47 protein-coding genes and 1 pseudogene (2 of these 48 only partly in view) are annotated in these 57,369 nt (G+C 74.0%); 14 read left to right on the forward strand and 34 right to left on the reverse strand.

Going from position 1 to position 57,369, the window contains the following annotated elements; translation table 11 throughout:
* The 5 genes from H7H31_RS33035 to H7H31_RS33055 form a co-directional block, all read right to left on the reverse strand.
* Positions 1-254, reverse strand: partial view of an ATP-binding protein gene (locus tag H7H31_RS33035; protein ID WP_187062522.1) — the 5' portion only. 2,125 nt of this gene lie to the left of the window's left edge; 254 of the gene's 2,379 nt are visible here — the first part of the coding sequence; the start codon lies at positions 252-254; its stop codon lies beyond the left edge, outside the window.
* Between the two features lie 397 nt (positions 255-651).
* Complete coding sequence (locus H7H31_RS33040) at positions 652-1,995, reverse strand: protoporphyrinogen/coproporphyrinogen oxidase (RefSeq protein WP_187062523.1); 1,344 nt, start codon at positions 1,993-1,995, stop codon at positions 652-654.
* Between the two features lie 80 nt (positions 1,996-2,075).
* Positions 2,076-3,683, reverse strand: a complete 1,608-nt coding sequence (locus H7H31_RS33045; RefSeq protein ID WP_187062524.1) for a class I adenylate-forming enzyme family protein — start codon at positions 3,681-3,683, stop codon at positions 2,076-2,078.
* A 10-nt stretch (positions 3,684-3,693) separates the two neighbouring features.
* Positions 3,694-4,683 carry a UbiA family prenyltransferase gene (locus tag H7H31_RS33050; RefSeq protein WP_187062525.1) on the reverse strand — a complete coding sequence of 330 codons (990 nt, stop codon included), beginning with the start codon at positions 4,681-4,683 and terminating at the stop codon, positions 3,694-3,696.
* A gap of 17 nt (positions 4,684-4,700) precedes the next feature.
* The gene (locus H7H31_RS33055) at positions 4,701-6,044 is read right to left on the reverse strand and encodes an FAD-dependent oxidoreductase (RefSeq protein ID WP_187062526.1); all 1,344 of its coding nucleotides are present in this window, start codon (positions 6,042-6,044) and stop codon (positions 4,701-4,703) included.
* A 208-nt stretch (positions 6,045-6,252) separates the two neighbouring features.
* Between H7H31_RS33055 and H7H31_RS33060 the strand changes: the two genes are divergently transcribed.
* Positions 6,253-8,514, forward strand: a complete 2,262-nt coding sequence (locus H7H31_RS33060; RefSeq protein WP_187062527.1) for an MMPL family transporter — start codon at positions 6,253-6,255, stop codon at positions 8,512-8,514.
* A 75-nt stretch (positions 8,515-8,589) separates the two neighbouring features.
* On the opposite strand, the gene H7H31_RS33065 is transcribed toward H7H31_RS33060, so the two are convergent.
* Positions 8,590-9,864, reverse strand: coding sequence for a S8 family peptidase (locus H7H31_RS33065; RefSeq protein WP_187062528.1), 1,275 nt, complete (start codon positions 9,862-9,864; stop codon positions 8,590-8,592).
* Between the two features lie 540 nt (positions 9,865-10,404).
* On the opposite strand from H7H31_RS33065, the pseudogene H7H31_RS33070 reads away from it, so the two are divergent.
* A pseudogene (locus tag H7H31_RS33070) lies at positions 10,405-10,677 on the forward strand (methyltransferase); the annotation flags it as partial.
* Positions 10,678-10,729: 52 nt separating this feature from the next.
* Here the strand turns inward: H7H31_RS33070 and ligD are convergent.
* The 7 genes from ligD to H7H31_RS33105 all read right to left on the reverse strand — a co-directional run bounded on the left by ligD (position 10,730) and on the right by H7H31_RS33105 (position 15,305).
* Positions 10,730-11,746: a non-homologous end-joining DNA ligase gene (gene ligD / locus H7H31_RS33075; RefSeq protein WP_187062529.1), complete on the reverse strand. Its 1,017-nt coding sequence runs from the start codon at positions 11,744-11,746 to the stop codon at positions 10,730-10,732.
* On the reverse strand, positions 11,743-12,372 hold the full coding sequence (locus H7H31_RS33080) for a DNA polymerase ligase N-terminal domain-containing protein (protein WP_187062530.1): 630 nt from the start codon (positions 12,370-12,372) through the stop codon (positions 11,743-11,745). The genes ligD and H7H31_RS33080 overlap by 4 nt, the downstream gene beginning before the upstream one ends.
* 13 nt (positions 12,373-12,385) lie before the next feature.
* The gene (locus H7H31_RS33085) at positions 12,386-12,616 is read right to left on the reverse strand and encodes a DUF5133 domain-containing protein (protein ID WP_187062531.1); all 231 of its coding nucleotides are present in this window, start codon (positions 12,614-12,616) and stop codon (positions 12,386-12,388) included.
* Positions 12,617-12,949: 333 nt separating this feature from the next.
* The gene (locus H7H31_RS33090; RefSeq protein WP_187061997.1) at positions 12,950-13,369 is read right to left on the reverse strand and encodes a CBS domain-containing protein; all 420 of its coding nucleotides are present in this window, start codon (positions 13,367-13,369) and stop codon (positions 12,950-12,952) included.
* A gap of 228 nt (positions 13,370-13,597) precedes the next feature.
* Complete coding sequence (locus tag H7H31_RS33095; RefSeq protein WP_187061998.1) at positions 13,598-14,686, reverse strand: NAD-dependent epimerase/dehydratase family protein; 1,089 nt, start codon at positions 14,684-14,686, stop codon at positions 13,598-13,600.
* A gap of 82 nt (positions 14,687-14,768) precedes the next feature.
* Positions 14,769-14,984: a hypothetical protein gene (locus H7H31_RS33100; protein ID WP_187061999.1), complete on the reverse strand. Its 216-nt coding sequence runs from the start codon at positions 14,982-14,984 to the stop codon at positions 14,769-14,771.
* A 72-nt stretch (positions 14,985-15,056) separates the two neighbouring features.
* The gene (locus H7H31_RS33105) at positions 15,057-15,305 is read right to left on the reverse strand and encodes a hypothetical protein (RefSeq protein WP_187062000.1); all 249 of its coding nucleotides are present in this window, start codon (positions 15,303-15,305) and stop codon (positions 15,057-15,059) included.
* 225 nt (positions 15,306-15,530) lie between these two features.
* Here H7H31_RS33105 and H7H31_RS33110 point away from each other — a divergent pair, with 225 nt between their 5' ends.
* Positions 15,531-16,715, forward strand: a complete 1,185-nt coding sequence (locus tag H7H31_RS33110) for a zinc-dependent alcohol dehydrogenase (protein WP_187062001.1) — start codon at positions 15,531-15,533, stop codon at positions 16,713-16,715.
* Between the two features lie 102 nt (positions 16,716-16,817).
* On the opposite strand, the gene H7H31_RS33115 is transcribed toward H7H31_RS33110, so the two are convergent.
* Together H7H31_RS33115 and H7H31_RS33120 are read right to left on the reverse strand one after the other, a co-directional pair.
* Positions 16,818-18,845, reverse strand: a complete 2,028-nt coding sequence (locus H7H31_RS33115) for an ATP-binding protein (protein WP_187062002.1) — start codon at positions 18,843-18,845, stop codon at positions 16,818-16,820.
* 814 nt (positions 18,846-19,659) lie between these two features.
* Positions 19,660-20,622, reverse strand: a complete 963-nt coding sequence (locus H7H31_RS33120) for an SMI1/KNR4 family protein (RefSeq protein WP_187062003.1) — start codon at positions 20,620-20,622, stop codon at positions 19,660-19,662.
* A 280-nt stretch (positions 20,623-20,902) separates the two neighbouring features.
* Between H7H31_RS33120 and H7H31_RS33125 the strand changes: the two genes are divergently transcribed.
* The gene (locus H7H31_RS33125; protein WP_187062004.1) at positions 20,903-21,385 is read left to right on the forward strand and encodes a GNAT family N-acetyltransferase; all 483 of its coding nucleotides are present in this window, start codon (positions 20,903-20,905) and stop codon (positions 21,383-21,385) included.
* An 81-nt stretch (positions 21,386-21,466) separates the two neighbouring features.
* On the opposite strand, the gene H7H31_RS33130 is transcribed toward H7H31_RS33125, so the two are convergent.
* From H7H31_RS33130 to H7H31_RS35115, 8 genes are all read right to left on the reverse strand, one after another.
* The gene (locus tag H7H31_RS33130; RefSeq protein WP_187062005.1) at positions 21,467-22,030 is read right to left on the reverse strand and encodes a GNAT family N-acetyltransferase; all 564 of its coding nucleotides are present in this window, start codon (positions 22,028-22,030) and stop codon (positions 21,467-21,469) included.
* 192 nt (positions 22,031-22,222) lie between these two features.
* Positions 22,223-24,379, reverse strand: a complete 2,157-nt coding sequence (locus H7H31_RS33135) for a SpoIIE family protein phosphatase (protein WP_187062006.1) — start codon at positions 24,377-24,379, stop codon at positions 22,223-22,225.
* A gap of 185 nt (positions 24,380-24,564) precedes the next feature.
* A complete protein-coding gene (locus H7H31_RS33140) occupies positions 24,565-25,542 on the reverse strand; it encodes an SDR family NAD(P)-dependent oxidoreductase (protein ID WP_187062007.1) in 978 nt (325 codons plus the stop codon).
* Between the two features lie 67 nt (positions 25,543-25,609).
* Entirely contained in the window at positions 25,610-26,173 is a 564-nt protein-coding gene (locus tag H7H31_RS33145; protein ID WP_187118196.1) for a GNAT family N-acetyltransferase, read from the reverse strand.
* A 139-nt stretch (positions 26,174-26,312) separates the two neighbouring features.
* Positions 26,313-27,563, reverse strand: coding sequence for a serine hydrolase domain-containing protein (locus H7H31_RS33150; protein ID WP_232110213.1), 1,251 nt, complete (start codon positions 27,561-27,563; stop codon positions 26,313-26,315).
* Positions 27,560-29,158: an alpha/beta hydrolase gene (locus H7H31_RS33155; RefSeq protein WP_187118197.1), complete on the reverse strand. Its 1,599-nt coding sequence runs from the start codon at positions 29,156-29,158 to the stop codon at positions 27,560-27,562. The genes H7H31_RS33150 and H7H31_RS33155 overlap by 4 nt, the downstream gene beginning before the upstream one ends.
* Positions 29,159-29,328: 170 nt before the next feature.
* Positions 29,329-29,781 carry a VOC family protein gene (locus H7H31_RS33160; RefSeq protein WP_176160020.1) on the reverse strand — a complete coding sequence of 151 codons (453 nt, stop codon included), beginning with the start codon at positions 29,779-29,781 and terminating at the stop codon, positions 29,329-29,331.
* A 234-nt stretch (positions 29,782-30,015) separates the two neighbouring features.
* Positions 30,016-30,093, reverse strand: a complete 78-nt coding sequence (locus H7H31_RS35115; RefSeq protein WP_370454205.1) for a 50S ribosomal protein bL37 — start codon at positions 30,091-30,093, stop codon at positions 30,016-30,018.
* 377 nt (positions 30,094-30,470) lie between these two features.
* On the opposite strand from H7H31_RS35115, the gene H7H31_RS33165 reads away from it, so the two are divergent.
* Positions 30,471-31,610, forward strand: a complete 1,140-nt coding sequence (locus H7H31_RS33165; RefSeq protein ID WP_187059852.1) for an amidase domain-containing protein — start codon at positions 30,471-30,473, stop codon at positions 31,608-31,610.
* A 438-nt stretch (positions 31,611-32,048) separates the two neighbouring features.
* On the forward strand, positions 32,049-33,161 hold the full coding sequence (locus H7H31_RS33170) for a serine hydrolase domain-containing protein (RefSeq protein ID WP_232110214.1): 1,113 nt from the start codon (positions 32,049-32,051) through the stop codon (positions 33,159-33,161).
* Here H7H31_RS33170 and H7H31_RS35120 read toward each other — a convergent pair.
* Positions 33,100-33,696, reverse strand: coding sequence for a LysR substrate-binding domain-containing protein (locus H7H31_RS35120; protein ID WP_187061296.1), 597 nt, complete (start codon positions 33,694-33,696; stop codon positions 33,100-33,102). The two genes, H7H31_RS33170 and H7H31_RS35120, sit on opposite strands and share 62 nt — an antisense overlap.
* Positions 33,697-34,143: 447 nt before the next feature.
* Here H7H31_RS35120 and H7H31_RS33180 point away from each other — a divergent pair, with 447 nt between their 5' ends.
* Entirely contained in the window at positions 34,144-35,019 is an 876-nt protein-coding gene (locus tag H7H31_RS33180; protein WP_372455987.1) for an HAD family hydrolase, read from the forward strand.
* On the forward strand, positions 35,016-37,430 hold the full coding sequence (locus tag H7H31_RS33185) for a glycoside hydrolase family 65 protein (RefSeq protein WP_187061298.1): 2,415 nt from the start codon (positions 35,016-35,018) through the stop codon (positions 37,428-37,430). Before H7H31_RS33180 ends, H7H31_RS33185 begins: the two co-directional genes overlap by 4 nt.
* Before the next feature lie 27 nt (positions 37,431-37,457).
* Here the strand turns inward: H7H31_RS33185 and H7H31_RS33190 are convergent, their stop codons facing one another.
* From H7H31_RS33190 to H7H31_RS33220, 7 genes are all read right to left on the reverse strand, one after another.
* A complete protein-coding gene (locus H7H31_RS33190; protein WP_187061299.1) occupies positions 37,458-38,843 on the reverse strand; it encodes an aldehyde dehydrogenase family protein in 1,386 nt (461 codons plus the stop codon).
* Positions 38,844-38,938: 95 nt separating this feature from the next.
* Positions 38,939-40,708: an asparagine synthetase B family protein gene (locus H7H31_RS33195; RefSeq protein ID WP_187061300.1), complete on the reverse strand. Its 1,770-nt coding sequence runs from the start codon at positions 40,706-40,708 to the stop codon at positions 38,939-38,941.
* A 148-nt stretch (positions 40,709-40,856) separates the two neighbouring features.
* Entirely contained in the window at positions 40,857-41,378 is a 522-nt protein-coding gene (locus H7H31_RS33200) for a hypothetical protein (RefSeq protein ID WP_187118198.1), read from the reverse strand.
* 82 nt (positions 41,379-41,460) lie between these two features.
* Positions 41,461-42,351, reverse strand: a complete 891-nt coding sequence (locus tag H7H31_RS33205) for a hypothetical protein (RefSeq protein WP_187061150.1) — start codon at positions 42,349-42,351, stop codon at positions 41,461-41,463.
* Complete coding sequence (locus H7H31_RS33210; protein WP_187061151.1) at positions 42,348-43,436, reverse strand: hypothetical protein; 1,089 nt, start codon at positions 43,434-43,436, stop codon at positions 42,348-42,350. Before H7H31_RS33210 ends, H7H31_RS33205 begins: the two co-directional genes overlap by 4 nt.
* Positions 43,433-44,449, reverse strand: coding sequence for a hypothetical protein (locus H7H31_RS33215; protein WP_187061152.1), 1,017 nt, complete (start codon positions 44,447-44,449; stop codon positions 43,433-43,435). Before H7H31_RS33215 ends, H7H31_RS33210 begins: the two co-directional genes overlap by 4 nt.
* The gene (locus H7H31_RS33220; protein WP_232110215.1) at positions 44,446-45,228 is read right to left on the reverse strand and encodes a cupin domain-containing protein; all 783 of its coding nucleotides are present in this window, start codon (positions 45,226-45,228) and stop codon (positions 44,446-44,448) included. The genes H7H31_RS33215 and H7H31_RS33220 overlap by 4 nt, the downstream gene beginning before the upstream one ends.
* 353 nt (positions 45,229-45,581) lie before the next feature.
* Here H7H31_RS33220 and H7H31_RS33225 point away from each other — a divergent pair, with 353 nt between their 5' ends.
* Entirely contained in the window at positions 45,582-46,394 is an 813-nt protein-coding gene (locus tag H7H31_RS33225) for an SAM-dependent methyltransferase (RefSeq protein WP_187061154.1), read from the forward strand.
* 158 nt (positions 46,395-46,552) lie between these two features.
* On the opposite strand, the gene H7H31_RS33230 is transcribed toward H7H31_RS33225, so the two are convergent.
* On the reverse strand, positions 46,553-47,839 hold the full coding sequence (locus H7H31_RS33230; RefSeq protein ID WP_197995982.1) for a trypsin-like serine peptidase: 1,287 nt from the start codon (positions 47,837-47,839) through the stop codon (positions 46,553-46,555).
* 350 nt (positions 47,840-48,189) lie between these two features.
* Between H7H31_RS33230 and H7H31_RS33235 the strand changes: the two genes are divergently transcribed.
* A complete protein-coding gene (locus H7H31_RS33235) occupies positions 48,190-49,161 on the forward strand; it encodes an NAD-dependent epimerase/dehydratase family protein (RefSeq protein ID WP_187061155.1) in 972 nt (323 codons plus the stop codon).
* Positions 49,162-49,540: 379 nt separating this feature from the next.
* Complete coding sequence (locus tag H7H31_RS33240; protein ID WP_187060154.1) at positions 49,541-50,743, forward strand: lactonase family protein; 1,203 nt, start codon at positions 49,541-49,543, stop codon at positions 50,741-50,743.
* A 213-nt stretch (positions 50,744-50,956) separates the two neighbouring features.
* Here H7H31_RS33240 and H7H31_RS33245 read toward each other — a convergent pair whose 3' ends face one another.
* Positions 50,957-51,472: a lytic polysaccharide monooxygenase auxiliary activity family 9 protein gene (locus H7H31_RS33245; protein WP_187060155.1), complete on the reverse strand. Its 516-nt coding sequence runs from the start codon at positions 51,470-51,472 to the stop codon at positions 50,957-50,959.
* A gap of 369 nt (positions 51,473-51,841) precedes the next feature.
* A complete protein-coding gene (locus H7H31_RS33250; protein ID WP_187060156.1) occupies positions 51,842-53,365 on the reverse strand; it encodes a glycosyl hydrolase family 18 protein in 1,524 nt (507 codons plus the stop codon).
* 609 nt (positions 53,366-53,974) lie between these two features.
* On the opposite strand from H7H31_RS33250, the gene H7H31_RS33255 reads away from it, so the two are divergent.
* From H7H31_RS33255 to H7H31_RS33265, 3 genes are all read left to right on the forward strand, one after another.
* Positions 53,975-54,859 (forward strand): protein kinase family protein, encoded by an 885-nt coding sequence (locus H7H31_RS33255; RefSeq protein WP_187059666.1) that lies wholly within the window; start codon positions 53,975-53,977, stop codon positions 54,857-54,859.
* Positions 54,860-54,863: 4 nt separating this feature from the next.
* A complete protein-coding gene (locus H7H31_RS33260; protein ID WP_187118199.1) occupies positions 54,864-57,056 on the forward strand; it encodes a protein kinase domain-containing protein in 2,193 nt (730 codons plus the stop codon).
* A gap of 115 nt (positions 57,057-57,171) precedes the next feature.
* Positions 57,172-57,369: the start of a protein kinase domain-containing protein gene (locus H7H31_RS33265; RefSeq protein WP_187060531.1), read on the forward strand. Its footprint extends 1,908 nt past the window's final position; the window shows 198 of its 2,106 coding nt (coding positions 1-198); the start codon lies at positions 57,172-57,174; its stop codon lies beyond the right edge, outside the window.

Raw genomic sequence — 57,369 nt, forward strand, 5'->3', positions numbered from 1 at the left:
TCCAGGTAGCACCCACCGTCCCGGAAGGCGCTGACCACGTCGTCGGCGAGCACCGTCGCCAGGCGGGTCTTTCCGACGCCGGCGGGGCCGGTGAGGGTGAGCACCTGGGTGTCCCGGGCCAGGATCTGCGCTCTCAGCCGGGCTACCTCGTCGTCTCGGCCCACCAGCGGTGACAGTGGTCGTCGGCTGGAACCGGTCGCGGCCGGTTCCAGGGTGAAGCCGTCCTGCTGCGCGTGAGTGCCTGCCTGCACCATGCGGCTCCTTCCGTTGGGGCCCGCGGGAACTTCCACGCTGGTCGGCCAACGGTTGCAGGCAGCGGCAAAAGCCCGGTCAAGGGTCGTGAAACGCGCAGGTAGAAGCGCCTTTTCGCGTCACGCCCGATTCGCTCGCGGTTCCTTTGGATCTCAGGTCAACCACGAGCGCCGGTCATCGAAAGCCGTGCTGCGCGCACCTTACTAGGACCCGGGGACCGGCTTACAACCGGGGGGTGCGTTACGGCGTTTGGCCAGCTCATGAGGCATGTCGGGGGCGCGTTGGGGGGCGCGGTGGCGCGCGGGTAGACCGAAGGCCCCGGCGTGCGCGGGCGCGCTGCCGGGGCCTTCCGCTCCGAGGTGGTGCCAGCGGCCCCCCGCGGGCCGCCTTGACCGATCGTTAGGCGGTGCGCGACAGCAACCGCTCGGCCGCCCACTCGCCCGACTGCACCGCCGCCTCACTGGAGGGCCGCTGGTACACCCAGTCACCCGCGTACTCCACCGCGCGCGCCTCGCGGCCGACGAAGGCGCTCTGCAACCGCAGCGCCCGTGGCGACGCCTCCGGCGACGCGTGCGGGAAGCGGTGCACGAACGCCTGCCGCAGCGCCGCGCCAAGGCCCGGCGCGTACCGCTCGGCCCGCGGCACCAGCGCCGCCAGCACCTCCGTGTCCGGCGCGTCGAGCAACTCCCGCGTCGCCCGCTGCGCGGTGAGGATGCTGACCAGGCCACGGCCCGCGGGAGCCCGGTTGGCGGCCTTGGCGTGCTCGAACGTCACCCCGCTCACATAACCGTCCTCCACCTCCGGCACCAGGACGGCGTAGACCGCGGGCGTGCCGCGTCGCTGCGGAGGCATCAGCGGGCGGTCCACCAGACAGGTGATGCGCATCATCGGCGTGTACGAGGCCGCCTGGAGGAAGGGCGTCTCGTCCGCGGGGGCGCCCGGCCGCAGCTTGTCCGCCAGCGGAGCGGGCACCGCGAGGACGACCTCGCGCGCCGTCACCGTCTGCCCGTCGGCGAAGACGAGGGTGACCCCGGCGTCGGTGTCCTTCACCTCGGTGACGGCCCGCCCGGTGCGCACGTCCAGGCGCTCGGCCACCGCGCGGGCCAGCGAGTCCATGCCGTCCCGGTAGGTGCGCCAGCCCAGCAGGCCGCGCGTGGAGAGCATGGTCGACACCAGCGGGCCCGCGCACGAGCGGTGCGGGTCCCAGGCCCAGGCGGTGGCCACCGCCGGCTGCAACACGTAGTCGTACAGCTCACGGTTGCGGCCCGCGGCCAGGCTGGCCACCGTCCGGGTGGCCAGCGGGCTCTGCCCCGGGTGCCGGGTGTCGAAGCCGCCGGCCGAGCCGGCGATCTCGCCCACCAGCGAGCTGAGCGCCATCCGGCCGCCGAGCGAGAGCCCGGAGCCGCTGAGCGCCCCGAACCAGTGGCCGGTGCCCGCGTGGGCGCGCCCGTTCCGCCAGACGCCGGCCAGGCTGGTGACCTTGCGGACCCCGCCGTTCCGGTCGAGCCCGACCGACCTGATGAGCCGCCAGGTCGCGTCGTAACCGGCCGCGGCGAGCGTCTCGGTGCCCTCCTCGACGATCCAGCCGTCCACCCGGCGGGCCTTCATCCGCCCGCCGACCGCCTCCTGCGACTCGAAGACGACCGGCCGGCGGCCCGCCTCCCGCAGCCGGTAGGCCGCGGTGAGGCCGGAGATCCCCGCACCCACGACGGCGATGTCCACATCGGCCAGGTCCTGCGCCATGCCGTTCCCTTCCCTTTCCTCGTCCACCCCGCGCGGCGCGTCCCGCGCCCGCGCGTCCTGCCCGTACGCCGCGCGCTCGGCTACGTCCAGCGCCCGGTGCCGTACGCGCTCGCCTCACCCAACAGGCGCTCCCGCAGCTCCATCCGGCGGACCTTGCCGGTGCTGGTGCGCGGGAACTCGTCCCACTCCAGGAGGCGCGGGTCGGCCATCCGGGGCAGGTCGGCGGTGGCCCGCTGCCAGGCCGCCTGGTCCCAGGAGCCGTCCCGGGTGCACACCACCGGCAGCGGCAGCTCGCCCGGCACCCCGATCACCGCGGCCTCGGTCAGCCGCGGCAGCCGGTCGGCCAACACGTCCTCCAGCTCGATGCAGCTCATCCCGGGGATCACGTCCACCTCGCGGTCGAGCAGCCGGAAGGCGCCGGTCCTGCTGCGCACCGCCCAGTCGCCGGTGTTCCACCACTTGCCCTCGGCCTTGAGCTGCCAGCGGTCCTCCTCGCCGAGGTAGCCGACGCAGCGGCCGTGGGTGCGCGAGAGCACCACGCCGGGCGTGCCGTCGGGCACCGGCCGCAGCGTCTGCGGGTCCACCACCTTCATCCCGGTGAAGCCGGGGATCGGGCGGCCGACGTCGCGGATGGTGGGGTGCCGGTCACCCTGGGCCTCCAGGTCGCGCCGGGCCAGCAGCCGGAAGGTCATCGGGCCGGTCTCGGACTGCCCCCAGCCCTGCAACCAGGTCGGGAAGCGCCGCTGGCTGGCCCGCAGGAACGTGCGCACCGTCGGCGGGTGCATCGCGTCGAAGGTGCTGACGTAGACCCGTACGTCCGTGAACACGTGGTGCGGCTTCTCCGTCAGCGGCTCCCAGCCCACGTAGGTGGCGGGCAGCGCCTCCAGGTAGTTGGGCCGGTGCCGGCGGAACATCCGCTCGGCGGTGGCCGGTTCGCCGTCGGTGAGGATCAGCGCGTGCTTCGGCTCCAGCCGCAGCGTCCCCGCGCTCCAGGTGATCATCCGCATGTGGTTGTACGCGATGGCCGTGGCCACCGTGTCCCGGTGCTTCATGCCGACGATGGGCCACGGCAGCGACTCGGTGCGGCTGAGGTGCCCCATGATCGTGTCCGCCGAGTGCACCACCAGCTTCGGCACGCCGGTGGTGCCCGAGGTGTGGGTGGCCACCATCGGCTCGTACGAGGCGGCCCGCACTGTGCCCGGCACCCGCGCCCCGCGGAACTCGTCCACGTGCGTCGCGCCGTCGGCCGGGCCGTCGATGGTCACCACGCGCGGGGCGAACGCGGTCACGTCCACGCCGGCCGCGGCGGCCGAGCGCACGATCTCACCCGTGGTCACCAACACCCGGGCGTCGGCGCGCTTGAGCACCGTCTGGAGCGTGTCCGGCGGCAGCGAGCCGGCCACCAACACGGGCAGCGCGCCCACCCGCGCCGCGGCGGCGGCCAGCAGCAGGTAGTCCCAGTGGTTGTCCTTGGCGATCGCCACCCGGGAGCCGGGCCGCGCCCCCGCCTCGTACAGCCACGCCGACGCCTCCGCCACCAGGTCGGCGAGTTGCTGCACCGTGTACTCCGCCCCCCGCTCGGGGGCGATGTCGAAGGGTCGGCTCAGGTGGAAACGGGTGCGCCGACCCCGTTCCGCGTGGCTCTCGAACAGCGAACCCAGGCCCGAGGGCCTGCTCTTGCCACTCATGACTCTCCCGTCAGTGAATGAGGTTGACCAGGATCAGGCAGGCGACCCCGGTACGGAACGCCACGACGCCGCGCCGGCGCGCCAGCAGCGCGTCGCCGTTCCGGACGAAGGACACGTACTGCCGCACCCGCAGGGCGGTCAGCGGCAGCATGGCCAGCACGAACCACCACGGGGCCCAGCCCACCGCCGCGGCGGTCCCGGCCAGCAGCACGTCGGCGGCGCTCAGCAGCCCGATGAAGCGGCGGTTGCCCCGCTCGGAGGCGCGCACGGCCACGGTGCTGCGCCCGACCGCCGCGTCGCCCTCGATGTCCTTGGTGTTGGAGTACGCGGAGACCAGGATCTGCCACAGGCCGAACAGCACGCCCTCGACGAGCAGCAGCGCGGGCAGGTCGCCGGCGACGAACCCGTACGGCGCGATGACGATGACCATCGGGCAGCCGGCGATGAGGAGTTCGCCGAGCCCGCGGTAGCTGAGCTTGAGGCCCCAGGAGTACTGCCAGCTCGAGACGAGCACCAGGCCGGTGACGACCAGCGCCCACACCGGCTGGTGTTCGGCGGCGGCGGCCGAGGTGGACCAGAACAGCGCGCCCCAGGCCAACGAGAGGTAGCCGAACCACTGGGCCTGCCGCAGGCGCAGGGCGCCGGTCAGCAGCGGCTTGCGCTGGAGCGGGCGCAGCTCGGTGCCGTCCTCGCTGAGGTAGTTCGCCGCGTCGCTGCCGTCCTGGTACCCGTTGACGTCGTCGAAGGCCATGACGGCCGAGACCACGCCGATCTCACCGAGCAGGAACAGGCCGAGCGTGAGCAGGTCGTTCCCGGCCAGCCCGGAGCCCGCGGCCAGCGCCGAGACGACCACGAGGACGCTGAGGTAGTAGTCGAGGACGAACTCGAACTTGGCCAGGCGGGCGAAGGCCGACAGACGTGAGGCGAACCCCCGGGCCGGCGAACCGGGGCCGGACGCACCCTGGGCGCGCCGGGCCCCGGCGGCGGTGATCGCGTTCATGGACGGCCCGCCGAGCCTCAGCCGACCGTGAGCAGCTTGTCGGCTGCCCGGATGCCGGAGAGCATGGCGGCCTCGGAGATCGGCGAGGTGAAGTAGTCGCCGGCGAAGACCACCGGGGCGTGCTGGAGCCGGATGACCCGGGCCGACTTGCGGTAGCGGCCGGGCTCGGGCACCGGCATGGCCCACGGCCGCTCGGCGATCTCGAACGGCTCGGCGTCCGCGGGGAAGTCCGGCCACAGCGAGGTGACCAGCCGCGTGGTCTCGGCGAACTGCTCCTCGGTGGAGAGCTTGAGCAGCCTGCGGGTGGCGGCCCGGCCCGGGTAGACGAACGCGAGGTGCTTGTCGACCGGGCGCCCGTTCGCGTCCCGCACCTGACGCGGGAAGGTGATGATCGTCTTGACCGGCGGGTCCTCGGCCCCGGCGGCGACGATGTGCGCCTCGGACGGCATGCTGGAGAAGTCCACCAGGTACGACACCGACAGCGCGGGCTCGTACTTCTGGGTGGCCAGGAAGTCCCGGGTGTCCTCGCCGACGATCTGACGCGGCAGGGCGGCCGTCAGCTTCGCGGCGACCGGCGCCGGGGTGGCCATCACGACGTCGTCGAAGACCTCCTCGCTGAGCTTCCCGTCGGCGTCCCGGGCGGTGACGCGCACCTCGCCGTCGCTGACCTGGAGGTCGGTGACCTCGTTCTCCAGGCGGATCTCCGCGCCCTCCGCGTTCTTCTCGGCGATGATCTCCATGCCGCCCTTGAACACGTAGAACTTGGCGCCGGCGATCTGCGCCTGCATGGCCCGGACGTGAGCGGCCGAGATGTCCTCGCAGCGCCACAGCCAGAACGACTCGATCTCCGGCCGCAGCAGGTTGTCGAAGCCGCGCTGGGACATGCTCTTGCGCGCGTATTCCGCGGCATTGGTGCCATCGTCGTACTTGGCGAGCTTGAGCGGGTCGAAAAGGTCGAGTTCCTTGCGCTTGAGCGTTTCCCTGAGGGTGGCGGTAAGGAATCCGATGCGGTCCCCGAGTTTTACGTGGGGGAAGGTGAAGAGACTCTTCATCGAGTCCGACAGGAGCTCGGCCGGCTTTCCGTTGTCCACCACGATCACGTTGTTCGACATTTCCGTGAGCTGGTCCTCGAGACCGTACTCGCGGATGCGCTCGAACATGATCTTGTAGAAGCTCGTGAACCACAGGTTGACGCCGACATCGGGCTCGATCTCCGGACGGTGCCAGGACCGCGCGCGCCCACCGAGACCGGCGGTGGTCTCGTAGATGACGACCTCCCGCCCGTTCTTCAACAGCTCCTTAGCAGCGGCGCAGCCAGCCATACCGCCGCCGACGACGGCAGTCCTCTTGCGTCGAGCCATGCGTGTCGCACCTCCACAGAACAGGGTTGCTTCCGAGCTCTCGGAAAACGTAAATCCGTACGAGGGGGCGATAAATAGCAGGGGTGGGACAAGAGTTGGTAAGCAGACTCTTGCCATGACCGAGAAACGGCCGCGCGCGGCGGCCGGGGAGTAGCCTGTCTCTCCACGTACGCCAGCCGACCGCGCCCCGAATGAAGGGTTACGTCAGATGTTCGCCTCTCTGGCCCGCTTCACGTCCGGTCGCAGCAGACTGGTGCTGTATCTCAGCGGAGTTCTGTTCGTCATCGCGGGAGCGCTGGGTGGTGGGGTCATCTCGAAGTTGTCGGCGGGTGGCTTCATCGACAGCTCCACGGAATCGGCCAAGACCGCCGAGATCATGGACGAACGCTTCCACGCGGGCGCCCCCAACCTCACGCTCCTGATCACCGACGAGCGGGGCGTGGACGACCCGAAGGTGGCCGCGGCGGGCCGTGCCATCACCGCGCGGCTCGACGGGGAGAAGGACGTCGAGCACGCCGTTTCCTACTGGTCGCTGGGCAATGCCGAGTCACTGCGCGGCAAGGGCGGGGACCGCGCCCTGGTGCTGGCCCGCGTCAACGGCGACGAGGACCAGATCCAGGACCGGTTCGACAAGCTGGAGTCGCGCTACGAGGGGAAGATCGCCGGCGTCGACGTCACCATCGGCGGCAGCGCGCTGGCGAACAAGGAGATCGTCGAGACCACCGAGAAGGACCTGCTCAAGATCGAGATGGTCACCTTCCCGATCCTGTTCGTGGTCATGCTCTTCGTCTTCCGCAGCGTGGTCGCCGCGCTGGTGCCGCTCCTGGTCAGCGGACTGACCATCGTCTCGGTGCTGCTGACGCTGCGTGTCCTGACACTGTTCACCGAGGTGTCGGTGCTGGCCACCAACGTCGCCACCGGGCTCGGGCTCGGGTTGGCCATCGACTACAGCCTCATCCTGATCAAGCGCTACCGCGAGGAGCTGGCGGGCGGCGCCGACCCCGACGGGGCGATCGCCACCGCCCTGCGCACCGCCGGGCGCACCGTCGTCTTCTCCGCGGTCACCGTCGCCCTGGCCCTGGCCGCGCTGCTGGTCTTCCCCTTCTACTTCCTGCGCTCGTTCGCCTACGCGGGAATCCCCACCGCGCTGCTGGCCGCCGTCGTCTCGGTGACGTTCCTGCCGGCCCTGCTCAAGGCGCTCGGCCCGCGCATCGAGAAGGGCCGGGTGGGCCGCCGGAAGCTCCCGGTGGAGGAGGCGGCGGCGCGCGGCGAGGACGTCGAGGGCTTCTGGCACCGGCTCGCCCTCACCGTGATGCGCTTCCCGGTGCCGATCGCCACGGCCGTCATCGCCCTGCTGCTCTTCCTCGGGGCGCCGTTCCTGGACCTCAAGATGAGCCTGGCCGACGAGCGGGTGCTGCCGGCCAGCACCCAGTCGCGCGAGGTCGGCGAGACCATCCGGGCCGACTTCCGGGCCCAGGAGACGCAGGCGCTCAACGTCGTGCTCAGCGACACGCCCGCCAAGGGTGAGCGCGACATCGCCGACTACGCCAGGACCCTGTCCGGTCTGACCAACGTGGCCCGGGTCGACACGGAGGCCGGCACGTTCGCGGGCGGCCGACAGGTGGCCCCGCCGACCCCGGCCGCCGACCGGTTCGGCGTCGCCGACAGCACGTACCTGTCGGTGGTGCCCAAGAGCCAGTCGCTGTCCGAGAAGGGTCGCCAGCTCGTGCAGGACATCCGGGCCGTCGACGCCCCGTACGACGTGCGGGTGGGCGGCCCGGCGGCGGAGCTGCACGACTCGATCACCTCGATGAACGACCGGCTGCCGCTGTCGCTCGTGGTCATCGCGGTCAGCTCGTTCATCGTGCTGTTCCTGTTCACCGGCAGCATCGTGCTGCCGCTCAAGGCACTGGTGCTCAACTGCCTGAGCCTGAGCGCCACCCTCGGCGTACTGGTCTGGGGCTTCCAGAACGGCCACCTGGAGGGCATCGTCGGCGACTTCGTCGTCACCGACTCCATCACCTGGACGGTGCCGGTGCTGTTGTTCTGCATCGCCTTCGGCCTGTCCATGGACTACGAGGTCTTCCTGCTCTCCCGGATCAAGGAGGAGTACCAGCTCACCGGCGACAACACCAAGGCCGTCGCGCGCGGTCTGGAGCGCACCGGCTCGACCGTCACCGCCGCCGCGCTGCTGATCGCCATCGTCTTCCTGGGGTTCGTGATCTCCGGGATCGTCTACCTCAAGGCGATCGGCGTGGGGCTCGCCATCGCGGTCCTGATGGACGCCACGCTGGTACGTGGCGCCCTGGTGCCCGCGTTCATGCGGCTCGCCGGCCGCGCCAACTGGTGGGCACCGGGCCCGCTGCGGGCGCTGCACGACAAGATCGGCCTCAGTGAGGGCGAGCCCGCCCCGGGCGCACCGCGCGCCGCGTCGCGGGACCGGAGCCGGGAGTCGGTGGGCCGGGACTGAGACGCCCGAGGGGCGGGCGGGCCCGGTGCGTCCGGGCCCGCCCGCCCCTCGCGTGCCATGCCGACGCCGGCGGGCTCAGCGCCCGGTCGGGCCCGCGTACAGCAGCCGGTTGGGCGAGCCCTTGCCGATGTTCTTGAGCACGCCCCGCGTGGCCGTGGAGGTGATGAGCTTCTTCGCCTCGGCCATGGTCAGGTCCGGGTTGTCGCGCTTGGCGACGGCGAGGGTGCCGGCCGCCAGCGGGGCGGCGAACGAGGTGCCGTTCCAGCCCTTGAGCACCTCGGTGTCGCTGCCCTCGCCCGCGCCGGAGACGCCGGCGCCCGGGGCGAAGGCGGTCACGCAGGAGCCGTAGCTGGAGGGGTTGGCGTCGGTGTTGCGGGCGTCCGTCTTGTTGGTGGCGCCCATGGTGATGGCGCGCGGGTCCTTGGGCGAGTTCTGGCAGTCACCCTTGCCGAAGTTGCCCGCGATGAACACCACGAGCAACCCCTTGTCGACCATCGCCTTGGCCGCGTCGTCCATGGCCCGGTCGGCGATGCCGTCGCTGCTCTGGATGCTCATGTTGACGACCGACGACGCGGGCGCGTTCTTGGTCGTCCAGTTCATGCCGTCGAGGATCTCCTCGGTGGTCGCGCTGTTGTCGCAGCCCAGGATGCGCACGGCGCGTATCTTGGCCTTCTTCGCCACCCCGTAGGTCCGGCCCGCGATGTGACTGGCCACGAAGGTGCCGTGGCCGGCGCAGTCCTTGGTGCCGTTGCCGTCCTTGATGGCCGAGTAGACGCCCGACGCCCGCCCCTCGAACTCCTTGTGGCTGGCCCGTATGCCCGAGTCCAGCACGTACACCGGCACCCCGGACGCGTCGCCGGTGGGGGAGTACCTCGTGTTCAGCGGCAGCTTCCGCTGGTCGATGCGGTCCAGGTGCCAGGGCGCGCGCTGCTGGGTGGCCCGGGGCGCGGGGCGGCTCGCGGTCGGGGCCGCCTCCTGCCGGTGGACGCGTACGGGTTGTACGTAGGCGACCGCCGGGTCGCGTCGCACCTTGTCGAGTGCGGCGTCGGACAGGTCGGCGGAGAAGCCGTGCAGCGTCTCGGTGTAGGAGCGGCGGACCGTGCCGCCGGCCTCCCGCGCGGTGGTCACCGGGCCGGCCAGCGCCCTGTGGGCCGAGGCCGTGGCGCCGCTCCGCGCCGGCTTCTTGAGGACGACGATGTAACGGCCGTCGACGGCGTCGGCCCCTGCGGCCTGGAGCGGCGCCAGTGGCTCGGACGGGCCCGTGGCGGCGCTGGCCGACCAGGTGAGGACGGTGCCGCCCGTCGCGATCAGCGCGAGGGCCAGGGAAGCGGCCAGGGTTGATCTCGCCATGGGGTTTCTCCTGTGAGGGTGGTGGTCCGCGGTGGCACGTCCGCGGAGTCGGGCGATCGGTGTCGGGGACAGGTGGGCTGGTGGAGCGGGCAGCGCGCCGCGATGGGCGCGGCGGCACTGACCGGGCTGATGGTGTCGAACTCATGGCCTAAGAACAAGGAAGGTTGGGCAATTTGTTCGATCTTCGCCCGGGGCGTACGTACCGCGCGTGGCACGGCGCACCCCGCGCCGGCGGGGTCTCGCGGTCGCTGGCCATGGTCCGGCCCCCGACGTGCGCCGACGGCTCGACGTGCGCCGACGGCTCGGTGGCGGGGTGACGAGCGCGCGGCGGGTGCTGTCGGGCGGGTGTCGCGGGGGTGCGCGCGACGGCCGCGCGCCGCGTCGTACGACCACAACGCGGTTGCGGTACGGGGGTGTTGCCGGAAATGACACGCGGAACTTAGGCCCTGCGGGCCCTCGCCGCCATCGGCCTCGCCCAGGAGGAGGACACCGACACGTTCGCGCTCACCACGGCGGGGCGGCTGTCGCGCTCGGAGCGGCGAGAGGTGCGCGAGCATCCTCCGGCGCTGTCGGGAAGCGCTGCCCGACCACGGCCGGGTGCTCATCGTGGAGCCCGTACTGCCGCCGCTGGTGGACCCACGGATCGCCGGCCTGTACCTGAGCGATCTGAACATGCTGGTCAACATGGGCGACAGGGAACGCACCCGGGAGGACTTCGCGGCTCTGTGCGCCAGCGCCGGGCTCGCCGTGACCTCGGTGGCCGCGCTGCCGGCCCCCAACGCGTTCTCGCTGATCGAGGCGGCCCCGGCGTAGCCCCGGCCGAGCGCCACCGCGCCAGCTCACGCCGGGCGGGTGGCCACACCCGCTACCGGCGCGGGGGCTCCTCGCGGACCACCTGGCGCGGGTCCTTGTCCTCGCGCAGCCCGAGGAAGCGCGGGTGGCGCAGCATGCCGTCCCGGGTCCACTCGGTGAAGGCCACCTCGGCCACCAGCTCGGGGCGCACCCAGTGCGCCCGACGCTCGCGCACCGCGTCGGTGAACGGCGACGTGCCGCTGGCCAGCTCCCCCAGCCGCGCGCTGAGCCTCCGCAGCACGGCCTCGGTGTAACCCGTGCCGACCTTGCCCGCGTACCGCAGCCGGCCGTGCGCGTGGTAGCCGAGCAACAAGGCGCCGAACCCGGTCCTGCTGCCCGACGGCTCGGTGAAGCCGCCGATGACGAACTCCTGCCCGCGCGAGCACTTCAGCTTCAGCCAGTCGGGTGATCTGCGCGGTACGTAGCCGCCCTGCGCCCGCTTGGCGATCAGCCCCTCCCAGCCCCAGGCACACGCCTGGTCGAGCAGGTCCTGACCGCCCTCGTTGCGGTGCGGGTTCAGTCGCAGCGGCTCCCCGAACGTCAGGGCCCGGCGCAGCAGCGACTTGCGGACCCGCAACGGCAACCGCGTGGTCCGGAACCCGTCCAGCGCCAGCAGGTCGAACAGGTAGTACGTGACGGCGACGCCGGTGGCCCGGGCCCGGCGCGGATCGGTGAGCCCCATGCGCTGCTGGAGCCGGGCGAAGTCGGTGCGCCCGCGCCAGAGGGCGACCACCTCGCCGTCCACGGTGAAGTCCGCGCACGGCTGCGCCGTCAGCGCCTCGACCAGTTCCGGATACGTGCCGCCCAGGTCCTGCCCGCTGCGCGAGAACAGCCGCGCCTCACCGCCCGACTCGCGCACCGCCAGCGCCCGCACCCCGTCGAGCTTGCGCTCGAACACCCACCCGTCGCCGAACGTCCGCAGATCGCTGAGCTGGGCGAGCATCGGTCGCGCCGCCAGCTCACGGCCCGGCGGCGCGACCGACAACAACTCCCGCTGCGCGGCGGGCAGCCCGGCCAGCAGTTCGCTCATCTTCGCGCGCTCCCACCCGCCGGCCGCCCCTCAGCCACCTGGCGAAGGGTGCGCCCGGTGCGCACCGAGCGGGCGCGGGCCGGGTCCGGCGTTCCGCGCTGCCGGGCGGAGCCCGCCCGGCCCTCCTTGACCAGCGGCCAGGACTCCCGCTCGCCGTCGCCACCGCGGAAGCGGGTGAGCGCGAAGCCGCCGCGCAGCTTGCCCCCGTCGAGGTGGAACGAGACGTGTCCGGCCGCCAGCGCGTCGGCGAACGGCACCGGTCGGTTCCGCTTGTCGTGGGTGAGCGGACGGTAGGTGCCCTCGTCCCAGACGATCACGGTGCCCGCCCCGTACTCGCCCTCCGCGATGACGCCCTCGAAGTCGCGGTACTCCAGCGGATGGTCCTCCGTGGACATGGCGAGCCGCTTGTCCTCCGGGTGGGTGGACGGGCCCTTCGACACGGACCACGACCTGAGCACACCGTCCACCTCCAGGCGGAAGTCGAAGTGCGGGGTGCTCGCGTCGTGGATCTGGACGACGAAGCACGGGGCGGTGGTCCCGGACGGGCCCGCGTCGCCGCGCGGCTCGGTGGTCCGGTCGAAGTGGCGCTTGCGCCGGTAGGTCTCCAGCGGGTGGCCGCGGCTCATGGCGTCCCGGACCTCACGCGGACAGCGCGGGCCCGTTCCCCTCGGCCGTGGCCCAGGCCAGTTGCCGACGCGCCGCGCTCAGGGCCGCCTCTATCTCGCGTGTCCCGGTCGTCACGCACAACGTGTAGACCACGTCCTCCATGCGACGGCGCTCGTGCCCGTCGTGGGCGGCGGCGCACCGCGCGCGCAGCGCCTCGTACCGGTCGATGAGCTCGCGCAGCACCGAGGGGTGAGCCATCAGCATCCTGGATCTCCTTGTCGCCGTACGCGCCGCCCGCGGGTCGGGGCATACCCCGGCGGCGACTCCTGACCATGGTGCCGGTGGGCGGGCTGCCCCGCACGGCGAGCGCGTCCCGGCCCGGGGGGCGGGACGCGCTGGGGTCATCGGGGCGAAGGGGTCGGCAGCGGGAATCGGTTGTCCGGGGCGCGCGGTGCGCGGCCCGGGGATGGTGGGTGTGAGAGGCCGGGGGAGTGGGGAGGGCTCGGGCGCGGGGCGCCACCCCGCGCCCGAGCGGGAACGGCGAGGGCTGGCGCCCGCGCCCACCACTCGCGGACGCCCGCCCTCGCCTCGATGGCCTCAGCGGTCGCTGGAGAGCGCGTCTATCAGTTCGCCGGCCTTGGAGTCGGGCAGTGCCCTCGCCGCGTCGGCCAGCGCGACGATGCCCACCAGGTCGTGCCCGTCGATGACCGGCAGCCGGCGCACCTTGTGGTGCTTCATCGTGGCGAGCACCTCCTCGACGCTGTCGTCGGCGCCGATGGTCACCGCCTCACCCTGGGCCAACTCGCCCGTCTTCGTGCTCTCCGGGTCCTTGCCCGCGCCGAGCACCTTGACCACGATGTCGCGGTCCGTGAGCATGCCCTTGAGTTTGTTGTCCGTACCACAGATGGGCAGTGCCCCCACGCCCAGCGTGGTCAGCTTCTGGGCACCTGCCAGGACGCTCTCGTCGGCGCCCACACACGTCGCGTCGGGGGTCATGATGTCGCGAGCCGTAGCCACAGTTCACCACCATCTCGCTCTGTCGAGCGCGTCGGGATCAGGAACGACGTCCGGGTGCCCGAGCGGATGGGGAACAAACAGCGATTCTCCAACGAGTGGGCCGCCCCGGGTGCCACGGCACGCGTCCGGCCCGAGGCGCCCTCCCGCCGGCGACGCCCGACTCGGTACGGACTGCTCCCGGTCGAGCCCCCACCGGTGCCGTCCCGCGCTCCCCGCCATCGCCCAGCGCTACGGTCGCTCGCCCACGCCCGTCGCCAACTCCCCGAACCTGCCGCCCGCGACGCTGCCGGCGAGCGGCGGGGTCGGGGCGCCGACGGGGTCCCGGAGCCCACGCAGCAACTCCCCCAACGCCTGCACGGAGCTGTACCGGGGGACCCAGTCGAGTTCGGCCGCGGCCCGGCCGGTGTCCATGACGGGCACCCGCAGCACCGTACGGAGCAGGCCCGGCGTGGCCGGCACGAGGTGGAGTCGCCACAGCGCGGACACGGCGGCCGTCGCCACCGCGGCGGGCACCCGCACCACGCGGGCGCCCAGCACCTTCCCCAACAGATGGGCGTCGACCACCGGGTCCGCCGCGATGTTGAACGCGCCGCGCACCGGACGCAGCACCGCCTGCGCGAACGCCGCCGCCGCGTCATCGGTGTGCAGCACCTGGAAGCGCAGCCCGGGCAGGTTCGGCACCACGGGCACGACACCGGGGCGCACCAACCTCCCCGGCACGAAGGGGCCCGCGAACAACCTGCGTTGTTCGGGCGCGGCCGATCGCTGGAAGACGAACCCCGGCCGCATCCGCACCACCCGCAGGTCGGGGTGGTCCCGCTCGAAGGAGTCCAGCGCCCGCTCCACGTACGCCTTCTCCCGCGGGTAGGCCGCCTCCGGCCAGCCGTGTGTGGGCCACTCCTCGGACACGGCCCGGTCCTTGGGACCGGGCGAGTAGGCGCCGACCGACGAGGAGTAGACCAGGGCCGGGACCCGAGCGGTGGCCGCGGCCTCGAAGACGCGCAGGCTGCCGAGCACGTTGGTGCGCCAGGTGGTCACCGGGTCATGGGTCGGCTGGAACAGCCAGGCCAGGTGCACCACCGCGGCGGCGCCCCGAAAGTGCTCGGCCAACTCGTCGGGCCGCCCCGCGCCGACGTCGTAGCTGAGCCAACGCGTCTTCGGCGGCGTCCAGTCGGGGACCCGGCGCGCCAGGCCCAGGATCGAGCCGATCCGTGGGTCGGCGCCCAGCGCGCGGATCAGACCGGTGCCGATGTTGCCGGTGGCCCCGACGACCACGACGTCCAGGGGACGCTCGTCGGGTGGGTTGGGCTTGGCCATGGCGCGGTTCCTTCCGGGGTCCACGGGCGGGATGCCCCGGGTTGCCCGCGCGGCGCGCGATAAACGTACTGCTCGGACGGTGTCAGTCGGCGGAGTGCGCCGCGTCGCCGTCCTCGGAGTGGTGTTCCCGGCCCGCGGGGTCGTTGGCCTGCCGCTGGGCGTGCGGGCTGGGCGTCAGGGTGTCCCCGGCCGTGCTGTCGCGCCGGGCGTTCCGCTCGTCCGTCACGTCCGTCTCCGCGTCCTCGACCGCGTGCGCCACTTCCCGCGCCGCCGACTCGGTTCGTTCACTCTCACGCACCGTTGATCCCTCCTCCCGGGGCGCGCCAGGCGCGCCCCCCGTGTCCGGTCGTACGCCGCTGGCCACCCGAGGTCACCCCGGGTGCTCGGGCACGTCGGGCTCGTCCTCCGGGCGCTCGCCGACCCGATCGTCCTCGGAGCGCGGCGGCCGTCCCGAGGCGTCGGTGTTCGCCTCCGGCACCTCGACCCTGGGCGGCAGGTCGGGCGTCAGTTGCGTCTCGTCCGCTTCCTTGGGATCTACCTGCTCCGGCCGGGTGGCCGCGCCGGTCTCCTCCGGCTCCGTCTGTCGCTGCTCTGCTTGAGGCTGCTCTGTGGGGCACATGGGACCCGGGTACCCCATGATCCCGGCCCGACTCTTCGCGAACGGCCCCAACCGCGCGTACGGCGAACACCCACCGCTGGCCGTACGCCCAGCGGGCGAGCGAGCAGGCCACGAGTCCGTGCCGGCGCGGACCGAGGTTTGCCGGCCGGCCACCCGGGTTACCCGGCGTGACCTAGGCAGCAGTGCCGCCCCGGAGTTCGCCACGCCCACCGCTTTGGAGTGATCATGAGGGCCCTGACCTGGCACGGTAAGCGCGATGTGCGGGTGGACACCGTCCCCGACCCGCACATCACCGAGCCGACCGACATCATCGTCCGCGTCACCTCGAGCGGCATCTGCGGGTCCGACCTCCACCTCTACGAGGTCCTCGGCCCCTACCTGGAGCCCGGCGACATCCTCGGCCACGAGCCCATGGGCATCGTCGAGGAAGTGGGCTCCGAGGTCACCGCGGTGGCGCCGGGCGACCGGGTGGTCATCCCGTTCAACGTCTCGTGCGGCACCTGCTGGATGTGCGGCCAGGGCCTGCACTCGCAGTGCGAGACCACCCAGGTGCGTGAGCGCGGCATGGGGGCGTCGCTGTTCGGCTACACCAAGCTGTACGGGCAGGTGCCGGGCGGCCAGGCGGAGTTGCTGCGCGTGCCGTTCGGCAACACGCTGCCCGTCAAGGTGCCGCACGGCCCGCCGGACGACCGGTTCGTCTACCTGTCCGATGTCCTGCCCACCGCGTGGCAGGCGGTGGCGTACGCGGGCATCCCCCCGGGTGGCAGCGTCACCGTGCTGGGCCTCGGCCCGATCGGTGACATGGCCGCCCGCGTCGCGCTGCACCGGGGCGCGAGCCAGGTGATCGGCGTCGACCTGGTCCCCGAACGCCTGGCCAGGGCCCGCGCGCGCGGCGTGCACACCCTCGACCTGAACGCGTACGGCAAGGACCTGGGGGACGAGGTGCGCCGACTGACGGATGGGCGGGGCACGGACGCGGTCATCGACGCCGTGGGCATGGAGGCGCACGGAGCCGCCCCCATCAAGGCCGCCCAGCAACTCGTGGGAAAGCTGCCCAGCAAGATCGGCCAACGGGTCATGGGCCGCGCCGGCATGGACAGCATGGCGGCCTTCAACCTGGCCGTCGACGTCGTACGCCGCGGCGGCACCATCTCCCTCAGCGGCGTCTACGGCGGGGCCATGGACCCGGTACCGATGATGACCCTCTTCGACAAGCAGATCCAGCTCCGCATGGGGCAGGCCAACGTCAGGCGCTGGGTCCCGGACATCCTGCCGCTCCTCGACGAGACCGACGTGCTCGGCGTGGACGACTTCGCCACCCACCGGCTGCCCCTGGAACAGGCACCGGACGCCTACCGCACGTTCCAGGCCAAGGAAGACGGCATGATCAAGACGCTGCTGACCATCTGAGCGCGCGGCCCCGCCGGTCCGAACCCCCGCGCGGCCCGCGCGGGGGTTCGGACCGGCCCGCGCGGTGACATCGCGCCCCGACCCGGCGACCCCGCCCCCGCGTCAGCGCTCCGGCGCGAGCGTGATGGCCAGGGCGGCCTGCGGGTCCGCGCTGGCGCCCCGCTCGAAGGCGGCCTCGTACGCCACGTCCCCGGCGGCGGCCCGCGCCGCGCGCTCGAACCTCTCGCGCACCGCGCGCACCTCCAGCGTGCCCTGCTCGGCATCGCCCACGGTGCGCCAGTACGCCTGGCCCACCCCGTACACCAACGCGGCCTGCTCACCGTCGCCCTGCGCCGCGATCGCGGCGGCCAGCAGGTCGAGCCCCAGCGCGATGCCGAAGCTGTCGCCCATCTGCTCCTTGCCCGACAGCATCGCCCGCGCGTGCTCCGCCGCCTCCCGGGGACGGTTGGACAGCAGGGCTATCAGGGCGAGCTGGTGCTCCACGTACGCCCGCGTCCAGTACTCGCCGATCTCCGCGCAACCCGCGCGCAACCGCAGTGCCTCCGTCCTGGCCTCGGGCAACCTGCCGACCGCGGTGAGCGCGAAGACGTGCGCCAGGTGACAGCGGAGCCGGGAGGCCGAGTCGAAGGGCTGGCCCGGGATGCTGGCCAGCGCGTGACCGGTCAGCACCCGCGCGGTGAGCGGTTCGCCGCGCAGCAGCGAGCTGAGCCCCGCGAGGTAGGCAGCCGCCAACCGCGCCTCGTCGTCGCGGCTGTCCCGGGCGGCGATCGCGCACCGGTCGCTGATGTCGCGGGCGGCGGTGAACTCGCCCTGGAGCGTGAGCGTCACGCCCAGCGCCCACAGCCCCCGGGTGCGTTCCTGGCTCGGCGTCTGGCACAGCGCCAGGGCGCGCTCCAGGTAGTCGCGCGCCTGGCGCAGACGCCCGCAGCAGCTCCAGAAGTAGCCCACCAGTCCCGCCAGTTCGAGCGCCAGGATCGGCCGGGTGACCAGCAGGTGGTCCAGGGCGGCGCACAACTCGGTGTGGGCGTGCGAGATCCGGCCGTACCAGCTCACCTGGTCGATGCTCAGCCACCCGGCCTCGGCCTGACGCGCGAGCCCGAGGAAGTACTCCGCGTGCCGGTCGGCCAGTACGGTGTCCTCGCCGGCCGCCCGCAACCACTCGGCGCCGTACTCGCGCAGCGTGTCCAGCATCCGGTAGCCGTCGCCGTCCCGGCTCAGCACCGACTTGACGAGCAGCCCGCCGAGCGCGCCCCGCACCGCGTCGGCCGGCAGTTGGGCGTCCGCGCACACCGCGTGCACCCACGCCGCGTCGAACCGGTCACGGAAGACGGAGAGCCGCGCCCACAGCAGCCGCTCCGCCGGCGTGCACAGCCCGTGGCTCCAGCCGATGGCGGTCCGCAGCGTCTGGTGCCGCTGCGGCCACACGCGCTCGCTGTGTTCCAGCACGTCCAACCGGGAGACCAGCCGATCGTGGAGGTCGGCCACCGAACGCCGGGTCACCTGCGCGGCGGCCAGCTCCAGTGACAGCGGGATGCCCTCCAGGCGTTGGCACAGGGCCCGGGCCGCCGCGCGCTCCTCCACCGCCTCGAACGAGCACCCGGGCGCCGCCACCTTGGCCCGTTGCGTGAACAACGCCAACGCGTCCGGGCCGTCCGGAGCCAACGGGGGGACGGCGATGACCCGTTCGCGCGGCAGCTCCAGCGGCTGCCTGCTGGTGATGAGCAGGGTCAGCCCGGGGGCGGTCATCAACAGGTCGCCCACCAGGTGCCGACACGGCTCGACCAGGTGCTCACACGAGTCGAGCACCAGCAGGAGCCGCCTGTCGCCCAACCACTCGCACAGGTCCTCCACCGGTATGCCGGGCGTGTGGTCCAACAGGTCCACCGCGTCGGAGACCGTGGCGAGCAGGAGCCGGTCGCCGTCCAGCGGCGACAGGTCGGCCCACCACACCCCGTCGGGGTAGCGCGGCGCGGCGTGCGCGGCAGCGCGCAGCGCCAGTCTCGTCTTGCCCACGCCGCCGGCGCCGGTCAGCGTCACCAACCGCTCGCTGCCGAGCGCCGCCGCCAGCCGGGCCAGTTCGGCCTTGCGTCCTACGAAGCTGGACGTCTCTTCGGGAATGTGCCCCACCACGCGCACATTCTGACCCACGCCGTGCCCCGGACGGCAACCGCGCCAACGCTCCTGACGGAGCACGGCGCACACCCGGTGGCGTGCGCGGCAGGCGGTGTACCCCATGGCGCGGGGCCGGCCAGCAACCCCTCCGGGAGAACCGAAGAACGACCCGTTTGCCGCACAACCGCCCTCCTGGGCGGGTGGCGATTCGGACACCAAGCCGAATGCGCACACCGGATCACGAGCGCGCCACGGTCCCCGCGCCGACGCGCGCCCGAAAAGCCGAGCACACGCTCGCCGGCACCGAACCGGAACGCCGCGCGGGGCCGCCATATCCCGCCTGACCGCGAGGAACGCCCCGCCGCCCGACTCGCGTCGAGCGGCTGCGACCCGCAAGCGGAACCCCCGAGCGGGGCCGATCTCCCGCCCCGCGTGTCGCGTTCCGACCCGCGGCCACGCGCCGCCCCGGTCACCTGACGTACGAGCGGCAGGGGCGGGCCAGGCCCCTCGGCCGGGACGCCGGGGAACTCCTCCGGGCGGCGAGGGAACGCCCCGCCCGAGCCGCTTCGGCGTGCGCCCCGATGCGCCGTACGGGGCGCCGGCAGGCGTGATGAGAACGCCGCCGGCGTACGGGAGCGTACGGGCGGCGCACACGCGGGCCACACGCCCGATTCGCGCCTGCGCGCCGCCCGCACGAGCCGCGCATCCGTACGCTCCGTACCGCCGTGCGCCCGCGCGTGCCCGTGCGGGTGGGGGAGTTGGGGGCAGGAGAGGTGGGCGCGTAGCGCGTGGTCGCGCCGGGAAAGCCTCGCGCGGTCAGCCGGTCAGCCGGTCAGCCGGTGAGGGGGCGCCACCGGTCGCCCTCTTCCGGGCCGAGCCCGCTGCCCCACACCAGTGCCCCGTCGACCAGGCCGGGTATGTCCCGCACGGCCAGGGCCGGGGCTTCGAGCATGTCGGCGGCGTCTTCCAGGTAGGTGACCAGCGTGTCGAGTTCCTCGTCGGGGCCCTCGCGGTAGCGGGACCAGCGGCCCAGGTAGCCCGTGGTGGTGTCCAGGTACAGGCCCGAGGTGCGGTCCGTCGCGCCGTGGGAGATGACGGGAACCCAGGCCGACCGCCAACCGACGAACCGGTCCTCGGCGGGGCGTTGGGCGTTGAGGGTCTCCTCCCACGCCTGGGCGTCCATCCGGGACCGGTGGAAGTCGGCCACCTCCTCCAGGGGCATGAGGGCCTGGTTGCCGGGCAGGCACCCGGCGCCGTTGACCCCGTCGTCACCCGCCGTCAGCGCCCACAGGGTGCGCAGCTCGACGGGGAGTTGGAGCCCCAGGTCGGCTTCGAGGGTGGCGACAGCGGCAGGGGAGGCGCCGGCACGCAGTGCCTCCAGGGAGCGTGGGGCGTTGAGCTGGAGCCAGTGGGTGACGCGGTGCCAGGCGTCGGCGATCTGCCGCACCACGAGCGCGACGTCGGTGGGGTTGGCCGCTCGGGCCCGCTCCTGGGGTCGGTCCGCGTCGTGGACGGACTCGGTGGGCGCGGTGGGCGTGGTGGGTGGGATCGGGTTCACGTAGCGGATCTGGACGCGGTCCGGCTCGCGCAGGTAGCCGACGGACAGGGCGGGGCAGTCCTCGAACAGGTCACCGTCGACCGTCACGGTGAGGATGCCGGGCAGGCTCGAAGGGTGACCCATGTCCGGCGTCTCGGCCAACTGTCCGGCCAGGACCCGCAGGGCGTAGGGAACGCCGGCCCCGAGGTGGGGGGCCGTGTCATGGATGTGCGGGGGAACCTCGACGCTGACGTTCATGGGCCTGGTGCTCCTTGCCGGTCGGAAGCGGGGCGGCGGGCTCACACAGTAGGACGCACCCGCACCACCGGTCGGGGCGGCCCGGCCGGCCAACCCGCCGCGCCCCGCGCCGTGTTCACCCCGCGCTCCGGGCGTTAGGGTCGCGGGCATGGAGTGCTTTGCCGCCTGGCGTACCCGCCGCTGAGATCCCGGCTTCGCCCGCTGTTCCCGCACTCGGGGCGGGCCGGGCGATGTCGTTGTGTGGCCGGTATCCGGACCTCAGCCCGAAAGGCGCACTCCCATGCTCGTTCGCGCGTTCACCCAACACGACCTGGCAGCACTGACCGCTTTGACCATCGAGACGTTCCGCCCGTTCTACGAGGAGACCTTTCGCCCGTTGATGGGCGAGGTCGTCTTCGCCGTCGAGTACGGCGACTGGCGCGAGGACTACCGCAGGCAGGTCGCCGAGTTGCACGCTCCCGACCGTCACGCCCATGTCGCCGTCGCGGAAGTCGACGGCTCCCTCGCGGGTTACGTGGCGTGGAACGTCGACCCGGCCCGGAGGAAGGCCGTCGTGACGATCCTGGCTGTCGCGGCCAGCCATCGCCGACGTCGCGTCGGCACCACCCTGTGCGAGCACGCCTTCGCGCGGATGCGGGCCCTTGGCGCCGAGGCGGTCGAGATCGGCACGGGGGGTGACCCCTTCCACGCGCCCGCCCGGGCCCTCTACGAGGAACTGGGCTGCACCGCGCTTCCCGTCGCGGTCTACTACCGACCGCTCTGAGCCGCTCGCCCACCACCCAGTCGTCAGGGCGGTGGCCCGGTGCCGGCCGTGTGGCCAAGGCCGGCACCGGGCCACCTCTGGTCAGCTGAGGGTGGCGTCGGCGGCCGTGACGCCGAAGCTGACGGTCGTCGCGTCCTGGCCGAGGCGCCGTAGCCCCGCCTTCTCCAGGACCCGCACCGAGGCGGGGTTGGACAGTTCCACGGTGGCGTGCACCGTGCGCACCCCCGGCGCCGTCAGGGCGAACGCCACCAGGGCCCGGGCCGCCTCGGCGGCGTAACCCCGGTTGCGACGGGAGGCGACGACGCCGTAGCCGAATTCGAGGCTTCCCTCCGAGGGCGGCCAGAACAAGCCGATGGCGCCGACCACCAGGCCGGTCTCACGCTCGACGATCTGGCGTTGGCCGTAGCGGCCCCGGCTGTCGGGGTGGTTGGTCACGTAACCGGCGATGACGCGGTCCCCCTCGGCGGGGAAGTCCTCGGCCCAGTGCGCGCGGCGCGCCCCGTCGACGACCGCGGTGAGGTCGTCGGCGGACCACTGCCGCAGGACGAGGCGGTCCGTGTACAGGTCGGACCCGGTCGCCGGCGTTTCAGCGGACGGACCGGAAGGACGCGCGGAACGCGAGGAACGAGCGGAACTGGAAGACATGTGAGGCTCCTGGTCAGTGATGTCGACCGGGTCGCTCACCTGCCGCGGCGACCCGGTTCCGGGCATGCTGATGAGGCTGTTGGCCGAGCCATATTCATCAACCCCCTGGTCGTCGCGGGCGGTTCGTCGTAGGTGGCGCGCACGGGGCCGCCGCCGTCGACTGTCGAGTACGTGGCGGAGCCTAGCAAGCGCTCAGGCGGGTGCGACGCCGCGGTGCTGGTCAGGGTGCTCGCCGCGGCGTACGTCGGACTCGTCCGGGGCGGGGAGCCGCAGCGCGAGCATGGCGATGTCGTCGCGGCCCGTCTGCGCGGGGTGGGCCAGCAGCACGTCACAGAAGACGTCGAGGGGCTCGCCGGCGAGGGTGGCCGCGTGCCGGCGCAGCCGCTCCAACCCCTGGTCGAGATCCTCGTCCGGCCGCTCGACCAGGCCGTCGGTGTAGAGCAGCAGGGTGCAGCCGAGAGGCAGGGGCCGCACGCTGCTCTTGCGCGGCTCCTCCGGGAACAGGCCGCCGAGCAACACGTCCTGCGCGTCGTCCAGGAAGCACGCCGCGCCCTCCCGCGTGACCAACAGGGGCGGAGGGTGGCCCGCGACGGAGTAGTTCAACTGCCACGGCCCACCCGGCGGGCCCTCGACGCGCGCCAGGACGCAGGTGGTGGTGGACTCCTGCGGGCTGAGGACCAGCGTGTTGACGTCCAGTCGGCGCAGGATGTCGCCCGGTGGCTCCTCCCGGTCAACGGCCAGCGCGCGCAGCATGCTGCGGGCGCGGCTCATGGTGACGGCGGCGTCCAGGTCGTGGCCCGCCACGTCGCCGATGATGAGCACGGTGGCGCCGTCCCGCAGCACGAACGAGTCGTACCAGTCGCCACCCACCTCGGCCGCCGTGGGGCTGGCCAGATAGCGGGCGGCGATGGCCAGGTCGGGCAGCTCCGGCGGCGGGGTGAGCAGGCTGTGTTGCAGGGCCCGGGCGACCTGTTGGGTGCGCTGGAGTTGCAGAGCCCGGCTCAGCGGCGCGTGCGCCCGCTCGATCAGCTCCCGCATCAGGTCGCGGTCGGCCGGCGAGAGCGGGTCCCGGTCGCCACAGACGTACGCCGCGACCACGGCCACCACCTCGCCGTCGACCAGCACCGGCAGCAGCGCGCCGCTGTGCGCGCCGATGCGGTTCAACCAGGCCACGGTGCCCGGCGCGGCGAAGTCGGGCGGCACGGCGCCGGGCGGGAACGTGGCGTGCCGCGGCTGCCGCTCGCACACCACCCGCGCCATCGCGTGCCGCGCGCTGATGACCTCCTCGCTGCGCAGCGGCGGCCCCGGCGGCAGGCCGGGGCGCGCGACGGCCGCGCCCCGCTCCACCGCCAGCGGGCCGGCGTCGGGCTTGCACTCGGGGCCGGAGAACTCGCTGAGCAGGTAGATGCCGCACTCGTCGGCGAGCGCGGGGACCAGGACCGAGCCGAGCACGGTGAACGCCTCGCGGGCGGTGGGCGACTCCGTCACGGCGCGCGAGGCGCGCCGGATGAGCGAGCTGCGCCGCTCGGCGAGCCAGCGCTCCTCGACATCGGTGCAGGCGCTCACCCACTCGCTCACCCGCCCGCCCTCGCGCACCGGCACCGCGTGCAGCTCACAGTGTCGGTAGCCGCCGTCCGCCTGGCGTAGCCGGAACGCGTACTGGAACACCTCCGGCACCTCGATGACGGCGCGGCGCCACGAGCGGGCCAGTTCGTCGCGGTCGTCGGGGTGGGCGCTGTCCAGCCAGCCGCTGCCACGGATGGCCTCCGGGGGTTGGCCGGTGGTGCGCTCCCAGGCCGGACTGTGCTCGATGACCTGTCCCTCGCTGTCGCTCACCCACACCTGCTGGGTGAGCGCCGTGGTCAGCGACTCGTAGCGCAGGAGGGCCCGGCGCCGCTCCTCGGCCAGCACCCGGGTCTGCTCCGCCGCCGTCACCTGTTCGGTCTCCTCCACCGCGACCAGCAGCAGGCCGGGCTCGCGGTCGGCCAGCTCGATCCGGGAGGCGCTGAACGAGAGGTACCGCTGGGTGGCCCGCGCGGCATCCCCGCGCGCCGCGTCGCTCGCGCCGCCCACGGTGAAGGGGATGGCGGACGCCCGCACGGTCCGACCGGTGTGGAAGGCGTCCTCCAACAGATCCAGGTCCGCCTGCTCCCGCAGGTCGGCGAAGAGTTCGCGCAGGGGCATGCCCAGCGGTCGGTCGCCGAAGATCTCGTGGTACGCGTGGTTCGTGTACGCCAGGACCAGTCGGTCGCCGCGGTAGACCCCCACCCCGACCGGCGCCGTGTCGAAGACGTCCAGCGGCAGCCCACTGGAAGCGATCTTCTCCTCGTTCCGGTGCGAAGGCGACATCTTCGTATGATGCGCCATGATCGCCACGGCCGTCACGGAGGGTGCGCGCCGCGCCGCCGTGTGGCGCGCGCCCGGACACGCCGCGAGCCAGGCGCCGCCCCGGTCGCCCTGTGGCGCGGTCGGGCGGGGTCACGGCGCCCCCCGGCGCCGGCCGCCCGGCGCGGCACCGAAGTCCCGAGGGGGGGTCAGGAGGTGCTGGTCGCGAACGCGTCCACGCCCGTCAGCTCGGCCGACAGCGCCCACAGTCGCGCCGCCTGCCGCGGGTCCACGGCGTAGCCGCGCACCCCGCCGCTCATCGGCGCCGCGTCGTCGCCAGACACCTCGGCGATGTCGCAGTCCTCGCAGTAGACGCCGCCCAGGCCCGCCAGGAGCGGGGAGGTGGCCGCCCACACCTGGGTCGCCGCACCCTGCTCGGGCGTCTTGAAGCTCTCGGCCGGGGTGCCCGCCTCGTCGATCCAACCCCGGTCGAGCATCTCCTGCCGCGTCATGTGGCGCTGGAGCGGGGTGAGGATGGCGCCGGGGTGCAGCGCGAAGGCCCGCACGCCCGCGTCGCGACCGCGCGCGTCGAGGTGGACGGCCAGCAGGACGTTGGCCGTCTTCGCCTGCCCGTACGCCAGCCACCGGTCGTAGCCGTGGGAGAAGTGCGGGTCGTCCCAGCGGATGTCCGACAGGTGGTGGCCCGCGGACGACACCGACACCACGCGCCCACCGCCACCTGCGGCGAGCGCCGGCCACAGGTGGTTCACGAGCGCGAAGTGACCCAGGTGGTTGGTGGCGAACTGGGCCTCCCAGCCCGGGCCGACCCGCGTCTCCGGGCAGGCCATGACCGCGGCGTTGTTGACGAGGACGTCGACGGGCCGCCCCGACGCCACCACGCGCTCCGCGAACGCGCGCACGCTCGCCAGGTCGGCGAGGTCCAGTTCGTCGACCTCGACACCGTCGACGCCGGCGAGGGCCCGCTCGGCGACGGCGCGTCGCCGGGCGGGCACGATCACCCGCGCGCCGGCGCCGGTCAGGGCGCGCGTCGTCTCGCGGCCGAGGCCCGAGTAGCCGCCGGTGACGATGGCGAGGGTGCCGGTGAGGTCGATTCCGCGCAGGACGTCGTCGGTGGTGCTGCGGGCGTGGAAACCCGATCCGATGCCGCGCTGAGGTGTTGTCGTCATGGGCCGCACGCTATGCGTGTGAGTGCGCTCCAAGGCAAGCGACGGGCCCGGTGGGTGTGCCGGGCGTCTACGCGTGCAGCGGGATCTCGTAGTGCACCGTGCCGCACCCCGGGCCGTGCTCGCCGGTGGTCCTGGCGTCGAAGACCTCCTTGGCGACGCTGTCCCAGAAGCCCTGCGCGCCGGGCACGTTGACGTTGGTGTGCAGGTAGACGCAGTCGTACCCCGTGGTCGCGGCGGCGAAGGCGCACGCCCGGCGGACCATGGCCCGGGCCAGCCCGTGCCGGCGGTGTTCCGCGGCCACGTACACGCGCACGAGTTGGGCGGTAGAGCCGGTGGGGTAGCGCTCGGCGAGCCAGCGTGGGTGGGGCGGGTGGGCCGGGCCACGGGAGAGCACCCCGGTGGTTCCCACCACCGCGCCGTCGAGGGTGGCGACCAGGAGCAGATGGCGCGGGTCGGCCAGGTAGGTGCCCTCGATGTCGACGACGTCCGCGTGCCAGGCGGGCACGTAGCCGTAGCCGAACTCGCGGTAGAAGGTGTCCAGCATGACCCGTCGGGCGCCTTCCGCGTCCTCGGACCGGGCCGCGCGCAGCTCGTAGGGGCCCACGCGGTGGGGGGTGGTGTCACGGTGCATGGCGCACAGCCTACACCCGTTATGAAAACCATTATCAACAGCGTGGGGTGCGGGTCGCCGCGCGCCGCCCCGGGCGACGCGGGTCGTCCGGGGCGGCGCGGGTCGTCCGGGGCGGCGCGGAGCGGGGTACGGCGCCGGGTCAGTCGGCCCCGCCCGTACCCCCGAGCGCGTTGTCCACCAACCGCAGCGCCGCCCTGGCCTGCGCGTCGGCCGCTTCGCCCGCCATCCGCAGGGTGAAGACCGCGGCGGTCGCGGCGCGCGAGCCGTCGGGCCGCACGCCGCTCTCGGAGACCGTGCCCAGATGCGTGCCACCGTGGAACCAGATGCCGTCCGAGCTGCCGCGCACCGGCCGCCAGGCGACGCCGAGCCCGTAGCGGACCCCGCGCGCCGCGATCCAGTCCGGCGCCGGCACCGTCTGCCGCATCGCGGCGAGTTGCGCCGGGCGCAGCAGTCGCCCTCCGAACAACGCGCGCCAGAACGTGGCCAGCTCGCGGGGCGTGCTGATCAGCGAGCCGTCGGCGTAGCCGCCGAAGGCCAGCGTCGTGTCCGTCAGCCCGCGCTCGCCGGGGAAGGCCGTGTACGCGGTGGCCGTGGGCTGGGGCACGTACGGCGAGGTGCCCGGGGTCAGGGTGTGGCGCAGGCCCAGCGGCTCGATGACGCGCTCGTGCACCTCCTGGGCCCACGAGTGCCCCGTCACCCGCTCGATGATCAGGCCCGCCAGGACGTAGTTGGTGTTGGAGTAGGACCAGCGTCGCTCCCCGGCCGGGTCGTCGGCGTCGGGCAGCCAGCCGGGTGGCTGGCTGAGGGCCGCCGCGACCTGCTGACGGGGTGTCTGGTGGGAGAACCGTCCCGCGCGGTAGCCGGCGGGCGTCGGGGGCTCACCCTCGCCCGAGGCCGCCAGGTAGTCGGCCAGGCCACTGGTGTGCCGCAGCAGATTGGCCAGGGTGATACGGCGCCCGTCGTTGCCGTTGCCCCGCACCAGGCCCGGCAGCCAGCGCTCGACCGGGTCGGTGAGCGCCAACGCGCCCTCCCCGACCAGTTGCAGCGCGACCGTGGCCGTGAACGGCTTGGTGTCGCTGCCGATCCGGTAGTACGCGTCCCACGGCACCGGGCGGCCCGTCGCCAGGTCGGCGGTGCCGGCCCGGGCCGCCGCGCGACCACCCGCCGTCTGCACCTCGGCCAGCACGCCGGTGGCGCCCGTGGCCCGGACGGCCGCCACATCGCGCTGGAGGGCCGCGTCGTGCCGGGCCCGCTCCGCCCTGCCCCGGCCGCCCCGGCGGGGCTGGCCGTCCGCGGCGGTCGCCGCCACCGGGGCGGCGCCGACCAGCAGCGCGGCAGCGGCGGCGGACACCCCGGCGCGCCGGCTGAACGCCGGCCGCGCCGCGCTCACCGCACGCTCCCGGCCGGGGCACAGATCTGGTCGGAGGCCGGCAACGCGCCGCCCCGCAGGTAGTCGTTGACGGCCCGGTCGGCGCACGGCACGGGGCGCAGGCCCTCGCCACCGCGCCCGTACACGCCGTGCGAACGGATCTCGGCGGTGATCAGGCGCGAGCCGGTCAGCCTGCGGTGCAGCGCCAGCGCGCCCTCGTAGGGCACGTTGTTGTCGCGCCGGGCCTGGAGCATGAGGACGGGCACGTCGTTGCCGATCGCGGTGCCCGGCTCGGCGGGCCGGGTCCGCCAGAACGCGCACGGGGCGATCATGCCGTTGACGAGCGGCCCGAAGACGGGCTGGGTGGCGCGGCTGTGCCGCGTGTTCCGCCAGTACGTGGCGGGGTCTTTGGGCCAGCCGCCCGCCGGCCAGCCGCCGTCGCCGCACATGAACAGCGCCCCGCCGACCATGCTGTCGGCCAGGTCGGGGGAGCGGAGCAGTTCGAGGAGGCCCGCCAGCTCGGGGCCGGGCTCGGTCAACTCGCCGGCACCGGCCGCCACCAGGTCCCGCACGACGCTGGCCAGCATCGGGTCGTACTCCTGGTGCTGGATGAGTTGGCGCAGCAGCAGCCGGACGAGCGGGGCGTCCAGCCGCTCGCCGGCCACGCGTAGGGGGCGGTGCTCGGCGTGGTCGAGCAGCCGCTGCACGCTGGCGCGGACCGCCGCGGCCGTGGTGCCGAGCCGGTAGGTGGCGTGCCGCCGCGCGGCCCAACCCGCCCACTCGTCGAGCGCCTCCTCCAGCGGCTCGCCCGCCCGCTGGAACAGCTCGTACTGGGTGGCCGCCGGGTCGGTCGAGGAGTCGATGACGACGCGGTCGGAGCGGTGCGGGAACAACTGGGTGAACACGGCGCCCAGGTCGGCGCCGTAGGAGGTGCCGAAGTACGACAGCCTGCGTTCACCGAGCACGGAGCGGATGACGTCCATGTCGCGGGCGACGTTACGGGTCGAGGCGTGCGGCAGCAGCGTCGCGTTGTCGCCGTGCTCCCCGCAGCGGCGGGCGGTGTCCCGGGCCGAGCGCACGGAGGACACGAAGTCCCGCCGCGGGCTGGTCGTGTCGCCGGGCGGGGCCGGCGGCGAGGCGGGCGCGCAGGAGATCGGGGTGCTCTCGCCGAGGAAGCGCGGGTCGAAGCCGATGAGGTCGTAGCGGTCCGCGACCTCCCCCAGGGTGGGCCGCAGAGACAGCGGGTAGGCCAGCCCGGTCCCACCCGGCCCGCCCGGGTTGGCCAACAGGATGCCGCGCCGCTCGTGCCGGTCCGCGGCCCTGAGCCGGGAGATGGCGACCTGGATCGTCCGGCCGCCCGGATCGGCGTAGTCGAGCGGCACGCGCACGCGCGCGCACTCGGCCCCCGCCGCGCGCAGCTCGGCCTGCTGCGTCGAGCAGGGCCCCCAGTCGAGTCGCTGGTGCCGGTAGGCGGCGCCCGCCGTGGCGGGCGGGTGTTGCGCGGAGGTGGCCGCGGGCGCGGGCCGGGTCGGCTGGGGGTGCGCCAGCGCGGGCACGGCCCCCGCGAGTAAGCCGGTCAGGCCGAGTCCGGCGGCGACTGTCGACGCGATGCGCATCGTGCTCCTTCGAGGCGAGGTGGATCGTTGTCGATCACGTGGTGACGACCCGAAAGACGCTAGGAGCGTGCCCGGTGCCAGACCATCGGGCCACCTGGTCGGTGGCCCCGGGGGCAATCCCCCGGGGCGGTCGGCGGGTTGGCGGGATGCGATGCGGGACCCGCGGTCTGCTATGCCTGCCCCGCCCGCACCGGTGGCGGGCTCTGGGCGCCGAACACCCAGGGGGCGAGGATGACCACCCAGCCGTCCGGGTCCTCGAACGCGACGGCGCCCCGATCGGGCCAGTAGCGGTTCGCGGCGGCCACGGGGTGGTGGCCGTGGCCGGCCAGGTGTGCCACGGCCGTCGCGACCGCCTCGGGCCCGCGCAGGTACAGCACGAGTTGGTTCTCCGGGTGCGGCTCCGGGATGCGCGGCGGGGAGCCGTGTTGGGTGATCTCCAGGTGGACCGGCGTGTCCGGGAGCCCGAGGACGACGCCGTCGTACCCGTGGTGATCACGCCACTGGGCCAGCACGGGCAGGCCGAGGGTGTCGCGGTAGAAGGTGAGGACGTCGTCGTAGCGGGCGGTGGGCCGCGCGAACCGCACGGCGCCCACGTCGAGATGGGCCGGCCAGGAAGCGTTCATGCGTCGATGCTGGCAGCCTCGAACGGCGTACGGCATCCCTCCTTGGCCCTACGACCAGCGGCGGGGCCGCCCTGCGACCGCCGCCCGTGATCCCCGCGCGGACCCAGGCTCCGGCCTCCCGGCCGGGTCGGCGGCTCGGCGAGGCGATCGGCGGTCAGGGTGCCGGGCCCGCCGCGCACCGGGGCGCGGCGGGCCCGGGCCGGGGCGTCCCGGCCCGGGCCCGGGGCGGCCGGGTCAGCTCTGCGGTCGCTTACCGTGGTTGGCACCGTTCTTGCGGCGTGCCTTCTTCTTGCGGCGTCGCTTGGACGACATGTCATGCCTCCTCGTGGTGGTGGGGCTGTGCACCCCATGGTGAGCGCTTTGCCGGCTCCCCACCCTTTTACCCGCCTTTGCCGCGTACCGCCGGACGATCAGGGCGCGCCCCCGGCAACGCGGTTCCGCGCCCGCCATCCGGGTGAGGACGGGCTCCGGGCCACCAGGGGCGGAGGCGGACGGGGGGCCTGACGCGCCGCCGGGTCGACGCGTGGCGGCGTGCTGAGGCGAGGGCTCCGTCAGCGCCCCTCTAGCACGACCGCACCGTTCATTTGGCGGTTGATCCACAATCTCCCCACATACCCTCCAGAAAACGGGAGTTCGTGCGAAGATTCCGTCCCCGGGCCGACCGGGCCGGGGTGACAAGGGGAAACAACGTGATACCTACGACCTTCAGATCCGCTGTCGGGGCGGCCCTGACGGTGGCCGTCTCGGCCGTACTGCTGCCGGCGACGGCCGCGAACGCGGCGGACGGGACGAAGGCACAGCCGCGCACGGCGAGCGCCGCGACGATCGAGTCCTTCAGCCGCATCGCCGACGCCGTGCTCACCGAGCGCACGGCCGCCATCGTGGACGGCAAGCCCGCGCGACGGGTGGCGACGCTCGGCGACGGGAAGGTGCGCGTCTCGGCGAAGCTGGCCCGCGCGGAGAGCGGTGCCGTCTCCTCGCTCGGCAAGCGCAAGGCGCGCCTGGCCGCCCTGGGCGAGGCGTACAGCGCCGGCGACACGAAGGCCACCGTGAACGAGACCCGCGTCCAGGGCGACCGGGCCACCGTTCAGGTCACCGAGACCACCACGCTGCGCTACGCGAAGGTCCGTGGCGACGAGCCCGCGACGACCGGCTTCGAGGCCCACCACGAGATGACCCTCGCGCGCACCTCGGCCGGTACGTGGGAGCTGACCGGCCTGCGCTCCACGGACGACGGGCCGGTGGCGATCAACGAGCCGCGCACGCCGGCCGTGGCCACCGCCGACGCGCTGCCGAGCGCCAAGCCCGCCGCCACGAAGAAGCCCTCGACGCCGCAGTCCAAGCCGCCCGGGACCACCGGCCTGAACTACAAGGCGATGGCCACGTACGCCGAGAAGTACTGGAAGAACTACAACCCGGCCTACCGCAAGTTCAACGACGCCGGCGGCGACTGCACCAACTTCGTCAGCCAGGCGCTCAAGGCGGGCGGTTGGAAGCACGACTCGGGCACCTACGACGACTACCGCAACTGGTGGTACGACTCCTCGTACCAGAGCCTGTCGTGGGTCGGCGCCAACGAGTGGTCGTGGTTCACGCTGCACCACAAGCGGGCCACCAACCTGGCGAACGTCTACTACATGGGCGTCGGTGACGTCATGCAGATGGACTTCGACCGGGACGGGTCCAAGGACCACACGATGATGACCACCTACCGGAGTTCGAGCGGCGTCCCGTACCTGACGTACCACTCGGTCAACACCTACCGGAAGTCGGTGGCGAGCATCATCGCCTCGTACCCGAACGCCCTCTACTACGCCTACCGCGTCTGACGGACGCGGGTGGGCTTGGGGCCCCGGGCCCCGTCGTCGGCGCATCGCGGCCACGGCGGGGCCCTTCGCGTGGGTTGAGCCCGGGGCCGTGGTGGCTCGCGAGGTGGCCGGGGGCGGGTGGTTCGGGCCGGGCGGGTCGACCGGTGGTGGGGAAACCCCCGCCGCGCGGTAGGGCTACCCGGACCCCGAGGCCGGGGGACTGGCGGCTGCCGTAGCGGGCCTCGTTGGGCGAGGCTGGACCCGCCAGTTGATCACCAGCCGAAGCGCAGGAGACCTCCCATGTACGAGCGCCACGCCCCCCACCGGCACCCGCGGGCCGCCGGGCCCACCGCCCCAGCGGCCAGTACCGCGCGGGGGCCGCGGCCGGCCCGGGCCCGGGCGCGCGCCCACCGCCGTGGGACGGCGGTCGTCGCCGCGGTCGTCGGGGCCGTGCTTGGCGTGGCCAGCGCGCTGCCCGCCACGGCGGCAGCGGCCGAACCCGCCGCGACCAGGGGCGACCACCGGGCCACCCAGGAGGCCATCGACGCCGTGGTGGCGCGCGGGGTTCCCGGAGTGGTCGCCGGCGTCAGCGACGGCCGCGCCACCTGGGCCGGCCGTTCGGGCACCGCCGACCTGCGCAGCGGCCTGCCCCGCCAGGCCGACGAGCGGTTCCGGGTCGGCTCGATCACCAAGACGTTCACGGCCACGGTGCTGCTCCAGTTGGTGGCCGAGGGCAGGCTGAGCCTGGACGACACCGTGCACCACTGGCTGCCCGACCTCGTGCGGGGCAACGGGCACGACGGCGAGCGGATCACCGTGCGCCAACTCCTCAACCACACCAGCGGCGTCTACAGCTACACCGACGACGCGGACGTGCAGCGCCGGCTGTTCGGCACCGACTTCCTGCGCCACCGCTACGACACCTGGACCCCGCGCGACATCGTCGGGATCGCCATGAAACACCGGCCCGACTTCGAGCCCGGCAAGGGCTGGCACTACTCCGACACCAACTACGTCCTGGCCGCCATGGTCATCGAGGAGGTCACCGGCCGCCCCTACGCGCGCGAGGTCGAGCGCCGCGTCCTGCGCCCGTTGGGCCTGCGCGCCACCTCGCTGCCGGGCACCGACGCCCGCATGCCCGCGCCCAGCGCCCGCGCGTACTCCAAGCTCACCGGCGTCCTCGGCGCCCCCGGCGAGCCGGGAAGCCCGACGTACGACGTGACCTCCCTGAACCCCACCCTGGCCGGCGCCGCGGGCGAGGTCATCTCCTCCACGCGGGACCTCAACCGGTTCTACCGGGCCCTGCTGTCGGGGCAGGTGCTGGCCCCCGACCAGTTGCGGGAGATGACGACCACGGTGCCGATCGCCGGGACGAAGTTCTCCTACGGCCTCGGGCTCATGAAGCAGCAGACCTCTTGCGGCGTCGTATGGGGCCACAACGGCGCCATCCAGGGCTCCCTGTCGACCAGCCTGGCGACCGCGGACGGCGAGCACGCGCTGTCGGTGAACGTCAACGGCGACTGGGCCGGCGCCTACAACGAGGTCGTCGAGGCCGAGTTCTGCGCGAAGTGATCCCGGGCCCCGGCCGGCCGGGCACCGTCTGACGCGAAGAGCCCGGGGGCCGGGGGAGGCCGAACGGCCCGGCAGGGGTTCCCACCTCCGCCGGGCCGGACCAACCCGCGCGGCTCGGCGACCTCCGTCGTGCCGACCGCGAACGCCCCCGGCGCGCCTCCCGGCCCGCCAGCGGATGGCTGGCCGCGACGGCGAGCACCCATGGCACCCGCGACACAACCGGGCCGCGCGTCAGGTCCGGTTCGGCCACCGGGAACAGGGTGACCAACACGTCCACCCGGCCCGCCCGCAGCGGCCCGAACATGTCCTTGCTCTGCGTCTCGTGGACGCGCACCTCGATCCCGGAGTGCCGGCCGGCCAGCGCCCGGACCACGTCCATCGCGAACTCCCCGGCCGCCGTGCCCAGGTACCCGACCGCGAGGTCGCCCTCCACGCCCCTGGCCTCGGCCCTGGCGCGCTCCAGCGCGGCCCGGATGCGCCGGTAGCCCGGCTCGACCTCCGCGTGCAGCCGCCGGCCCAGCGGGGTGAGGCGCACGCTGCGACGGGTGCGCTCGAACAGGGGGGCGCCGACGCGCCGCTCCAGGCCCGGATCGTCTGGCTCACCCGGGCCCGCGACACGTGGAGCCGCTCGGCCGTCCGCCCTAAGCGCGGTTCCTCGGCGAGTACGACGAAGCTCTCGATCTCCAGTCGCTCCAGCACCCGGCCGTCCCTACCCGGCCACCCACACCCACCCTGGCCCGGCCGCCACGCCCGGCTGTCCGGCGCGAGACGGGAGCCGGCGCGGCCCGTGACAGCGCGTGACGGGGGCCCGGCGCGAAGTGGTGAGGTGCCGCCACCGGTACGACAATGGGGAGGAATCGACGCCATGCCCCCGGCCTCCGGCCCGGCGGGCCAGCCCGCGCGGGCCGGGCGGGACCGACATGGCGGGCGGCAGCGAACGGCGGACCCCACGGCCGGGACACCGCCGGGGAGGAGGAGCGCCGTGCCAACGCCGCACACCGACGCCTCCCACCGGCCACACGGCCACCACGAGCGGCTGGTCCCGCTGCCGCCCGGCGTACGGGCCGTCGTCCTGGACACCGACGGGGTGATCACCGACTCCGCCCGGGCGCACGCCGCCGCCTGGCGGCAGGCGTTCGACGCCTGCCTGCGCGCACACCCGCCGGACGACCCCGCGCTGCGCCGCCCCTTCGACCCGGACGCGGACTACCGGCGCTACGTCGACGGCACGTCCCGGTACGACGGCGCCGCGGCCTTCCTCGCGTCGCGCGGACTGCGACTGCCACCCGGCAGCGAGGACGACGGCCCCGGCACGGCCACCGTGTGGGCGGTGGCGGCCCACAAGGACCGCGCCTTCACCGCGTACCTCGACACCCACGGCATCGCCGCCTACCCCGGGACGGTACGCCTGCTGCGCGCGCTGCGCCGGGACGGCGTGCCCCGCGCCGCCGTGTCCGCCTCGCGGCACGCCGGCGAACTCCTGGCCAGGGCCGGCGTACGGGAGCTGCTGGACCACCTCGTGGACGGGCGCGAAGCGGCGCGGTTGCGGCTGCCGGGCAAACCCGACCCGGCCCTGTTCGAGGAGGCGGCCCGGCGGCTTGGCGTGCCCCCGCCCGCCGCCGCCGTCGTGGAGGACGCGCTGGCCGGCGTCGCGGCGGCCAGGCACGGCGGCTTCGGCCTGGTCGTCGGGGTGGACCGGACGGCAGACCGCGCCGGCACCACCGACCTGCACGCGTACGGCGCCGACCTCGTCGTCGCCGACCTGGCCGAACTGCTCACCGCCCCCGACGCGACCGACCCGCCCGCACCACCCACCGGCCACGGCCGCGCCGCGAGCCCGCCGCCGGCCGAGCGATGACCAGCGGACGCCCCACGACCGAGTGGGCCTGGGAGTACGCGGGCTACCAACCCGCGGCGGAGTCGCTGCGCGAATCGCTGTGCACCCTGGGCAACGGCTACTTCGCCACCAGGGGCGCCGCCCCCGAGACGGCGGCCGACGACACCCACTACCCGGGCACCTACGCGGCGGGCTGCTACAACCGACTCGTGTCCCACGTGGCCGGGCGGCAGGTCGAGAACGAGGACATGGTCAACCTGCCGAACTGGCTGCCCGTGCGCTACCGCGTCCGCCGCGAGGACGCGCCGCCCGGCCCCTGGCTCACCCCCGACAGCCCCGCGCTCACCGCCTTCCACCAGCGACTCGACCTGCGCCAGGGCACCCTCACCCGCCGCCTGCGCTTCGCCGACGGGCACGGCGGCCACCTCGACGTCGAGCAGCACCGGCTCGTGCACATGGGCGACCCGCACCTGGCGGCCATCCGCACCGTCTTCCGCGCGCACGGCTGGACCGGCGCGCTGGACATCGCCTGCGGGCTCGACGGCGGCGTCACCAACTCCGGCGTGGCCCGCTACCGCCAGCTCGCCGGACGCCACCTGACGCACCTGCGCACCGGCGCCGACCCCGACACCGTGTGGCTGCGCTGCCGCACCACCGAGTCGGACCTGCGGATCGCGATGGCCGCCCGCACCCGCGTCAGCGGGGGCGGTGTCACCCGGGACCGCGTCGAACACGAGGGCCCGCGCGTCACCCGCGCGCTGACCGTCACCCTCACCCCGAGGCGGGCCGTGACGCTCGACAAGACGGTGGCGCTCCACACCTCCCGCGACCCGGCCATCAGCGACCCGCTCCAGGCCGCGGTGGACGGCGCGCGCCGGGCCCCGCGGTACGCCAGCCTCCTGGGCTCCCACCGCGCCGCCTGGGAACACCTGTGGCGGCGCGCCGACGTCCACGCGCCGGGCGACGCCGGGCGCGTGCTGCGACTGCACCTGTTCCACGTGCTGCAGACGCTCTCCCCGCACACCGCCGAACTCGACGTCGGCGTGCCCGCCCGCGGGTTGCACGGCGAGGCGTACCGCGGCCACGTCTTCTGGGACGAGCTGTTCGTCCTGCCCTACCTCAACCTGCACTTCCCCGAGGTCTCCCGGGCGCTGCTGACCTACCGCCACCGGCGGCTGCCCGCGGCCCGCCGGGCCGCGGCCGAGGCGGGGCGCGCCGGGGCCAGATACCCGTGGCAGAGCGGCGGCGACGGCCGCGAGGAGACCCAGACGCTCCACCTCAACCCCCGCTCGGGCCGCTGGCTGCCCGACCACTCGCGCCGCCAGTACCACGTCGGCTCGGCCATCGCGTACAACGTGTGGCAGTACTGCCAGGCCAGCGGCGACACGGAGTTCCTGCACACCAAGGGCGCCGAGATGCTGCTGCACATCGCCCGGTTCTGGGCCGACGCGGCCAGCTACGACGCGCAGCGTGAGCGCTACCGCATCCGTGGCGTGGTCGGGCCCGACGAGTACCACGACGCCTACCCGGGGGCCGCCGAACCCGGCCTGGACGACAACACGTACACCAACGTCACCGCGGCCTGGGTGCTGGCCCGCGCCCTCGACACGATGCGCGCCCTGCCCGAGCCGCGCCGGCGTGAGCTGTTCGAGCACACCGCGCTGGACGCCACCGAACTGGAGCGCTGGGACGAGGTCTCCCGCCGCCTCCACGTCCCCTTCTACCAGGGTGTGATCAGCCAGTTCGACGGGTACGGCGCGCTGGCCGAACTCGACTGGGAGGGCTACCGGAGCCGGTACGGCGACATCAGGCGACTGGATCGGGTCCTGGAGTCCGAGGGCGACAGCGTCAACCACTACCAGGCGTCCAAGCAGGCCGACGTGCTCATGCTCGGCTACCTCTTCGCCCCCGCCGAACTCGCGGGCCTCTTCGACCGCCTGGGCTACCAGTTGGACGACGCCCGATGGCAGGCCACCGTCGACTACTACCTGCGGCGCACCAGCCACGGGTCCACCCTCAGCGGCCTGGTGCACGCCTGGGTGCTGGCCCGCGCCCGGCGCGGCGACGCCTGGCGGTACTTCCAGGAGGCCCTCGCCGGAGACGTCGCCGACCTCCAGGGCGGCACCACCGGCGAGGGCATCCACCTCGGCGCGATGGCCGGCACCCTGGACCTGGTGCAGCGCGGCCTCACCGGCCTGGAAGCCCGCGAGGACGCGCTGCGCCTTGACCCGGTGCCGCTGCCGGAGCTGTCCGAGTACGGCTTCTGCGTCCGCTTCCACGACCACTGGGGCGTGGACCTGCGCGTCCGCTCGGGCAGGCTGTGCGTCAGCGTGCCCGCATCGGGCGCCACCCCCATCGCCGTACGACTCGCCGACCGCACGGTGACCGTCGCCCCGGGCGACGCCCACTGGCTCGACCTCCCGGGCCACTGACCCGCCGCGCGCGGGCGGCGGCGAAGGCTAGGAGCGGGCCGGGCCGAGCGCCAGCCTGGCCGTGATCGTCTTGGGCCGCTGGTACTCGTGCAGCGCCAACACGCTCAGGTCCGTGCCCCCTCCCGACGCGCCCCTGCCCCCGTGCGGCAACTCGGCCGTCTGCACGAGGTGGCAGTTCACCCACGCCTCGCCCGCGTTCAGCCGGCCCGCCACGTCGAGCCCGAGCCCGATGTCCCGCGTCCACACGCTCGCCGCCAACGCCTGCGGCACCCCGCACGCCATGCGCATGGCCGCCTCCACGTCGGGCGCCCATTGCACGGTCAGCAGCGGCCCGAACACCTCCTGTACGACGGCCGGATCGTCGTCCGGCAGGTCGGCCAGCACCCGCGCCCCGCGCCAGAAGCCGCCCGCCTCCCCGGCACCGGGCGCCACCGCGGCGACCACGTCGCGCTTCGCGCGCGAGGCCGCCACCAGGTCGTCGTAGCGCGCGGCCTGGTCGGCGTTGTTCAGCGGCCCGAAGTCGCGACCGGCCACCCGCTGGGCCATGGCCCGCGTCAGGTGCTCGACGGCCGCCTCGTAGTTGTCGCGCAACGTGATCACCCGGGCGGGCGCCGCGCAGCTCTGGCCCGCGTTGTACGTGACCGCCCGGGCCAGCTCCGCCCAGGTGTCCTCGGGCGCGTCGGGCAACACCACCGCCGGGGCGTTGCCGCCGAGTTCAAGGCTGACCCGCCGGGCTCCGGCCCGGGCCGCCACGTCGGCGCCGGCCGCCTCGCTGCCGGTGAACGCCACCATGTCGACAGCGGCCTCGACCAGCAGCCGGCCCGTGGTCCGATCACCGGGCAGGGCCTGGAGCACGCCGGGGCCCAGCGCCTGGTCGGCGTGGTCGGCCAGCAGCGCCAGCGCGTCGGGCGTGGTCTCCGCCGGCTTGGCCACCACCACGTTCCCCGCGGCCAGCGCGGGCGCGCACCGCCAGGCCGCCATCATCAGCGGGTAGTTCCACGGCACGATCACCCCCACCACACCCAGCGGCTCCCACCGCACCCAGCTCTCGTGCCCGGCCACCAGGCGCCCGGCGGCCGGGGTGAGTTGGGCGCGGGCCGCCGACGCGTAGAACCGCAGCAGGTCGGCGACCTGCTCCAGCTCGCCGGCCGCCTCCGTCGCGGGCTTGCCCGTACCCGCCCGCTCCCGCGCCACGTACGCGTCGGCGTTCTCCTCGACCAGCGCGGCGAGCCGCTCCAGCCGGCGCGCACGCTCCCTCGGCGTCAGCGCGCGCCAGGCGGGCCAGGCCGCGCGCGCCGCGGCCACCGCGTGGCCCACCTCCTCCTCGCGCCCCGGGCTCGCTACGCCCCGCACGCGCCCGGTACGGGGATCGACCAGTGACAGGGTCGCCGCGCCCGATGTCGGGTTGCTCATGACTCATCCTCCAGGTGTCGATACGTCCAACCCACCCGGCCCGGCACCCCGGGCCGCGCCACGCCCCGGGGCCCACCGGCCCGAGCGGCCGCGCCTCACAACTCGTAGGAGCGCAACCACAGTTCGAGGGTGAGCGCCAGCCACACCTTGCCGCCCTGCCGGGGGAGCAGGGTGCCGTCGCCGCGCATCCAGGCGCGCACCGTCTCTGGCCGGAACAGGCCCCGCCGCCGCGCGGCCGAGCCGAGCAGCAGGTCGCCACCCAGCTCGCGCAGCGGCCCGCTCAGCCACTGCTGCACCGGCACCCGCATCCCGCTCTTGGGCCGGTCCACGACGGTGGCCGGCAACAGGTCCCGCACGGCCTCCTTCAACACCCACTTCTCCACGGTCCCGCGCAGCTTCAACCGGGGCGGCGTGGCGAAGGCGTGGTCGACGACCCGCCGGTCGAACAGCGGCGCCCGCCCCTGTATCCCCTGGGACGCGGTCAGCCGCTCCACCTTGGTCAGGATGTGGTGCGCGCCCTTGGTCCGCAGGTTGCAGTGCAACAACTGGTTGAGCAGGTACTCCATCCGCCCCGGCCCGGTCAGGTACGGCTCGACGAACCGCTGCGGGGCGGGCGCGTCGACCAGCGCCCGCAGCGCGTCGGCGGTCAGCAACTCCGGCAGGTCGCTCCAGCACTTGCGGTACGAGCGCAGGTACGCGGTGGCGCGGTCCTCGCCGCCCCCCAGCGGGTCGCGGTGCATCTCGTGGACGAGCATCGGCAGGTTCTTCGGGCCGCCGAAGACCGGATCGCCACCCTCCCCGTTCAGCACCACGCGCAGCCCGTCGCCCGCCACCGCCTCGGCGAGCATCAGGTTGGGCACCGTCAACGGGTCGCCCACCGGGCTGTCGAGCAGCGCCGCCGCGTCCGCGAGCCGCGCGGCCACCGCGTCGCCGGAGACCGTGAGCACCCGGTGCCGGGTGTGGCAGTGCGCGGCGACCAGCCCCGAGTAGCCCAGCTCGTGCGGGAGTTCATCGCCGAAGCTGATCGAGTACGTGTGTACCGGTTGGTCGTGCGCCTTCGCGGCCAGCGCCGTCACCAGCGAGCTGTCGATCCCGCCGGACAGCAGCACGCCGACGGCCTCGCCCGCCGGCAGCCGTCGCGCCGTCGCCTCCTCCAACGCCGCCCGCAGGGCCAGCACGTACTCCGAGGGGTCCGCCGGCTCCGGGTCGGCCACGCGCTCACGCGGCTCCCAGTACACCCGCTCGGTGACGGCACCCGACGCCGACAGCCGCACCACGCGCCCCGGCAGCACCTCGTGCACGTCGCGCAGCAGCGTCTCGTCGCCGGGCAGATAGGCGAAGGTCAGGAACGAGCGGACGGCCGCCAGGTTCACGCCGGTGCCGAGCGCCGGCCAGCGGCGCAGCGCCCGCAGCGACGACGACGCGGCCCAGCAGCCGTCGGCCCGGGCGTAGAACAGGGTGCGCGCCCCGACGTGGTCGCGGATCAGCAACAGGTCGGCGCCGTCCCGGACGGCGAGCGCGAACATGCCCTCGGCCAGCGCGACGCCCGCCTCCCCGAGCCGGGCCCAGCAGCGCAGCAACAACTCGCCGTCGGAGCAGCCGGGCGGCGGCACGTCACCGGCCGCCGCCAGCACGGCACACAGCTCCGCGCGGTTGTGCACGGTGACCTCGCCGACGCCGGTCAGCCCGTGCGCGGCGAAGGGACCATCCGCGTGGCCGTGCTCGGAGACGACCAAGCCGAGCCCGGGCGCCATCGCGTCCGCCGGGAAGGCGCCGACCGGCCTGCCCGGGGTGGCGCCCATCGCGGCGAGGTGGCCGCGGGCGCGTTCGGTGTCGGGCGCCAGACAGGCGCACAGGCGAGCCATGTCAGGCTCCTCTCCTCGTCCGCGTGCTCGACCGACGGGCGAGCCAGTGGGTGGATGGCTGGGTGAGGGGACGGGTGGGCGCGGCGTACGTCGATCGTGTCGCGCGTGTCACCCGCGGGTTCGCACGGGGGTGGGAAGCGGGGGCGGGTCAGCCGAAGTCGTCGTCGCTCCAGCCGCCGTCGTCCGCCTCCCAGTCCCCCTCCCAGCCCGCTTCCTCCTCGCCGCCCAGGCCGACCTCGCCGCCACCGCCGCCCGAGCCCTGGGCCGCCTGTTGCTGCCGTAGCGCCTCCTCCTCCGCCGGCGTCAGGTACGGCGGGGGGAGCTGCGCGGCGGTGACGGCCAGACCGGCCACGCCGAGCGCGGCCAGCGCGGCACCGGTCCGGCCGCCGAACGACGTCCGGTTGACGAGCATGGTCTCGCCCCGGCCCCACACCGTCCGGCCGTAGCCGATGTCCCGTGCGTAGACCACCCGCCCGTCGGCGTAGGCGCGCTTGATGACGCGCTGGCCCAACTGTTCGTCGGTGCCCGCCGCGCCCCGGTCGTCGTGCCAGTGCACCAGTCCGTCGTCCCCGCGTCGGCGCCACTCCTGGCGGCCGTCCTCGTACGCGCGGTGGACGCTGCCGTCGGCGAGCAGCTCGTCCGTGTAGCCGATGTCACGTGGCCGAATCATGATCTGGGGTCCTCGGGTGTGCGGTCGACGGTGGGCGGGCGGTGTCCCGGGCAGCGCGCGGCGCCGGGCGTACCGAGCGGTCTCACGGCGTCGGCCAGGTGAGGAAGCCGGCGGCACGCAGGTCACGCAGCTCGTTCCAGACCGACGGCCGTGGCGGGCGCGGCCCGCGCGTGCGGCGCAGCACCGCGCGCAGCAGCCGATCCGGCGGTACGGCGGCGAGCTGCGCGAACCGGCCGCGCGCCAGCCAGGCCGCCTCGCGTGGGCGCAGCCCCCTGGGCAGCGGTTCGGGCAGCGCCACCGGGCCCCGGGCCCGCCCGGAGGTCAGGTGCAGCGCGGCGGCGTGTCGCGGTACGAGCCCGAGCGAGGAGACCCGCACTCCCGGCACCGGGCCGAGCCCGGCCCGCAGCCGGGCGGGCAGCGCGACGCCGGCCGGGCTCGCGTCGTGCAGGACGTACACGGTGGCGCCCTCCGCCCGCTCCAGGGCGGCCACCAGGCGGGCGTCGAGCGGCCAGCACTCCTCGGCGGCCACGACCGGGCAGCCGGCCTCCAGGTGCACGTGGTTGGCGACCAACATGCGGGCCAGTGAGCGGTCCTGGCAGACCAGCAGCCGCGGCAGCCCGTAGTCGTACAGGTCGGGCTCCCGGGCCTGGCCCGCCCCGGGGCCGGCCGCCGCCCCGATCTCGGCCTGGCTCAACAGGCCCGGCACCGCCGTCTCGCGGGTCCGCAGCGCCCGCGTGAAGTGGGGCAGCCGCAGGGAGGGCGCGGGGGAGTGCGGCAGGCGGCCCATCAGGGTGGGCGCGGGCCACAGGACGCGACACGTCGCGTAGTAGAGCTGACGCTCGGTGAAGCGAATGCCGCCGGGCGCGGCGGCGCGCGCCGCGGCCACGGTGATCGCCCGGTCGACGACCCGCGTCGCGAGCCCGCGGCCCGCCGCCTGTTCCTGGTGCCCGGCCGGCACGCCTGGCGCTGTCATGGGGTCGTCCTGCCCTTCGTGTCAGCGGCGCCGGGAGCGGCGGGCCAGGTCATGAAGCCGGTCGTGGCGGCGCGTCGCTGCCGCGGGTCGCCCGCGATCCGGCCCTGCTGCACGGCCTGCTCCACCGCGCGCTCGACCACGTGCACCAACCGCGCCGGGGGCACCGCGGCGATCGGGTACCACCAGCCGTCGGCCAGCCAGTCGGCCAACGTCAACGGCAGCCCGGCCGCCGTGCGCAGATGCGCCGAGCTGACCCCCGACGGCTCGCTCAGCCGCCGCACGAGCCGCCTGTCGCGGGCCGTGCGCACCGAGAGACCGGCGTCGACGACCACCCGGCCGGGCAGCGTCGCCCGCGTCTCAAGAGCCAGCAACGCGCCCCGCGCGCTCGCGTCGTGCACCACCACGACCGGCACATCGGCGGGCAACTCGTCGACGGTGGGTGCCACCGTCATCTCCAGTCGCCGCGGCAGGCCGTTGACCGAGAGGAAGGCGACGACGGCCCGGTCGGAGCAGAGCAACGCGACCCGCGGCACGATCGCCGGCCGCGCCGGGGCGACGTACAGCTCGTCGTCCACGATCCCGGTCGGCAGCGCCCCGTACACCTGCGTCCACCGGCCGCGCATCATCGCGCGGAACGAGGCGTACGAGGGCTCGACGCTCGCCCACGCGGAGCGGGCCGGCGTGTACGAGTCCTGGGCCTTGGCCGCCATGCCGCACACGAACAGGCACGCCATCGCGGCCAGCCACCACTTGAGGCCGGGCTGCACGGGGAGCGCGATCGTGCCCGCGATGACCCCGGCGACCACCGGCGCCACCAGCAGCCAGGCGTACCGGCGCGGCTTGCCACTGGGCAGCCGCGCCTCCGAGTAGTGGTTGCCCGTGTGCGTCAGGTACCAGAACTGGGTGAGGGTCACCTTGAGCCGCCCGTCCTGGGTGACCTGCTGGGCCCGGCGCCGGATGCGCAGGTCGTTCATGCCCCGCCCGTGCACCTTGGGGTCCAGAGCGAACGCGCGCTGGCAACGGGAGCACGTGCTGCCCGGCCGCTCCTTGCGCAACAGCCTCGCCTGGCAGTGCGGACACGTCATGGCGCCCCCTCGTCGGGCCAGGTCAGGAAGCCGACGGTGGCGGCGCGTCCCTGGTCGGCGCTGGCGGCTCGCCCGACCCGCTCGGCGACGCGGCGCACGGCGTCCAGGAGTCGGCCGGGTGGGACCGCGACGAGCGGATACGTCCAGCCCTTACGCAGCCAGGCCAGCTCGTCGGAGGTGTAGTCGCCCACCTCGGCGAGCCGGGACAGCACGGCCCCACCGGGCTGGTGGTCCCGGTAGGGCACCGCGTTGGGCACGCCGCGCACCGCGCGCAACGGCACCCCGGCGTCGATGACCCCGCGCCCCGGCAGCGCCTCGCGCACCCGCCAGGGCAGCAACAGGCCCGGCGCGCTGACGTCGTGCAACACGATGACCGGGCCCCGCGCGGGCACCTCGGGCAGGTCGCGCACCAGCAGCAGGCCGTGGCGCTCCGGCAGCCCCGCCGCGGCGATGAGGGTGGCGACGGACAGGTCGGGACACAGCAGGGTGATGGCCTGTCCGGCGCCGGACAGGCCACCGGGCGCCGGATAGCGCCGGTCCTCCACCACGCCCGGCGGCAACTCGCCGTACACCTGCACCCACGGCTCCAGTACGTCCCTGCGGAACGCGCCAGGCAGCATCTTCGGCCGCCCCTGGTCACGGTCGGCCGCCGCCAGCAGGCACAGCACCAGGGCGAGCAGCGCCAGCACGAAGCCGAAGTAGGCGAGCGGTGCCGGGCCGGCGAAGAACCCGGCTGTGAGCAGGGCCGCGCCGAGCAGCGCCGCGGCGACGTAGGCACCGCCGACGGGGCGGGACCGCAGCGACCTGCGCGACAGGGCGTACCACAGGTGCCCCGGCGTGCACGGCAACCGCCCGTCGTCGGTGAGCTTGGCCACCACCCGACGCACCCGTAGGTCGCTCAGCCCCAGGGGGTTGGTCTTCGGATCGAGCGCGTAGCGCCGCCGACACTTGCCACACACGTTGTGCGGCCGTTCCTTGCGCAGCAGCGACGCGTCGCAGTGCGGGCAGATCACCGCGGGACCTCCAGGGCGCTGGCGATCCTGCGCATGCGCGTGGCCAACCGTTCCCGCACGGTGGTGGTGCCCGTGCCCCGCAGCCGTTGCGCGCCCTCGATGTCGCGCAGCGCCGCGGCGAGCGCCGCGAAGTCGGTGCCGGCACGCGGTACCGTGCCCAGCGGCCCGTCGGCGACGACGGCACCGGCCTCGGCGGGCCCGCCCCCGGAGGCCGCGGCCGAGCGCCGCTCCGCCTCCTGGGCGGTGATCGCGTAGTCCGCGTGGTCGATGCCGTAGCCGGTGTTGGCGGCCAGGATGGTCAGCGGCGCGCCGCCCCGGTTGGCGAACGAGTGGGGCATCATCTCCGGGATACGGATCATGACACCTGGCACCAGCGGGACCTGGGTGACCTCCGCGCGGTCCGCGTCGTAGAGGCCGCAGGCGGCGTGGCCCAGGCTGAGGACGAAGTGCTCGCCGCCGTGCGCGTGCGGCGTGAAGGCGCTGCGCGGGCCGACGACACCCAGTTTGACGGTCGCGTTGGAGGGCCGTTCGGGCGAGGTGGCGGCGTCGCCGACGAGGTAGTGCGCGAACTGGCCGTCGTCGATGAAGCGGAGGAACTCCCGCTCCGGCCCCAGTTCCCGGACGCCGTCCCGGTCAGCGAAGACGATGCCGCCCCCGGGCAGCAGCCCGTACAACTCCACGCCGTCCGGCAGCCTGCCGGCCAGCCGCCGCATGCGCCGCGGCCCCGCACCGTCGAGCCATCCTGATGAGACGTCAAAACGCGAACTCGTTTGCGACATGCTGGACACCAAGCCCCCCGTGGTCCCGTGTGCGCAGCCGTATCGTAAGGCGCTGATCGCCGGCAGCGGGAGCGGGCGGGCCGATTCTCGGCAACAACCTGCGGGCCCCGCCCACCGCGCGACCCACCGCCGCCCGCCGGAACGCCGCACTCCGCCGGGACTCCGCCATGGCGCCGCACGCACGCGACGGGGCGGACGCGGCCGGCGGCCCGCCGCGCGATACGGTGCGCAACCGACGGCTTACGTTCGGTGGCGCGCCCTTCCCTCGTAACGCCCCACGGGGGAGAGCGCGGTTGGCGACGGGGACCGCGCCCCGGGGCCGGGCCGGACTCTCGTGGCAGGGAAGGCAGGGCATGACGAGGAACGACCGCGCACGTTTCCCGCTGGACACCTCCACGGCCCACCCGGCCCGGGTGTACGACTACCTGCTGGGAGGCAAGACCAACTACCCCGCGGACCAGGACGCCGCACGGGCGATGCGGAGCGTCTGGCCGTCCCTACCGGTCTCGATGTGGCAGAACCGGGACTTCATGGCCCGGTCGGTGGCCCACCTCGCGCGCGAGCGCGGCATCCGCCAGTTCCTCGACATCGGCACCGGCATCCCCACCCTCCCCAACCTGCACGAGGTGGCCCAGGGCATCGCACCCGAGAGCCGGGTGGTCTACGTGGACAACGACCCGATCGTGCTGGCCCACGCCCAGGCCCTGCTGGACAGCACCCCGCAGGGCCGCACCAGCTTCCTCCGGGCCGACCTCCGCGACCCGGAGTCCATCATCGACTCCCGGGAGGTGCGCGACACGCTCGACCTGTCCCAGCCGACCGCCCTGAGCGTCATCGCGGTCGTCCACTTCCTCGACGACCGTGACGATCCGTACGGCATCGTGCGGCGGCTGATGGAGCCGCTGCCCAGCGGCAGTTTCCTGGCCCTGACCACGGCCACGGCGGACTCCGCGCCGGACCAGATGACCGGCGTGGCGCGGGAGTACGCCCGGCGCGGCATGACCCTGCGGCTGCGGTCCCACGAGCGGTCCCGGGCCTTCTTCGCCGGTCTCGACCTGGTGGATCCCGGAGTGGTGCTGGTGCACCACTGGCACCCCGGCCCGGGCCAGGCCACCGTCCGGGACGCGGACGTCGCCATGTACGGCGGGGTGGCGCGCAAGCTGTGAGCGGGGCCCGGGGCCCCACGGCTCACGTGACGGGACGGCCCGGCGCGACGGGAGGCTGGTCCCGCCGCGCCGGGCACCGGCGCCACCCCTGTGGGCGTCCGTGCGCAGGGCAGGGTCAGCCACAGGGGGTGGCGGTGTGCGGTGCGATGGGGTGGGGGTTACGCGGCTGCTGCGGGCGCGCGTTGGGTGTTGTCGATGTCACCCTTGATCTGGTCGTACACCAGCGAGATCCGGGTGCCCCAGTTGGGGCAGCCGCCCAGGTGGTGCAGGGCGATGACCTTGTGCGACGAGGCGGCCAGCACCGGTGAGCCCGAGTTGCCGCCGGACGTGTCGCACCGGTAGCCGGTGTTGACGCCGGACGACACGACGTCGATCTTGCAGGTGGCGCCGCCCTGCGTCTCCTCGTAGAGGGAGAGCCGCTTGGGCGTGGTGTCGCCGTGACCCGGGATGTAGATGCGCTCGCCGGCCTTGGGGGTGCGCGGGTCGAGGTAGAGCGTGCCGTACTTCTGGATGCTCTCGAAGCTGTTGACGCTGAACAGCGCGTAGTCGAGATCGGACAGGGCGCTCAGCTTGATCAGTTGCTGGCCGCTCACCTTGGTGCCGGGGCCCGGGTTGTTGCCGCCGCAGGTCGCGCACTGGTAGTCGAACTGGAACTCGCTGGCGCGCAGGTCCGCGGCGCTCTCCATGCAGTGCTGGTTGGTGAGCATGCGGTTGGTGTTGCCCACCCGCCATGCCGTGCAGTGTCCCGTGCCCCTGAGCAACTGGCGGGCGACGGCGTTGCCACGGGCGTACTCGGTGGGGTGGCTGGTCCGGTAGCAGGCCACGTCCCGGCGCGCGTCCGTGCCGCACACGCTCCGGGTGGACGGGGCGCGCGCGGCCCGCTCGGCGGCGTCGAAGCCGCGGAAGTGCTTGTCGATCCGCACGCCGTAGCCGCGGCGCGCCAGTGGCTCGGCGTCCCGCGCCCCGGTCGCGTGCAGGGTCACGACCGCGGTGTCGCCGTCGATCGACAGGGCCGCGAACCCGGAGTCGCCGTGCACGGTGTAGTCCGAGCCCCGGTCCCGGTCGGCGTAGTACGTGTGCACCTCGCGCCGGTCGGGGGAGGCCACCGTCACCCGGTCGTCGCCGGCGAGCTTGAGCGAGGCGAAGTGCACCTTGACGTAGGACGCGCCGGGTGAGCGGATCTCCGTGCTCCAGGAGCGCCCGGCGTCGCCGTAGCGCAGCGAGCGCTCGCTCGCCCGCTCGGTGCCGGCCGCGGAGGGCGCGGGAGCCGAGGCGGGGTTGGCCGAGGTGGGGTTGGTCGAGCGGGCGGCAGAGGCCGCGGCCGGGGCGGCGTCCGACCGGGCCGCGGACGCCTGCGGAGAGGCGGGGCCGAAGCTGACGGCCACGAGACCGGTCGCCGCGACGGCGAGACCGGCCAGGCGGCCCCAGCGTCTGGTGGAAACCATCACACACTCCTTCGTGGGGGAGGAATCGGTGTCCGGCGAGCGCCGATCGTTCTCCTTCCCGCGCGTGACCGTGCGCCGCCGGTGCGGAGCCTTGCACACGCGTTCGTTTCAGAGAACTGTCAACGGGCCATAACATTCGGCCAGTTCGGTCCGAGCTCGCCCGCCGCGCGGCTCGCCCACCACGCCATGGCGCCCCCTCGCGCGCCCGGCCGCGCGACCAGCCGTCCCACGGGCCGGCCCGAGCACCCCCGCCACCGGGCCGTTGTCGAGACGGGATCGAGCCAACCGCCGGTCAAGTGGCCCGCGTTCGCCCAGGGGATCGGCGGGCGCGCGCGTTAGGGTCAGCCGTCATGCGCGTTCTCGTCTTGGGTGGCACGTCGTTCGTGGGCCGTGCGGTGGTCGAGGAGGTCCTGCGCCACGACGTGCGGGTGACGCTCTTCGGCCGGGGGAGAACCGGGACGGACCTCTTCCCGCGGCTCACCCGGCTCATCGGCGACCGGGACACCGGCGACTACCGGGCCCTAGACCTGGGGCGTTGGGATGCCGTGGTCGACGTCAGCGGCTACGTGCCCCGCCACGTGGGACAGGCGATGGACGCCCTGCGGGAGCGGGTCCACCGGTACCTGTTCATCTCCAGCCACGCCGTCTACCAACAGACGGGCGTCGGACCCGGCTCGGACGAGGACACGCCGCGCCGCGCGCCGTTCCGCGCCACCGAGGAGATCGACGGCGAGACCTACGGGCGGCTCAAGGTGGCCTGCGAGGACGACGTATGGGCACGCTACGGCGAGCGGGCGACCATCGTGCGCCCCGGCAGGGTGGCCGGCCCCCACGACCCGTCGGACACCTTCACCTACTGGGTGCGCCGGGCCGCCCGCGGCGGGCGGGTGGCGCTGCCGGCCGATCCGGAGCAGCCGGTCCAGATCGTGGACGCCCGGGACCTCGCGCGCCTGGTGGTACGGCTGGTCCTGGACGACCGGCCGGGGGCGTTCACGGCGGTGGGGCCGGCCGAACCCGTCACGCTCGGCGGCCTGATCGCCACCTGCGGGCGGGTGGCCGGAACCGTTCCGGAGATCGTGCGGGTGCCGGCGGAGTCCGCGCCGCCGATGTTCCCGCTGGTGCGTCCGGTGTGGTCCTCCCAGCAGCGCAGCGCGGCGCGCGCCCGGGCGGCGGGGCTGACGGCGACACCGCTCGCGGTGACGGTCGCGGACGTGCTCGCCTGGGACCGCGAGCGCGGCACCCCGCCGATGAACCTCGGCTTCACCCCGCACGAGGAGGCCGCGCTGCTCGCCGGCCTGGACGGCCGCGCCACCGCCGGCTGAGCCACCGCCAGCCGACCCGCACAGCGCGAGGGAGCCGCCCCGAGGCACACGCTGACGCGTGAGCGCGTGAGCGCGTGCCCCGGCCGCACGGCCACCGCCTGCCCGTCGGGTGCCAGGCGCCAGGACCCGGCCGCCGAGCACCGGCCGTCGCCCGGCCCGCGAGCGTCCCCGTGCCCGTGTCCCGTGCCCGTCTCGCCGGCACCCGCCGCCACGTGCGTGGCGCCGACACACCCTTGTGGGCGTTGCCTTGGCGCTAATTGGTCTGTACCTAAGCAGCGAGAGGCAGCACGCTTCTTGACCAAGCCATGTCATCTGCCGTCGCACACGCCACCCCTGCCCCAGGCACACCCCCCAGCCCCAGGTACGAAAGGTGCCCATCATGTCCCCACACCGCTCGGAGCACCCCCTCCGCACCGGCCTCGGTATCGGACGCCGTTCGTTCGTCGGGTCGCTCGGCGCCGGCGTGTTGGGCGCCGCCGTGCTCGGCGGATCGTCCGCCGCGCAGGCCCTGCCGGCGCCCGCCACCGGCGGGCGCGCCACGGCCGCGTCGCGCTACGCGTTCCTCGGCACGTACGGCAGCGGAATCATCACCTGCGTGTACGACACCACGACCGGCGCGCTGACCAGGAAGAGCGCGTTCGCCGCGGTGACCGACCCGTCCTTCCTCGCCCTGGCACCCTCCGGCAAGGTGCTCTACGCGCTGGACAGCGCCGGCCGCGAGGGGGCGGTCCGCGCGTTCACCATCGGCGCGGGCGGCCGGTTGGCGGCGCTGGGCCGGGCCCAGTCCACCGGCGGCGCCAACGTCACCCACCTCGCGGTCCACCCCAGCGGGCGCTACCTGCTCAGTGCCAACTACGGCGCCGGCAGCGTGGCCGCGCACGCCCTGGGCGGCGATGGTCGTGTGGGCGCGCGCACCTCACTCGTCCAGCACGTCGGCTCCGGCCCCGACCCCGAGCGCCAGGAGGGGCCGCATGCGCACCAGATCCTCACCGACCCCAAGGGCGCCTACGTCTTCGCCGTCGACCTCGGCACGGACACGGTGTACACCTACCAGCTCGGTCCGGGCGGCACGCTGCGGCCGGTGTCCGAGGCCAAGTCGGTGCCCGGCGCCGGCCCCCGCCACATGGTGTTCCACCCCACGGCCCCCTACGCGTACGTGGCCAACGAGCTGAACAGCACCATCACCGTCTGCTCCTACGACCCGTCCACCGGCGTCCTCACCAACGGCGACAGCCAACCCACCCTGCCCGACGGCACCGACCCCGGCACCCGCAACTACCCCTCCGAGGTGACGATCTCGGCCGACGGCCGCTTCGTCTACCTGTCCAACCGTGGCCACGAGAGCATCGCGCGGTTCGCCGTCACCGGCGGCGGCGCCGGCCTGCGGCTCCTCGACACCGTGCCGTGCGGGGGCTCCTGGCCCCGGCACATCAGCCTCTCGCCGGCGGGCAACCTGCTGTTCTCGGGCAACCAGTACGGCAAGACGATCGGCACGTTCACCGTCAACAAGGAGACCGGCGCCCTCACCCGCTCCGGCCCCCCGTTCGCCACCGTCTCCGTCGGCTGCGTCCTGCCGACCTGACCGCGCCGCGCGCCTGTTCGCGCGCGACGGGAAACCGAGCGCCAGACCCGACGCCACCTGGGAGCGCCCCGCGGCTGAACAAGCCGCGGGGCGCTCCGGGGTTGGGTCTCGCCGCGTGACCAGGCTGGCCGACACCGCTCCGACACCGCCACGGACGGGCCGTGGCCGGGCTGTGTCGGGGGGTTGGGCGAGGCGAGCTGGTGTGCGCTCGTGCTAGCTGATGTTGACGTCCACGCAGGCGTAGAAGGCGTTGGCGGTGTCGGCGATGTTCCATATCGCCAGCACCTTCTGCTTGCCGGAGATGTTGCCGAAGTTGACCTGGTGGGTCACCGTCGAGCCAGGCTGTGCACCGCCGTCGTTGAACTCGGCGACCTTGGTGCTGCCCACGTAGTACTGCCAGGTGCTGGTGGCGTGGCGGGCGGTCAGTCGCCAGTTGAAGCTGGTGGTGCGGCTGACGGGGGTGACCTTCCAGCCCTTGCTGTTGTCGTCCAGCTCGGAGAAGCGGCCGTTGCCACCGCTGCAACTCCGCAGCCCCTTGGGGCCTTCCACGCTCTGCGGCTCGTACTTGATGGGCCCGCAGGCGATGGTGCCGGCCGCGCACTGGGCCTGCCGGCTGGGGGGCGAGGAGATGTAGCCGTGGGCGCTGGCCGTGCCGGAGGGCAGGCAGACCGCCAGGAGCGGCGCGATGGCCGCGCCGAGGGTGACGGCCAGCTTCTTCTTACCGTGCATGTCGGCTCCTTCGGTGGGGGGCCCGCCGTGGGCGGGCGATGGTCGCGGGAGGCACGGGCGCGGCATGTCAGGGGCGACCGGGTGGGGGTGCGCGGCTCATCGCCGGCCGGTGCGGCGGCCGACGCCTCCTACTTGGTCTAGACCGTACTGCTTGTCGGGACACGGTCAAGGGGGGTCGGTGCGAAACTTCCGCCGTTGTCGCGGCGGGGCGGGCGCCGGGCGTGGTGGCGCCGTCGCGGCGCGGGTGGCGGCCGTACGGGGCGGCGCGTGCCGCGTACGGGCGCGGGCTCACGTGGGCACGGAGACGGCCGACAGGCGAGTGCCTGCCGGCCGTCCGTGTGCGGTGTGAGGGGCGTTGGGGGTGTCGGGTCAGCAGGCGCCGAGGTCCTGCCAGACGCCCCACTCGCCGGTGGTGCCGGGCTCCTCGCCCACCGTCCACCACTTGGCCTTCCAGGTGTGACCCTGGTGCGAGACCTGCTGGCCGCCGGTGTAGACCGTCTGGGCCGACCAGGGGCTCGCCGAGCACTCGCTGCCGTTGTCGCCGACGACGGTCAGGGTGTACGAGGCCGAGTGGTTCACGTCGGCGCCCGCGCCGTTGACGCTGATCGTGTACGTACCCGACTTCACCTCGGGAGCCGCGGTGAAGGTGAGGGTGGAGGAGTCGCCCGCCGTCACGGAGCGCGGGCTGAGCGAGGTGGCGATGCCCTTCGGCGCGCCGCTGACGGTCAGGTCGATCTTCTGCGCGTCGCCGGCCGTCACGGTCGTCCGCACGGTGGTGGCCGCGGTGCCGCCCGCGGTGACCGAGCCGGACGTCGGCGTCGTCGTCACCGAGAAGTCACTGGTCGGGGGCTTGGTGTCGCTGGTGAACGGCGCGAAGATGCGGCTGAAGTCCCAGGTGTTCTGCTCGATGCCCGAGCAGTCGTTGCGCGCCCCGCCGCCGGGGCAGCCACCGTTGTCCCGCTGGAGCGCCCACATCGACAGCGTGTTGATGCCCTTGCCGACCGCCCAGTTGTACACCTGCCTGGCGTTGGCCAGGGTGAACGTCTCGGCCGGGCCGAAGTCGTCGACGCCCGGCATCTCGGTGACGCCGATCATGCCCCACAGCTGCGCGTCGGTCTTGTCCGGGTAGAGGCGGGCGAGCTGGTCGCGCAACCCCTGGGCCGCGGTCTCGGTGTCCTTGGCCATGTCGTGGGGCTGGTTGTCGTAGTAGTCGAACGTCATGATGTTCGCGACGTCGACCTTCGTACCGTTGCTCACCGCGTTCCGGAGCAGCGCCAGGCCGCTTTCGGCCAGCCCGCGCGTGGTGGTCGGCAGCGTGTACGAGACCTCGAGCTTGCGGCCGTTCTGCGCGGCCCAGTCCTGGACCTTCTTGATGGCCTTGTTGCGCCGGTCGACGCTGGCGGTGTTGTCCAGCGCGTTGACCTCGATGTCCATGTCGAGCCGCGAGATGTCGTAGGTGGTGATCACCTTCTGGTACGCGGCGGCGATCTTGTCGACGTCGTTGCAGCTCTCGGCGATCTCGGTGCCGGTGGTGCCGGCCGTGTAGCCACCGAACGAGGGGATGACGTCGCCGCCCCTCGCCTGGATCGTCTTGATGTCCTCACCGAAGGTGGCCTGGGAGATCGGCGTGCTCGTGCTGCCGTTCCAGTACGGGGTGCAGGAGCCCTTGGCCTCGGTCTGGATGAAGGCCATCGTCAGGTACTTCACGCCGGCTTCCTTGGCCATGGCGGCCGGGCTCTCCCCGGTCCAGGCCTCGAAGTAGGGGGCGAAGACGCGGGGCGGCAGTGGGGTCGCCGCCTCGGCGGTGCCGCCGCCGATCACGGTCATTCCCGCTGCGACCACAGCGGTGACGGTCGCGGCGAGAGCCGCGCGGAGCGAGCGCTTACGTCTCATGATTGTCCAAGCTGAGTGAGAAGGGGCCGCTAGGAATCCCGGTGCGCAGCGGTTGGGGATTATGGAATATCCCTGGCGATATGGGCATGTCAATGGTCTGAACCAAGGTAGGACTAGACCAATTCATGCCCTTATTCCGCCTACCACTCCCGCACCCCCGGCGTCGCCCCACCGTCACCGACGCGTCGCCGAGGCCGCCCAGGGGCCCGCTCCGCCCGTATTACGGGGGCAACGGGCCCCGCGGAGGCCGCGCGCCCAACTCCCCGCGCGGGGTGGCGCGGTGACCCGTGAGGCCCGCGGGACGAGTGAACCACCGAGCCGATTTTCCCTACCCCGACGCGCCACTGAGGCCCTGTCACACGTCGCGCACGGCCCCCGCCGCGTACGGAGACCGGCCGCCGACCCAGCGGGACGCGGTGCGCCAGGCCCCGGTCGGCGCACCAGCCCGCCGCGCCCTGCCCGGCCGCCCGCACCCCGGCCGCGCCCCCGCCCCGCCCCGAGCCCCTGGCGCACCGCCCCGGCCGGGCCGACGACCCCGGCAACCCCCGCCCCGGGGCCTGCGGCGCGCGCCGGTAGGCTCGCCTGCCAACGCGAGCTGAGGGGGCGGCCATGCACGGGTTACAGCCAGCGGACCCACCACGCGTTGGGGAGTACGTCGCCCTCGCCAGACTGGACGCGGCGCGCTCCCCGCGCGTACCGCCGGAGCGCCGCTACCTGGCGCGCGGCGCCGACGGCGAGCGCACCGTCCTCGTCAGCCTGCCCGCGCCGGGCGCCGACCCGGCCCGCTGGGCGGCCGAGGCGCGGTGGGCCAACCAACTGAACCAGCCCGGGTTCTGGCCGGTGGCCGAACTCGGTGGCACCGCCGCCTTTCCCTGGCACGCCTCCCCGTACCAACCCGCCCTCCCGCTGACCGCGGCCCTGACCGCGCACGGCGGCCCGCTGCCCGAGGGCGCGGTGCGCGCCGTCGGCGCCGCGCTGGCCGAGACCCTGGCCTCCGCGCACGTACTGGGCATCACCCACGCCGGCGTGTGCCCCGCCGCTGTCCTGCTCACCGCCTACGGCCCGCTGCTGGCCTGTTTCGGGACGGTACGCGCCGCCGCGCCCGAGGGCACGCCGCGCGCCGGCCTGCCCGGCGTCGACCAGGAGTGCCTGGCCCCGGAGCACCTGGCCGGCGCCCCGGTCGACCCGCGCGGCGACGTGTACGCGCTCGGCGCGGTCCTGGCCTACGCGGCCACCGGCCACGCCGTACCCGAGCGGAGCGAGATCCCCGCCGGGCTGCGCCCGCTCGTCTCGGCCTGCCTGTCGCGTGACCCGGACGGCAGGCCCGAACCGGCGCACATCCTGGCCGAGTTGGCGCCCGGCGCCGCGTACGGAACCCTGACCGCCACGGCGGAGCCGGTGTCACTGCCGGGCCGTGTCGTCGCGGCCCTGGCCACGCAGTCCGCGAACGCGCTCGCCGCCGAACTCCCCACCCACCCCACGGAGGTGCGCTAGCGACATGCTGTCGGCCCTGTTGCACGACGATCCCCACGCCATAGGGCCCTACCGGCTGTTGGCCCGGCTCGGTGGCGGTGGCATGGGCACGGTCTACCTGGCCCGCACGGCGGGCGGGCGCACCGTCGCCGTCAAGACGCTGCACGACCGCCTGGCCGCCCAACCTGCACTGCGCGCCCGCTTCCGGCTGGAGACGGACGTGGCGCGCGTGATCGGCGGGCGGTACGGCGCGGCGGTGCACGACGCCGACCCTTCCGCGCCGCGACCCTGGCTGGCCACGGAGTACGTCATCGGGCCGCCGCTGGACGTCGCCGTACAGGCCGGCGGGGCGCTGCCGGCGCCCGCCGTGCGCGTGGTGGGCGCCGCCCTGGCCGAGGGCCTGGCGCGGTTGCACCGCTCGGAGGCGGTGCACCGCGACCTCAAGCCGTCCAACATCCTGCTCACCGCGACCGGGCCGAGGATCATCGACTTCGGCATCGCCCAGGCGATCGGCGCCGAGCAGTTCACCCAGTTCGGCGACGCCACCGGCACGCCCGCGTTCATGTCACCGGAGCAGGCGGCCGGCCTCGAACACGGAGCGGCCGGCGACGTCTTCGCGCTCGCCGGCGTCCTCGTCTTCGCGGCCTCCGGGCACGGCCCGTTCGGCGCCGGCGGGCCCGCCGAACTCCTCTTCCGCGTCCGCTACGCCGAGCCCGACCTCGGCGGCGTCGACCCCGACCTGGCCCCGGTGCTCGCCCGGTGCCTGGCCAAGGACCCGGCCAACCGGCCCACCCTCGACGAGCTGGCCACCGCACTCGGCGCCGGCGAGGCCCCGCCCTCGTGGGTGGACGCGCTGCCGGACGCCGTGCTCCGGGAGATCGCCCGGCGCGCTGCCGAGGTGTGGCGCACACCGCCGGACCGGCAGCCACCCCCACCACCCGACGCGCCCGCGCCCGCCGCGGCCCCGACCGCCCCCGGCCCCTCGCGGCGCCGGCTGCTCGCGCTGACCGGCGGCGCGGCGCTCGCCGGTGCCGGCCTGACCGGCGGCGGAGTGTGGGCCTGGCTGGCCAACCGGGACACGACGAAGGACGACGCCAGGAAGCCCGGCAAACCCACGGCCACAGCCACGGCCGCGCCGGCCAAGCCCCCCGCCCGACTGTGGACGTTCCCCATCCGCTGCCCGGAGGCGTACGGGGACGTCCTGCCGACCAAGCAGGGGCTCGCCGTACCCGCCGGCATCGTGCTGACCGGTGTCAACGCCGAAAGCGGCGAGGGCACCTGGCAGGCCAACATGGGCGACGGCTGGCGCTGGGCCAGCGACGGGACCAGGGTCTACGCCCTGCGCGAGCACGACGAGGGCCGCTCCCTCGTGCTCGGCGAGATCGACCCCACCAGCGGAAGGCTCACCAAGCCCCGGGTGGACACGACGGACTTCGCCGGCGACGAGGCCCGCAACCAACTCCTGTGCGTCGCCGGAGGCCGCGCCTACCTGACCGCCCGCACGACGTCGGGCAACCGCTGGTACCTCCTGGCCGTCGAACTGCGCACCGGGCGCGAGCACTGGCGCCGCCCCGTGGACGAGCCGGGTGACCAGTACGGGCCACCCTTCCTCGGCGGCTCGGTCACCGGCGAGAACCTGTTCCTGTGGCGCAAGGACCCCTACACCGAAGCCGTCGAGGTGGCGGTGCACGCCACGCGCGACGGCAGGCAGCGGTGGTCGGAGACGGAGGGTTACAGCAGCGTGCCGCCCAGCCGCGTCGTCCGCGACGAGCGGCATGTCTACCTCTGCGACGAGGCGGTGATGGCACGCGACCTGTCCGACGGCGCCCTCGGGTGGCTCTTCGGTGAGAACGGCAGCCGCGACGTCGGCGACAGCGCGGGCGAGGAGCGCGTGTACGGGGCCCCCACCCTCCGCGACGGCGTCCTGTACTGCACCGAGGGCGACCGCGGCGTCGTCGCCGTCGACGCCCTCACCGGCAGCCTCAACTGGCTGGAGAAGGACCTCGACGGGCGACGCCTGAACCGCGACGTGCCACCGGTGATCGGCCGCGAGTACCTCTACAGCCTCGACGACCAGGGACTGCGCGCGGTGGACCTCACCACCCGGCGCGCCGTGTGGACGTACGAGACCGACGCGACCGTGCTCACCCCCGACTACGCGCGCGAGCGCCTGTACGTCCGGGAACTGCGCGAGACCTTCGCCCTGCCCCTGGCCTGAGCCCCCGCCCCGCACCAACCCACCAACGAACCGACCCATCAACCCACCGGCCACCAGACGCGCCCCACACCCCGCGCCGGTACGCCACGCCCCCCACCGCCAAGGAGCGCACCGCGTGAAACCCCTCGGCCCCGGAGACCCACTCCGCCTCGGGCCCTACCGCGTCGTCGGGGTCCTCGGCGAGGGCGGCATGGGCAAGGTGTACCTGGGACGGGACGCGCGGGGGCGCCCCGCGGCGGTCAAGGTGCTCCTTCCGGAACTCACGCAGGACGAGAACCTCGCCCAGCGCTTCGTCCGCGAGGCCCAGACCGCC

It is taken from the genome of Streptomyces buecherae, assembly GCF_014295035.1.
GTDB lineage: Bacteria > Actinomycetota > Actinomycetes > Streptomycetales > Streptomycetaceae > Streptomyces > Streptomyces youssoufiensis.

Coding starts and splice junctions, on each gene's coding strand:
- H7H31_RS33040 (WP_187062523.1), bottom strand. CDS start 1,995: ATGGCGCAGGACCTGGCCGATGTGGACATCGCCGTCGTGGGTGCGGGG.
- H7H31_RS33045 (WP_187062524.1), bottom strand. CDS start 3,683: ATGAGTGGCAAGAGCAGGCCCTCGGGCCTGGGTTCGCTGTTCGAGAGC.
- H7H31_RS33050 (WP_187062525.1), bottom strand. CDS start 4,683: ATGAACGCGATCACCGCCGCCGGGGCCCGGCGCGCCCAGGGTGCGTCC.
- H7H31_RS33055 (WP_187062526.1), bottom strand. CDS start 6,044: ATGGCTCGACGCAAGAGGACTGCCGTCGTCGGCGGCGGTATGGCTGGC.
- H7H31_RS33060 (WP_187062527.1), top strand. CDS start 6,253: ATGTTCGCCTCTCTGGCCCGCTTCACGTCCGGTCGCAGCAGACTGGTG.
- H7H31_RS33065 (WP_187062528.1), bottom strand. CDS start 9,864: ATGGCGAGATCAACCCTGGCCGCTTCCCTGGCCCTCGCGCTGATCGCG.
- ligD (WP_187062529.1), bottom strand. CDS start 11,746: ATGAGCGAACTGCTGGCCGGGCTGCCCGCCGCGCAGCGGGAGTTGTTG.
- H7H31_RS33080 (WP_187062530.1), bottom strand. CDS start 12,372: ATGAGCCGCGGCCACCCGCTGGAGACCTACCGGCGCAAGCGCCACTTC.
- H7H31_RS33085 (WP_187062531.1), bottom strand. CDS start 12,616: ATGCTGATGGCTCACCCCTCGGTGCTGCGCGAGCTCATCGACCGGTAC.
- H7H31_RS33095 (WP_187061998.1), bottom strand. CDS start 14,686: ATGGCCAAGCCCAACCCACCCGACGAGCGTCCCCTGGACGTCGTGGTC.
- H7H31_RS33105 (WP_187062000.1), bottom strand. CDS start 15,305: ATGTGCCCCACAGAGCAGCCTCAAGCAGAGCAGCGACAGACGGAGCCG.
- H7H31_RS33110 (WP_187062001.1), top strand. CDS start 15,531: ATGAGGGCCCTGACCTGGCACGGTAAGCGCGATGTGCGGGTGGACACC.
- H7H31_RS33120 (WP_187062003.1), bottom strand. CDS start 20,622: ATGAACGTCAGCGTCGAGGTTCCCCCGCACATCCATGACACGGCCCCC.
- H7H31_RS33125 (WP_187062004.1), top strand. CDS start 20,903: ATGCTCGTTCGCGCGTTCACCCAACACGACCTGGCAGCACTGACCGCT.
- H7H31_RS33130 (WP_187062005.1), bottom strand. CDS start 22,030: ATGTCTTCCAGTTCCGCTCGTTCCTCGCGTTCCGCGCGTCCTTCCGGT.
- H7H31_RS33135 (WP_187062006.1), bottom strand. CDS start 24,379: ATGTCGCCTTCGCACCGGAACGAGGAGAAGATCGCTTCCAGTGGGCTG.
- H7H31_RS33140 (WP_187062007.1), bottom strand. CDS start 25,542: ATGACGACAACACCTCAGCGCGGCATCGGATCGGGTTTCCACGCCCGC.
- H7H31_RS33145 (WP_187118196.1), bottom strand. CDS start 26,173: ATGCACCGTGACACCACCCCCCACCGCGTGGGCCCCTACGAGCTGCGC.
- H7H31_RS33155 (WP_187118197.1), bottom strand. CDS start 29,158: ATGCGCATCGCGTCGACAGTCGCCGCCGGACTCGGCCTGACCGGCTTA.
- H7H31_RS33160 (WP_176160020.1), bottom strand. CDS start 29,781: ATGAACGCTTCCTGGCCGGCCCATCTCGACGTGGGCGCCGTGCGGTTC.
- H7H31_RS35115 (WP_370454205.1), bottom strand. CDS start 30,093: ATGTCGTCCAAGCGACGCCGCAAGAAGAAGGCACGCCGCAAGAACGGT.
- H7H31_RS33185 (WP_187061298.1), top strand. CDS start 35,016: ATGACCAGCGGACGCCCCACGACCGAGTGGGCCTGGGAGTACGCGGGC.
- H7H31_RS33190 (WP_187061299.1), bottom strand. CDS start 38,843: ATGAGCAACCCGACATCGGGCGCGGCGACCCTGTCACTGGTCGATCCC.
- H7H31_RS33195 (WP_187061300.1), bottom strand. CDS start 40,708: ATGGCTCGCCTGTGCGCCTGTCTGGCGCCCGACACCGAACGCGCCCGC.
- H7H31_RS33200 (WP_187118198.1), bottom strand. CDS start 41,378: ATGATTCGGCCACGTGACATCGGCTACACGGACGAGCTGCTCGCCGAC.
- H7H31_RS33205 (WP_187061150.1), bottom strand. CDS start 42,351: ATGACAGCGCCAGGCGTGCCGGCCGGGCACCAGGAACAGGCGGCGGGC.
- H7H31_RS33210 (WP_187061151.1), bottom strand. CDS start 43,436: ATGACGTGTCCGCACTGCCAGGCGAGGCTGTTGCGCAAGGAGCGGCCG.
- H7H31_RS33220 (WP_232110215.1), bottom strand. CDS start 45,228: ATGTCGCAAACGAGTTCGCGTTTTGACGTCTCATCAGGATGGCTCGAC.
- H7H31_RS33225 (WP_187061154.1), top strand. CDS start 45,582: ATGACGAGGAACGACCGCGCACGTTTCCCGCTGGACACCTCCACGGCC.
- H7H31_RS33230 (WP_197995982.1), bottom strand. CDS start 47,839: ATGGTTTCCACCAGACGCTGGGGCCGCCTGGCCGGTCTCGCCGTCGCG.
- H7H31_RS33235 (WP_187061155.1), top strand. CDS start 48,190: ATGCGCGTTCTCGTCTTGGGTGGCACGTCGTTCGTGGGCCGTGCGGTG.
- H7H31_RS33240 (WP_187060154.1), top strand. CDS start 49,541: ATGTCCCCACACCGCTCGGAGCACCCCCTCCGCACCGGCCTCGGTATC.
- H7H31_RS33245 (WP_187060155.1), bottom strand. CDS start 51,472: ATGCACGGTAAGAAGAAGCTGGCCGTCACCCTCGGCGCGGCCATCGCG.
- H7H31_RS33250 (WP_187060156.1), bottom strand. CDS start 53,365: ATGAGACGTAAGCGCTCGCTCCGCGCGGCTCTCGCCGCGACCGTCACC.
- H7H31_RS33255 (WP_187059666.1), top strand. CDS start 53,975: ATGCACGGGTTACAGCCAGCGGACCCACCACGCGTTGGGGAGTACGTC.
- H7H31_RS33260 (WP_187118199.1), top strand. CDS start 54,864: ATGCTGTCGGCCCTGTTGCACGACGATCCCCACGCCATAGGGCCCTAC.